At 37.8% G+C, this 57671-nt stretch carries 44 protein-coding genes (1 of these 44 running past the window's edge); 25 read left to right on the forward strand and 19 right to left on the reverse strand.

The window, feature by feature from the left end:
* Positions 1-308, forward strand: a 308-nt coding sequence (locus BM141_RS17020) for a transposase (protein ID WP_143090970.1), incomplete at its 5' end; no start/stop codon positions are given.
* 135 nt (positions 309-443) lie between these two features.
* Here BM141_RS17020 and BM141_RS17025 read toward each other — a convergent pair.
* Complete coding sequence (locus tag BM141_RS17025) at positions 444-2324, reverse strand: DUF4139 domain-containing protein (RefSeq protein WP_177217428.1); 1881 nt, start codon at positions 2322-2324, stop codon at positions 444-446.
* 108 nt (positions 2325-2432) lie between these two features.
* Positions 2433-3659, reverse strand: a complete 1227-nt coding sequence (locus BM141_RS17030) for a TlpA disulfide reductase family protein (protein ID WP_245764093.1) — start codon at positions 3657-3659, stop codon at positions 2433-2435.
* 149 nt (positions 3660-3808) lie between these two features.
* On the opposite strand from BM141_RS17030, the gene BM141_RS17035 reads away from it, so the two are divergent.
* Positions 3809-5461, forward strand: coding sequence for a UxaA family hydrolase (locus tag BM141_RS17035; RefSeq protein ID WP_091548675.1), 1653 nt, complete (start codon positions 3809-3811; stop codon positions 5459-5461).
* Between the two features lie 24 nt (positions 5462-5485).
* Here BM141_RS17035 and BM141_RS17040 read toward each other — a convergent pair whose 3' ends face one another.
* Together BM141_RS17040 and BM141_RS17045 are read right to left on the reverse strand one after the other, a co-directional pair.
* Complete coding sequence (locus BM141_RS17040; protein WP_245764094.1) at positions 5486-6178, reverse strand: CBS domain-containing protein; 693 nt, start codon at positions 6176-6178, stop codon at positions 5486-5488.
* Positions 6179-6183: 5 nt separating this feature from the next.
* On the reverse strand, positions 6184-6945 hold the full coding sequence (locus BM141_RS17045; RefSeq protein ID WP_091548676.1) for an alpha/beta fold hydrolase: 762 nt from the start codon (positions 6943-6945) through the stop codon (positions 6184-6186).
* A gap of 315 nt (positions 6946-7260) precedes the next feature.
* Here BM141_RS17045 and BM141_RS17050 point away from each other — a divergent pair, with 315 nt between their 5' ends.
* A complete protein-coding gene (locus tag BM141_RS17050) occupies positions 7261-7782 on the forward strand; it encodes a toxin-antitoxin system YwqK family antitoxin (RefSeq protein ID WP_143090971.1) in 522 nt (173 codons plus the stop codon).
* A 2-nt stretch (positions 7783-7784) separates the two neighbouring features.
* Here the strand turns inward: BM141_RS17050 and BM141_RS23800 are convergent, their stop codons facing one another.
* Complete coding sequence (locus BM141_RS23800; protein ID WP_091548678.1) at positions 7785-7919, reverse strand: Flp family type IVb pilin; 135 nt, start codon at positions 7917-7919, stop codon at positions 7785-7787.
* Positions 7920-8063: 144 nt separating this feature from the next.
* Between BM141_RS23800 and BM141_RS17060 the strand changes: the two genes are divergently transcribed.
* The 4 genes from BM141_RS17060 to BM141_RS17075 all read left to right on the forward strand — a co-directional run bounded on the left by BM141_RS17060 (position 8064) and on the right by BM141_RS17075 (position 13529).
* Positions 8064-10850, forward strand: coding sequence for a CHAT domain-containing tetratricopeptide repeat protein (locus tag BM141_RS17060; protein WP_091548679.1), 2787 nt, complete (start codon positions 8064-8066; stop codon positions 10848-10850).
* A 196-nt stretch (positions 10851-11046) separates the two neighbouring features.
* Complete coding sequence (locus BM141_RS17065; RefSeq protein WP_091548680.1) at positions 11047-12333, forward strand: citrate synthase; 1287 nt, start codon at positions 11047-11049, stop codon at positions 12331-12333.
* Between the two features lie 85 nt (positions 12334-12418).
* Positions 12419-12952: a hypothetical protein gene (locus BM141_RS17070; protein WP_091548681.1), complete on the forward strand. Its 534-nt coding sequence runs from the start codon at positions 12419-12421 to the stop codon at positions 12950-12952.
* A 37-nt stretch (positions 12953-12989) separates the two neighbouring features.
* Positions 12990-13529: a hypothetical protein gene (locus BM141_RS17075; protein WP_091548682.1), complete on the forward strand. Its 540-nt coding sequence runs from the start codon at positions 12990-12992 to the stop codon at positions 13527-13529.
* On the opposite strand, the gene BM141_RS17080 is transcribed toward BM141_RS17075, so the two are convergent.
* Positions 13530-14927, reverse strand: coding sequence for a TlpA family protein disulfide reductase (locus BM141_RS17080; RefSeq protein ID WP_091548683.1), 1398 nt, complete (start codon positions 14925-14927; stop codon positions 13530-13532).
* 85 nt (positions 14928-15012) lie between these two features.
* Between BM141_RS17080 and BM141_RS17085 the strand changes: the two genes are divergently transcribed.
* The 4 genes from BM141_RS17085 to BM141_RS17100 all read left to right on the forward strand — a co-directional run bounded on the left by BM141_RS17085 (position 15013) and on the right by BM141_RS17100 (position 20328).
* Positions 15013-15600, forward strand: coding sequence for a Crp/Fnr family transcriptional regulator (locus tag BM141_RS17085; protein ID WP_221407701.1), 588 nt, complete (start codon positions 15013-15015; stop codon positions 15598-15600).
* A gap of 176 nt (positions 15601-15776) precedes the next feature.
* Positions 15777-16652 (forward strand): alpha/beta fold hydrolase, encoded by an 876-nt coding sequence (locus tag BM141_RS17090; RefSeq protein WP_091548684.1) that lies wholly within the window; start codon positions 15777-15779, stop codon positions 16650-16652.
* A 141-nt stretch (positions 16653-16793) separates the two neighbouring features.
* Positions 16794-18407, forward strand: a complete 1614-nt coding sequence (locus tag BM141_RS17095) for a 7TM diverse intracellular signaling domain-containing protein (protein WP_177217429.1) — start codon at positions 16794-16796, stop codon at positions 18405-18407.
* Between the two features lie 136 nt (positions 18408-18543).
* Positions 18544-20328: a PKD domain-containing protein gene (locus BM141_RS17100; RefSeq protein WP_091548686.1), complete on the forward strand. Its 1785-nt coding sequence runs from the start codon at positions 18544-18546 to the stop codon at positions 20326-20328.
* Positions 20329-20594: 266 nt separating this feature from the next.
* Here the strand turns inward: BM141_RS17100 and BM141_RS17105 are convergent, their stop codons facing one another.
* A complete protein-coding gene (locus BM141_RS17105) occupies positions 20595-24419 on the reverse strand; it encodes a PVC-type heme-binding CxxCH protein (protein ID WP_091548687.1) in 3825 nt (1274 codons plus the stop codon).
* Between the two features lie 316 nt (positions 24420-24735).
* Here BM141_RS17105 and BM141_RS17110 point away from each other — a divergent pair, with 316 nt between their 5' ends.
* The 4 genes from BM141_RS17110 to BM141_RS17125 all read left to right on the forward strand — a co-directional run bounded on the left by BM141_RS17110 (position 24736) and on the right by BM141_RS17125 (position 29642).
* Positions 24736-25674, forward strand: a complete 939-nt coding sequence (locus BM141_RS17110; protein WP_177217430.1) for a CE1 family esterase — start codon at positions 24736-24738, stop codon at positions 25672-25674.
* A 367-nt stretch (positions 25675-26041) separates the two neighbouring features.
* Complete coding sequence (locus BM141_RS17115; RefSeq protein ID WP_091548689.1) at positions 26042-27466, forward strand: MATE family efflux transporter; 1425 nt, start codon at positions 26042-26044, stop codon at positions 27464-27466.
* A gap of 173 nt (positions 27467-27639) precedes the next feature.
* Positions 27640-28665 carry a thiamine-phosphate kinase gene (thiL, locus tag BM141_RS17120; protein ID WP_091548690.1) on the forward strand — a complete coding sequence of 342 codons (1026 nt, stop codon included), beginning with the start codon at positions 27640-27642 and terminating at the stop codon, positions 28663-28665.
* A gap of 326 nt (positions 28666-28991) precedes the next feature.
* On the forward strand, positions 28992-29642 hold the full coding sequence (locus tag BM141_RS17125) for a hypothetical protein (protein WP_091548691.1): 651 nt from the start codon (positions 28992-28994) through the stop codon (positions 29640-29642).
* Positions 29643-29647: 5 nt separating this feature from the next.
* On the opposite strand, the gene BM141_RS17130 is transcribed toward BM141_RS17125, so the two are convergent.
* From BM141_RS17130 to BM141_RS17140, 3 genes are read right to left on the reverse strand one after another with little or no spacing between them, the layout of a single operon-like run.
* The gene (locus BM141_RS17130; protein WP_091548692.1) at positions 29648-30637 is read right to left on the reverse strand and encodes a glycosyltransferase; all 990 of its coding nucleotides are present in this window, start codon (positions 30635-30637) and stop codon (positions 29648-29650) included.
* Between the two features lies 1 nt (position 30638).
* Positions 30639-31682: a selenide, water dikinase SelD gene (gene selD, locus BM141_RS17135; protein ID WP_091548693.1), complete on the reverse strand. Its 1044-nt coding sequence runs from the start codon at positions 31680-31682 to the stop codon at positions 30639-30641.
* A 17-nt stretch (positions 31683-31699) separates the two neighbouring features.
* Positions 31700-34465, reverse strand: a complete 2766-nt coding sequence (locus BM141_RS17140) for a phosphoenolpyruvate carboxylase (protein ID WP_091548694.1) — start codon at positions 34463-34465, stop codon at positions 31700-31702.
* 545 nt (positions 34466-35010) lie between these two features.
* On the opposite strand from BM141_RS17140, the gene BM141_RS17145 reads away from it, so the two are divergent.
* Positions 35011-35646 (forward strand): lysozyme, encoded by a 636-nt coding sequence (locus BM141_RS17145; RefSeq protein ID WP_091548695.1) that lies wholly within the window; start codon positions 35011-35013, stop codon positions 35644-35646.
* Between the two features lie 97 nt (positions 35647-35743).
* Here BM141_RS17145 and BM141_RS17150 read toward each other — a convergent pair whose 3' ends face one another.
* The 3 genes from BM141_RS17150 to BM141_RS17160 all read right to left on the reverse strand — a co-directional run bounded on the left by BM141_RS17150 (position 35744) and on the right by BM141_RS17160 (position 38839).
* Positions 35744-36133: a PAS domain-containing protein gene (locus BM141_RS17150; protein WP_091548696.1), complete on the reverse strand. Its 390-nt coding sequence runs from the start codon at positions 36131-36133 to the stop codon at positions 35744-35746.
* A gap of 107 nt (positions 36134-36240) precedes the next feature.
* Positions 36241-36999, reverse strand: a complete 759-nt coding sequence (locus BM141_RS17155) for a peptidylprolyl isomerase (protein ID WP_091548697.1) — start codon at positions 36997-36999, stop codon at positions 36241-36243.
* Between the two features lie 46 nt (positions 37000-37045).
* The gene (locus tag BM141_RS17160; RefSeq protein WP_245764095.1) at positions 37046-38839 is read right to left on the reverse strand and encodes a vWA domain-containing protein; all 1794 of its coding nucleotides are present in this window, start codon (positions 38837-38839) and stop codon (positions 37046-37048) included.
* A gap of 363 nt (positions 38840-39202) precedes the next feature.
* On the opposite strand from BM141_RS17160, the gene BM141_RS17165 reads away from it, so the two are divergent.
* From BM141_RS17165 to BM141_RS17175, 3 genes are all read left to right on the forward strand, one after another.
* The gene (locus BM141_RS17165; RefSeq protein ID WP_091548699.1) at positions 39203-42376 is read left to right on the forward strand and encodes an N-6 DNA methylase; all 3174 of its coding nucleotides are present in this window, start codon (positions 39203-39205) and stop codon (positions 42374-42376) included.
* A gap of 9 nt (positions 42377-42385) precedes the next feature.
* Positions 42386-43702, forward strand: a complete 1317-nt coding sequence (locus tag BM141_RS17170) for a UDP-N-acetylmuramoyl-tripeptide--D-alanyl-D-alanine ligase (RefSeq protein WP_091548700.1) — start codon at positions 42386-42388, stop codon at positions 43700-43702.
* 100 nt (positions 43703-43802) lie between these two features.
* Positions 43803-44441: a TetR/AcrR family transcriptional regulator gene (locus tag BM141_RS17175; RefSeq protein WP_091548701.1), complete on the forward strand. Its 639-nt coding sequence runs from the start codon at positions 43803-43805 to the stop codon at positions 44439-44441.
* 24 nt (positions 44442-44465) lie between these two features.
* Here the strand turns inward: BM141_RS17175 and BM141_RS17180 are convergent, their stop codons facing one another.
* The 4 genes from BM141_RS17180 to BM141_RS17195 all read right to left on the reverse strand — a co-directional run bounded on the left by BM141_RS17180 (position 44466) and on the right by BM141_RS17195 (position 47382).
* A complete protein-coding gene (locus BM141_RS17180) occupies positions 44466-44921 on the reverse strand; it encodes a gliding motility lipoprotein GldH family protein (protein WP_091548702.1) in 456 nt (151 codons plus the stop codon).
* Between the two features lie 153 nt (positions 44922-45074).
* Positions 45075-45863 carry a 3'(2'),5'-bisphosphate nucleotidase CysQ gene (cysQ, locus tag BM141_RS17185; RefSeq protein WP_245764096.1) on the reverse strand — a complete coding sequence of 263 codons (789 nt, stop codon included), beginning with the start codon at positions 45861-45863 and terminating at the stop codon, positions 45075-45077.
* 77 nt (positions 45864-45940) lie between these two features.
* Entirely contained in the window at positions 45941-46690 is a 750-nt protein-coding gene (locus BM141_RS17190; RefSeq protein ID WP_091548704.1) for a protein phosphatase 2C domain-containing protein, read from the reverse strand.
* Positions 46687-47382, reverse strand: a complete 696-nt coding sequence (locus tag BM141_RS17195) for a hypothetical protein (RefSeq protein WP_091548705.1) — start codon at positions 47380-47382, stop codon at positions 46687-46689. Before BM141_RS17195 ends, BM141_RS17190 begins: the two co-directional genes overlap by 4 nt.
* Before the next feature lie 130 nt (positions 47383-47512).
* Here BM141_RS17195 and BM141_RS17200 point away from each other — a divergent pair, with 130 nt between their 5' ends.
* Positions 47513-48217: a M15 family metallopeptidase gene (locus tag BM141_RS17200; protein WP_221407702.1), complete on the forward strand. Its 705-nt coding sequence runs from the start codon at positions 47513-47515 to the stop codon at positions 48215-48217.
* A gap of 175 nt (positions 48218-48392) precedes the next feature.
* Here BM141_RS17200 and BM141_RS17205 read toward each other — a convergent pair whose 3' ends face one another.
* Positions 48393-48572: a hypothetical protein gene (locus BM141_RS17205; protein ID WP_091548706.1), complete on the reverse strand. Its 180-nt coding sequence runs from the start codon at positions 48570-48572 to the stop codon at positions 48393-48395.
* Between the two features lie 764 nt (positions 48573-49336).
* Here BM141_RS17205 and BM141_RS17215 point away from each other — a divergent pair.
* Positions 49337-53479, forward strand: coding sequence for a PAS domain S-box protein (locus BM141_RS17215; protein WP_091548708.1), 4143 nt, complete (start codon positions 49337-49339; stop codon positions 53477-53479).
* A 103-nt stretch (positions 53480-53582) separates the two neighbouring features.
* On the opposite strand, the gene BM141_RS17220 is transcribed toward BM141_RS17215, so the two are convergent.
* Entirely contained in the window at positions 53583-54407 is an 825-nt protein-coding gene (locus tag BM141_RS17220; RefSeq protein WP_091548709.1) for a mechanosensitive ion channel family protein, read from the reverse strand.
* 136 nt (positions 54408-54543) lie between these two features.
* Between BM141_RS17220 and BM141_RS17225 the strand changes: the two genes are divergently transcribed.
* The 4 genes from BM141_RS17225 to BM141_RS17240 all read left to right on the forward strand — a co-directional run.
* On the forward strand, positions 54544-55317 hold the full coding sequence (locus tag BM141_RS17225) for a thioredoxin fold domain-containing protein (RefSeq protein WP_091548710.1): 774 nt from the start codon (positions 54544-54546) through the stop codon (positions 55315-55317).
* 153 nt (positions 55318-55470) lie between these two features.
* A complete protein-coding gene (locus BM141_RS17230; RefSeq protein ID WP_091548711.1) occupies positions 55471-56430 on the forward strand; it encodes a DMT family transporter in 960 nt (319 codons plus the stop codon).
* A 52-nt stretch (positions 56431-56482) separates the two neighbouring features.
* Complete coding sequence (locus tag BM141_RS17235) at positions 56483-56845, forward strand: DUF2200 domain-containing protein (RefSeq protein ID WP_091548712.1); 363 nt, start codon at positions 56483-56485, stop codon at positions 56843-56845.
* A 133-nt stretch (positions 56846-56978) separates the two neighbouring features.
* Positions 56979-57671, forward strand: the beginning of a protein-coding gene (locus tag BM141_RS17240; RefSeq protein WP_091548713.1) for a glycosyltransferase family 39 protein. Its footprint extends 834 nt past the window's final position; only the first 693 of its 1527 coding nucleotides appear in the window; the start codon lies at positions 56979-56981; its stop codon lies beyond the right edge, outside the window.

Below are 57671 nucleotides of genomic sequence, written 5' to 3' on the forward strand. Positions count from 1 at the left end.
AAGAATTTGCAGAAAGAAACTTGCACTTAATCACTAAGTTAAGAGCTAATATGAAGAAAAATCAAGTATTAACAGAACCACAAGCCTATTATTTAAGGCATAGAGGATTGATAGAAACTGCTTTCGATGTACTTAAAAATCAACTAAATATAGAACATTCAAGGCACAGAAGCCCTAAAAATTTTCTTATTAATTTGCTGGCAGGCTTAATTGCTTATACATTTTTGGAAAAAACACCAAACATAAAAGCATATCCACAAAAATTAGAGGACAAACAAATTGTATTTATTCAAGAAAATGTAAAATAATTCACGTTATAATAGGATAGTCATATTTGATAGCGTTGCGGATAAAAGTGAATCCTGAAACTTTCATTGGTGGAGAAGATTGATGGAATGATATAAAAAATAATAAATTTAAAATGTAATTTAATTTTGAATGATTTAATCAAGGACAACTATTTGATTTTTAGGATATTTTACACTATACCTGAATAAATGTTTCTTTTCCTGCTTTGGAGAAAGTTCATATTTCCAAGTAAGTATCTTTGTTTCCTTATCTAATTGTGCTTCCTTGTATTCTTGCTCATCAATACTTATTTCTTTAGTGGTAGAAATAGGAAACTGGTCTTGTAAAATAATTTTGATACTTTGTGATTTGTTATTTCTTACAGATATTTCGTAGGTTCTGCTTTCAGTTTTATAACTGCTCAAAAACTGTTTACTTGAAAACTCCCTAAGCCTCTTGCGTTCTATGACAATGCCCTTGTCTTTGCCCAAAGAAATATTGAGTGTATCACCTGCACTGCGCACATCTAAAATAGACTTTCCTAAGAATGCTCCCTCAAAGAACAAACTTACTTCGCCTTCTAAAAGATTAAGTTCCTGCCAATCAACGATTTTTGCTGTTAAATAAGCCTCTTTTTCTAATTTAGGAACGGCAAAATACTCATATAAAGCAGGTACAGTTAGAGTTTTAATATCTACAGTATAAACTTTGCCATCATTTAAAATAGTGTATGGCATTTCAATATCAAACGTCAAAGTCGTTGGCTGATATTTTTCAGTAGTTTCCAGTGGAATAGAACTATTACCACGAATTTTTAACCTTTCTTTTTTCGCAACCCCGTAACCTACTACTACAACTTCTTGAAGTTGCTTCATATCGGGCTTTAAAGCTACGTCTATGATATTTGAATTAATAAGTACCTCCTCACTGGCAAAACCGACAAATGAAAAAACTAAACTTTGAGCATTCTCAGGAAGTTTGAGGGAATAGTTACCGTTAATATCTGTAACTGTTCCTATGGTTGTTCCTTTTATTACGATATTAACTCCCGGTATAACCGTTCCGTCTGTTTGGTCTATTACTTTACCAGATACTTCACTTCCTTTTCCCGTTATCCTTACTCCCGCAGTTCTGCCTTGTAATGCGTTTGTAAAATTGCTCTGGGGATAGCCCAAACGCAAATACCATGCTTGTAAAGAAGGGGCTATCCCACTTTCTGTAGGATTACCATTGGAAATAGTGAGTTTTACGTCTTTCCAATCCTCGCCTGAGTTTTGGAAAATATTTGCCTTAAAGACCAACTCAATAGGATTTGCAATATCTTTTACTCTCAAATCGTAGTTGGCAAACCAACCTACATCTTTAACAAAATAGGTCAATTCAAACATAGCATTGGCACTTTCTTTGGCAGAAATCGTAACCAACACCTCGCTGGTGGCAAAATCTTTGGGTTGATTGAGGGCTTTTAGTTGTTGCTCAGTTTTATGAATACTGCTGTCTAACTTTTGGATACCTTCCTCAATTTCTATTTGCTTTAATAATACTTCACTAAGCCTATTCCTTTGAAAATCTACGGCTTCTTTTAAATCGGAAGTCTTTACCCCAGTATTAGTCCCTCCAATCGATTGATTTTTGATAAGCATAGCCTCCTCATTTTTGAAAACAGCGAGCATATTCTTTTCTATCTTCAGTTTATTTTTTAATACTTCTCTCTGGCTTTCTAATATCTTTGTTTCTTCTCGCCTTTTCTGTTCGTTGAGATAGTTAGTTTGGTGAATAACTGATAAGATAGTAAAATTACCTTCTCCTTTTACCTGAATGCTTTGCTTTTCAATATTAGGTGAAATTCCCGCAAAAACTAATTCTGTTTTGCCTTGTGTTATTGAAACTTTTGCTTTGCGTGTAACCTGCCCACCATTGGTAAAAATAGTTACTTTTTCGATAGTTGAGGAAACTTTTTGTTGTTTGGACTGAGCCAGCAAGGAATGAATAGATATGACTACAAGGAAAATCAACCAAGTGTATTTTTGTTTCATGCTAAAATTTATCATTAATACTTGTTCTATGAGTCATTAAGAAGCTAAAATCTGATTTATTAATTTACTTTAAATCAGTATATTTACTCAATTTGTGTATTAAAAATTCTACTGATGCTCTTCCAAAAGTTTATTGACAAAGTTTTTGAAGTCCTCTGTGAGTTCTTCGTAATAAGCACCTGTACCCGGACCTGCAAAACCTGTATGGATTTTGCGCACTTTCCCTTGTTTATCTATAAAGATAGTCGTAGGGAAGGCGGCAACTCGGTTGAGCATGGGCAAGGCAGCAGAGGCATTGTCTTGCGTACCTGCAATCAGCACATCGTACTGAACATCAAACCTTTTCATCAATTTTTCAACTCTTGCTTTAGCTTCCTCAAAAACAGCACTTCGCTCAAAGGCTAAGCCAATGATGGCTAAGTTTTTTTTCTTATTCTTTTTATAATAGTTAGCCAAAAAGATAGTTTCGTCCATGCAGTTAGGACACCAAGAACCCAAAATCTGAATGACTACGACTTTATTTTTGAACTTGCTATCAGAAAGAGAAATTTTGTTGCCCTTAGTATCAGGAAAGGAAAAATCTAATTTGTCATAGCCCTCTTTCAAAAAAGTAATTTTCTCCACATCAGGTAGAGAGGCATTAGCATTTTTAGAGGCTACCCACTTTCTAAACAAAGATTTTCCAGAAAAAAACTCTCCTTTCAGAGTTCCGTCTGCTTGTTTTTCTGCTTTAAAAAGGTAGAGATGCTCTCCGTCAAAGGCAGAAAGTTGGAAGGCACTGCCCTCTACGATTCCTTCTAAGTAGCGATAATCTCCCGACGGAGTTAAGAATGTGCCTGTCAGTAAGTTATCTTTTTGCTCAAAAACGCCCACAGCTTGGATAGAATCGCCGTTGTCTTTGATAAAATAGGCTTGCCACTTTCCAGCAAAATCAGCAGTGGCAGGTGCATATTTTTCTTTAAATCTATATTTTAAGCCGTGTGTTGCAGAAAAAGGCAGGTGATAATCGTTCTTAGGTGTATTTTTTACAAATTCTCCCTCTAAAGTTTTTTCATTTACCTTCGCTACAAGGTAAGCATCAAATACGTGCAAAATCACTTTAACAGAATCTTTGAAAAATACTATTTCATCAAGCAGCAATCGTTCCTTGCCGTTGATGAGATGTATGACTGATTTATCCTCTTTTTTGCTTACTTCAAAGTTAAAAGGTAATTGCTGCCCTTGTATTTCAATGACAGCTCGCCAAATGCCTAAGGTAAGACTATTTTGTGCTTTCCCAAAAGAAAAAGAAAAGACACATACAAGAAATAGAAATAGTATTTTTTTTATTTGCATAACCAATCATTGATTTGTTTGCTCACAAAGGTAAAATAAAGACTTTATTTTATTTGTCTTGTCAAAGACATTTTGAATAAATCTGTAAATTAGCCTAATTTTATATTGCAAAATTAGCAAATTTTAAACTAAATCTAAGAAGTATCATAATGAAAAACAAGGTTTTAAAAATACATCAAGAAGATAACGTGATAGTTGCCCTGAGCGATTTGAAAGCAGGGGAAGTAATAAGTTGGGACGGTGTGGACTATGTGCTTTTGGAAAATATTAATGCAAAGCACAAGTTTGCTATGCAAGATTTTCAGGAAGGAGATTTAGTAAAAATGTATGGTGTGGTCATTGGTAAAGCAGTTAAAACCATCTCAAAAGGACAGGCAATCACTACCCAAAATGTAAAACATCAAACTGAGGATACCTTAATCAAAGATAGCAAAATACAATGGCAAGTGCCAGAAGTGAGCCAATGGAAAGATAAAACCTTTTTAGGCTATCATCGCAAAGACGGAAAAGTAGGTACAGCTAACTATTGGATTGTCATTCCCTTAGTATTTTGTGAAAACAGAAATATACTCACTATACAGAAAATTTTGGAAAAAGAATTGGGCTATGATACAGGTACTTCTTATCAGATAGATGTGCAAAATTTAATTAAAGCCTATCAAAACGGAAAATCTACGGAGGAGATTTTGTCTGTAGAGGTATTGGAAGAAAAGAATTTGAGTAAGCAAAAAAGAATATTTCCTAATGTAGATGGAATTAAGTTTTTAACTCATCAGGGCGGTTGTGGAGGCACTCGCCAAGACGCAGAGGCTCTTTGTGCTTTGCTGGCGGGTTACATCAACAATCCTAACGTAGCGGGAGCGACAGTGTTAAGTTTAGGCTGTCAAAATGCACAGATAAGTATGTTGAAAAAATACTTGGAGCTATTCTCACCTGACATAGCCAAACCTGTATTTTTCTTAGAACAACAAAAGAGCTTATCAGAAAAAGAATTTATTGCTGAAGCAGTGAAAAAAACCTTTGTTGGTTTGGTAGAGGCAAACAAAGTAAGTCGCCAACCTGCTCCTTTGAGCAAGTTAGTATTAGGCTTAGAGTGTGGAGGGTCTGATGGGTTTTCAGGTATCTCTGCCAATCCTACGCTGGGCTATGCCTCTGATTTGTTGGTAGCTTTGGGAGGAACAGCCGTACTTGCCGAATTTCCTGAACTCAATGGCGTGGAGCGGGAATTGGTCAGTCGTTGTATTACAGAGGCAAGTGCAGAGAAATTTATGCAACTGATGAACGCCTATAATCAAAGAGCGAAGGCAGTAGGGTCTGGTTTTGAGATGAATCCCTCTCCCGGTAACATCAAAGATGGTCTAATTACCGATGCGATGAAGTCAGCAGGAGCGGCAAAAAAAGGGGGTACTTCTCCTATTACTGATGTATTGGATTACACGGAGCAAATCACTAAATCAGGACTAAACTTGCTTTGTACACCGGGCAATGATGTCGAGTCGACTACTGCCTTGGCTGGCTCTGGGGTGAACTTAATAGTATTTACTACTGGCTTAGGTACGCCTACGGGCAATCCTATTGTCCCTACGATTAAAATGTCAAGCAATACTCACTTATACAAAAAGATGAATGACATCATAGATTTTGATGCAGGAACGGTTATTACAGGCGAAGATAGCATTGAAAGCAGAGGGGCAGATTTATTAGATTTTATCATACGAGTAGCAAGTGGAGAAATCACTCCTAAGGCAGTACAACTGAAACAAGACGATTTTATCCCTTGGAAAAGAGGAGTTTCTTTGTAAATATTTGCGTACTTCTGATTTCTTTTACATGTCCAAATACTTCAAAAGCATATCCAAGCGTTCTTGATTGCTGTAGTTTGGCTCAGCATTGTGAAAGCTTGCCACTACGTCATAATCGAAACGCTCTAAGGTGGCTATGATGCGCGTCAGGTCAGCACTGTTGAGTTTGAGGGTAAGTTTCATTTTCCGAGGCTCAAGAGGGTCTGGGGCTACGTAGCTACTGAGGATTTTTGCATTATTAGACTCTATTAAGCGAGCTATTTCGGTCATAGAATAGTCATAGTCTTGCATAGAAAGCACTAAAATCCCGCCGGGGTCTTGGAGAGCGTAAGTATTGGCTAAGGCAGAGGTCGTATCGTTAAGAGAGATGACACCTTTGTACTTTCCAAACTCGTCTAGTACAGGTACAGTTTGTATGTAGTGAGCATGAGCAACTTTTATTACTTCGTAAAAATGTTGATATTCACTTACATATACTTCTTTGAATTTTAATGGGAACTGACCGATAGTAGCGTCTAATTGTGTAGAATCCAGCAAATCTTCTTCAGTTATCATTCCAAGATATTCTCCTTCTTCGACTACGGCTAACTGATTTACTCTGAATTGATTCATCCAATCCATAGCTTTTTGCACTGTATCAGTTTTTTTTAGTGGAGGAATCAGCGAATTTAAAAAATCCCGCGCCACCATGTAATCTGCAATTTGGGTTTCTGCCATGACTTTCAAATTTTATTTTTTTCCAAAAACTTCGCTGTATATTGGTTAAAAATGTCGGGATGCTCCATCATAGGCGCATGACCGCATTTGTCTATAAATCGTAGTTCTGTATCAGGTAGCAAATTATCAAACTCATGTGCTACCAAAGGAGGTGTAATCGTATCGTTCAGCCCCCAAACTAACAGCGTTGGTACTTTGATATACTCCAAATCTTTTGCCATATTGTGTCTTTGAGCAGATTTTGCTACGGCAACTATGCACAAACATTTAGAAATACTGTTAGTTACTTCAAACACTTCATCTACCAATTCCTTAGTAGCCACTCGGGGGTCGTAGAAAGTATAAGCTACCCTTTCTTGCACATATTCGTAATTGCCTCGTTTAGGATAAGAACCGCCCATGCTATCCTCAAATAAGCCCGAGCTTCCTGTAAGGACTAATCTCTTTACTTTGTTTTGATTCCTTAGGGTATAGATTAAACCAATATGCCCTCCCAAAGAATTACCCAAGATAGTGAGCTTATCTAAGTTCTTAAATGCAACAAATCGTTCTGTAAACTTGACCAAACCCTCTACGCCTGCTTCTCTGAGTGGTAGGGAATAGATTGGCAACATAGGAATAATAATCCTATGAGTTCGAGAGAAGTGATTTACCACACCTGCCCAGTTACTTAACGCTCCAAAAAGCCCGTGCAGTAAGAGCATGACCTCGCCTTGCCCTTCGTCTATAAACTTAAACTCTCCTTCAGATTTGACATTGAACTGCATATCAATCTTAACGCTTTTTATTCTGACTTGTTTTATTACAAACTTAATAAAATAATTTGCTTTTCAAAATGCTTATTTATTTTCTAATCTATTTTTAACAATTTGTAAAGATAAATCAATGCCAGAGCAGTACCTTACAAAAATTGATAGAGGTCAAGATATATTATGTAAATTAAAACCATTTTTATTGCTCTTTTTTTCGTAAGTTACAAAAATAAAATTATATTCGCAATAATATGAGTATTTGTTTATCAAATACTTAACCATTTATCATTGTATTAGTATAAAACCTTGTACTACCCATCTCAAAGACCTATGAAAACACCAAAAAACTATTCCAGATTCCAGAGGCTTGTATTGGTATTCCTTATGCTTTATTCATTCCAGATTCCAGATTTACTTGCCCAATCCATTCCCTCCAGTCCTAACCAAATGGAAAATGGCAAGCGGCAAGGGAAGTGGACTCTCCTGCTCGACGAGAAAAAGAGCAGAGTCGACAGCCTCCAATATGCTACCTACTACCGCCTCATCACCTACCAAGACGGCAAACCCGTAGGCATAACCCAAGATTACTACCTGAGCGGAAAGCTACAAATGCAGGGCAAACTCATCTCCGAAGGGCTATCCACTAAGTACGAAGGCATAGTAACTTATTACCGCCCCAATGGCAAAAAGGACTACGAGGAAAAGTATGAAAATGGCAAGTCAGTTGGAAAAACCTATTTTAACCTGAACGGAAGTGTGGTAAAAGTGGACTGGGAAAAACTGCACGATGAAGGAATGTTTACAAAACACCTTTCTATTTTTCTATTCAATAGGAAGATGTTTTTTTTATAAAACTAATTTATCCTTATCTGCTGCCCTAACAAACGAAAAGCAAGAATCACAGCAACAGATATTAAAGCAGCTATTAAAGCATACTCAATTGCAGTTGCTTCTACAGAGCAAAGAATAGCACTTAAATTTAACAACATAGTTTTAATGTTTTAGAAGTTGAATAAATTAATACCACAACTTAGTATTTAATTTTTTGATTTCCCTAAATTGCTTGTAGCAAGTTACTACATAAAATTTGATATTTTCAAGAATTTTTGCATAAATTTTAAACAAAAAACACCATGAAATCACTATTATTTATATTGTCTGCCCTTTTTAGTACGCTTACCACTTATTCCACTACTGCCCAATCGTGGAAGGAACTGGATAGCTTGGGAATACAACTATCCACAGAAGGTAAATACAAAGAGAGTATAACTTTTTTTGAAAAAGCACTTAAACAAGTAGAAAGAGAATTGGGTCGTGAAGATACGGCTTTTGTATGGGTTTCTTATAATCTTGCCAGTGCTTACTCTTACCAACGTTTGTATGATAAAGCAGAAATTTACTTAACTAACGCCAAAGAAATTTATGAAAAAATCAAAGGAAAAAATAATGAAGAATATGCCAGCATACTGACTGACTTGGCGATTGCTTATAAAAATCAGGGATTTTATTCCAAAGCAGAACCTACTTTTTTAGAAGCTCAAAACCTAATAGAAAAGCTAAATGGTAAAGAAAGTAGCAATTATGTTAATGCTTTAGGAAATTTGGCAGATATGTATAGTGCACAAGGATTTTACATACAAGCAGAAAATCTAAATATAGAAGCAAAAAATATAAGTGAAAAATTTTTTGGAAAAAAAAGTATAGAATATGCAATTGCACTAAATAATGTGGCAGGAACTTATTACGGGAGAGGCTTATTTGAAGAAGTTGTACCTTTTTATGAGGAAGTAAAAGAAATCATGGAGAAGAATGACCCTATGTATTATAGCATAGCCTTGAACAATTTGGCTTTTACTTACAATAATTTATCCCTTTATGACAAAGCAGAAAAATTATTTTTTGAGAAAAATCAATTAATAGAAAAATTATATGGTCAAGAACATTTAGATTACGCCCAAGCATTGAGCAACACCGCAAGACATTACTATACTCGTGGTTTATTTAACAAGGCTGATTCATTTAGCCAGATTGCTAAAACAATTAGGGGAAAAATAGCAGGACAAGAATCCCTTACTTATGCAGAGTCATTAGCTGATGTGGGAATGTGCGCTTATGAATTGAAAAATTATGATGAGGCAGAATCATTCCTTACACTTGCAAAAGCAATAAGGGAAAAAATATTGGGAGAAACTCACCCATTAACTATTAGTTCTTTGGACAATTTAGCCGACTTATATAATTCTAAGGCAGATTTTGAGAAAGCAGGAGCTTACTTTACGAAAGTAATAGATGTCAAATTAAATGAATTACAAAAGAATTACATTAACCTAAATGAGTATCAGAAAAAAAATTATACAGAAAAGATAAACCTTTATTTTACTCACTTTTATAAATGTATAATCCATATTTTAGAAAAACAGCCCGATTATGAGGGCTTGCCTCTTTTGTTGCAAACTGTCTTTACCCTTCGTTTGGTAACAAAGGGCTTACTTTTATCAGAAACTACAAAAATGAGGAAGCAAATTTTAGCAAGTGGAGATACAAGTCTGAAATATCAGTTTGAAAAATGGCAAGCACTAAAGAACAGTATTTCCAGAGCCTACAATCTTTCTATTGCTCAAAGGGAAAAACAAGGCATAGACATCATTAAACTGGAAGCAGAGGCAAACGATATGGAAAAACAACTTTCGGCTCGCTCTGCGGATTTTGCCTCTGTCTTTACCTCCCCTACCTATACTTACCAAGATATTCAAAAAAAATTAGGCGAAAATGAGGTAGCCATAGAGATGATAAAAGGACGTAGAATAAATTGGCAAAAAGAAAAAGCAGATACGACTTTTTATTACTTGGCATTGGTGCTTACCCCCAATGACCTTTTCCCTGTTCTTATGGATAATGGGAAGGAAATGGACAGCCTACATTTTATTGCCCATAGGCGTTCCATAGGAGCAGGCACAGGCGACTACGGCTATGCTATCTATTGGGGAAAAATAGCCCAAGCCATAGAAAAACACACTCAAAATAAAATTGCTAAGGTCTATCTCTCTCCTGATGGCATCTATCATCAAATCAACCTTTATACCCTCTTGAATCCTCATACACAACGCTTTCTGATAGAAGACTATGACCTAACTCTATTGACCAATCTCAAAGAAATAGTAGAAAATCAAAAACAAGAAAATATCACAAAAACCGCTTTCCTCTTAGGCAGACCTAAGTACAATCTCAGCAAGAGCCAACACGAGCAGGTACTTGCTTCTTTGGATAGCCAGCGAGGTAAGGACAGAGAACCTTCCAATGTAAAGTCAGCCGTAGAAACAACATGGGGAGAGCTAATAGGCACAGAAAAAGAAGTAAAGTTTATAGATTCCCTGCTCCGCCAAGCCCAATGGCAAACCCATACTTTTTTAGCGGAGCAAGCCGTAGAAGAAAGAATAAAACAAGTGCAAAACCCTGCTATCCTTCACTTGGCTACACATGGTTATTTTCACAAAACCACTGGCAGAAATAACCAACAGGGGATGTTAAACTCAGGCATAGTCTTAGCTGGGGTCAATACCCAAGACAAAGGTAGCGACAAGGAAGACGGGGTACTCACTGCCTTAGAAGCAAGTAACCTTTCCTTAGACCAAACCGAACTGGTCGTACTTTCCGCTTGCGAAACGGGCTTAGGCAAGGTAGCTACTGGGGAAGGGGTCTATGGCTTGCAGCGCGGCTTCAAAGTAGCTGGAGCTAAAACCATCATCATGTCCCTTTGGAGAGTTAGTGATGCTGTTACCCAAGAGATGATGCGCCTATTTTACCAATTTTGGCTGTCAGGGAAAACAAAACAACAAGCTTTCAAAAAAGCACAGCAAGAAATGAAAACTAAATACAACTCTCCCTATCTTTGGGGAGCGTTTGTCATGGTTGGAGAGTAAATTATTCGCCTTTTTCAAACAATTTTCACCTTAAATTGCTTTGTAATTGTGAAATAATCCATTAGATTGCATTAAAAAGTAACTCTGTGGATTTTTTTACTTTTGCGCTTCATTGCATTACCCAAATAAAGCCATTATATTTGGCAGTGTAAGTAATGGAAAATCATTCAAACAACATATATAAACTCAGATTATAATGTCAAAAACCGCACAATTGCACTACGACGGCAAGGTCTATGAGTTGCCGATAGTCGAAGGAACAGAAAACGAATTGGCTTTGGATATTTCCAAGTTGCGCGACCAAACAGGGCTTGTAACCTTAGACATAGGATATAAGAATACAGGCGCAACTAAGAGTGCTATTACTTTTTTAGATGGTGATTTGGGCATTTTGAGGTACAGGGGGTATTCTATTGAGGAACTTGCCGAAAAAGCATCATTCTTAGAAGTAGCCTACTTGCTAATTTATGGTGAACTACCAAACAAAGAAACCTTTGAAAAGTTCAAAAAAGACATTACTTTGCATACCCTTGTGCATGAGGATATGCGCAAGATTTTTGATGGTTTCCCTGCTTCGGCTCACCCTATGGGCGTACTTTCTTCTTTGGTATGCTCGCTGACAGCCTTCTATCCTGCCTCTTTGAACCCCAATCGTAGCCCAGATGCAGTGAATTTGACTATCATTCGCTTGTTAGCCAAAATGCCAACGATTGCTGCATGGTCTTACAAAAATGAAATGGGGCACCCGCTCAACTATCCTAACAACGCCTTGGATTACTGTGCCAACTTTTTGTATATGATGTTTGCCTACCCTACTGAAAAGTACGAGCCAGACCCAGTAGTAGTAGATGCACTTAATAAGTTACTCATTTTACATGCTGACCACGAGCAGAACTGCTCAACTTCTACGGTGCGTATCGTAGGGTCTTCGCAAGCAAGTTTGTACTCTGCCGTTGCCGCAGGTATCAATGCCCTTTGGGGTCCTTTGCATGGAGGGGCTAACCAAGAGGTAATAGAGATGTTGGAGATGATTCAGGCTGACGGCGGCAATATTCAGAAATATGTGGACAAAGCGAAAGACAAAAACGACACCTTCCGCTTGATGGGCTTTGGGCATAGGGTTTATAAAAACTTTGACCCAAGAGCGAGAATCATCAAAGTAGCTTGTGATAACATTCTCAATAAGTTAGGCATACATGACCCCTTATTGGAGATAGCAAAAAAGTTGGAAGAAATTGCACTCAAAGACCCTTACTTTGTGGAAAGAAAACTATATCCTAACGTAGATTTCTATTCAGGTATCATCTACAAAGCCATAGGTATCCCAACAGAGATGTTTACGGTGATGTTTGCCTTAGGTCGCCTCCCCGGTTGGATAGCTCAGTGGAGAGAACTAAATATGTCCCGCGAGCCTATCGGCAGACCCCGACAAATCTATATCGGTGAGAAAGAAAGAAAATACGTACCAATGGAAAACAGATAGTAGCTTATAATAAAATCTTAAACAACTGCTTGTAATTACTTGTTTTACAAATATTTACAAGTAGTTGTTTTGATAAAACAAACCTATGCGACACCTATTACTTATATTATTAGCCTCTGCTTGCCTATTTGCTTGCGGCAGTGAAAAAAAGAGCGAAGAGTCCAATAAATCCGTTCAAAATCAACTATTTAGTATCTACAAGAATTTTAATGACCTGCCTGACATCAAGGACTTCAAAATTGCGTATCGATGTGGCGAACTCATCAAACTTCCTGCTTATGCGAAAGAAAAAGAAGTAGATTTCGTAAAATATTATTTTGACAAGGATTTTACAGAAGAACAAAAACCCTTTCGGAAATTTTATCCCTTAGCCAAATTTTTGGAAGCTGATGCCCCCTGCCTCATCATTTGGGCAATGGTAGCCATAGGAGCTGACGACCCTCAGACTATCATTTATGCAAGCGTGTATAATTCCTACGACCAAGAGCAAAGTACAGAAGAACTTTTGAAAGATACTAATAGCCTGAGCGAAAATGGCTGTCTTGAAAAGTCAAGGTTTACCTTAGAAGGAGGGGCAAGGCGAAAGTATCTCTTGCATTACTCTAAGACAACTTGTTGATTACCAAGGAAGAGGCGAAGATGTACTGATAGAAAATATGTATGATATTATAGAAGGCGACCAATTAGGAATAATTGGGAACTATTACAACCAAGAGCTTTCCAGACTGATAGGTGCAGGTTCAAAGATGATGAAAATTACCTCCACCCAGATTGGCAATTTTAAACTTAATGATACATTTGACGAAAAAGAAGTAGAAAAGGAGTATGATTTGCGATATGATGCTAACTACAACGAATGGTGGCTGTACGGACAAGATACCAAAACCGTATTTTTTAAAATCACAGCCCCCAATGGGATTATAAAAAAAATAGAAGTAAGCGAATACATTGCAGAAACAGATAAAGGCATAGGCATAGGCACAAAATACCTTACACTCACCGAGATATGTCCTTCTCATGAAGTATTTTGCGCAGGTAGCTACGAGGTATCTATCAAATGCAAAAAATACCCTAATATGTTTTTCATCATGCCACGAGAAAAAGAGGTACTATGCGATGAGGGACAGGAAAAACTCAAAGCCTCACTAAATGTAAATCAAGTAATTACTTCGGTAATCATCTATGATAGTAACTGATTATTGCGAAGCTAAGGCTTTTTCAAGTTCTTTATCAATATTAGGGGAACTTGGGCGTGGTGGTCGGTTGTTGAATATTTTGCCGTCCTTGCCTATCAAAAAGTAAGTAGGCACACCATTGACTCCGTATAGTTTGTTGATTTCTGATGCCCAACCTCCTTCTGAAATCAGATGTACGCCTTCCATTTCCTTGTTTTTCACCATGTCTTTCCAAGATTTTTCATTCTCATCAATAGTAACGTATAAGAAAACCACATCTTTTCCTTTCATGCGTTCCTTCAATTTTTTAGCATGAGGAATCTCGGCAATGCAAGGTCCACACCAACTCGCCCAAATGTCTAAATATACTACTTTCCCTCTGAAATCGCTCAGGGAAACTTCTTTACCTTCTATGTCTTTGAAAGTGAACAAAGGAGCAGGTTGTCCAGGTGCTAACTTTTTCAATTCCTCATAAACTTCTGTCAATGGTGCGAGGAACTCATTTTGAGGGAAATTAGTTTTTTCTTCATGATATAATTGCTCTGCTATTTGCCAATTAGCATACTGCAAGCCATCTTTGATAAATTTTGCCCTTACAAAGTCGCCTACTTTCCCTTTCAAAAGCATATTAGCGAGTTGATACTGCTCTTTGAGATAATTCTCGTTAGTTTTGCTTTGAGCTTCTTTTTTAAGAAAGTCGTACCGATTACTGATGTAGCTTGCTACAAACTCTTGGTAATTAGGGTTTCCCATCAAGCTATCTGCTTGCAACTTAGTTTCTGCAAGGAAGACGTAGTAATTAGCAGGAATTTCTATTGGCTTATTAGGTTGGAAATAACGCATATAGCTCCCTGCATAAAGTTTGGCATTTGCCGCACCATAGAGTACATAGTTTTTGAAATGAAAGTCAAAATCTTCGCTAAATTTGGTGTTTTTTGAGGCTTCCTCGTATTTTTTTAATTGAGCATTGGCTAAGCTATCCGCAAATAGTAAAAATGCTTCTGGGGTAGTATTATACATACGTCTATACAACAAACGGGAAGAAAGCGTTTTATTCATTTCTACAAAAAAAGCATTCTCCCCTGCCCCTTTGCCACCTGTAAATTTTAATGTTTCGTCTTTCTTTGTAGCGTCATAAGTGATACTAAAATTGTCATTAGGAGAGATAAATAATTGCCAATCTCCCAAATAAGCAATTAAGCAGGAAGCAGGGATAGAAAAGTTCAGTGAGAAATTGCCTTGCTTATCGATTTTGCTCTTATGTATTACTGCCGAGTTACTCAATGGTGGATAGAATTGAAGCGTTATCTCGTCTTGCTTAGCATTAATGATTTTTCCAGAAATGCTCACTGGACTTTGTGCAAATAATCCACTCACTACGAGCAGATAGGAAAAGCATAATAAAATATTTTTTTTCATTGTTTTAGCGAATTTTAGTGAGAAAGTTAAGTAAATTTATTATTTGCTACCTATTTTGCAAAATAACCTCTTACTTTTATTTGCAGTGCTTGATACATTCCAACAAAACACAATAGAAAACTACCTCAATGCCATTCATCTACTTCCCCAAGAAGCGATGAGTGAGTTTCTATCTTATTGGGAAGTGGTTGATTTTAAGCGAAATGACTTTATTACCTTTGAAGGGCAAACGGAGCGTTACTTGTATTTTGTGTTAGAAGGTATCCAACGCTCTTTCTATATCAAAGATGATAAGGAACACGTGATTGCCTTTACCTATCCTCCTTCTTTTTCTGGTATTCCTGAATCTTTCATGACGCAAACTCCTTCGCATTACTTTTTGCAAACCATTACTGCAAGCAAGATGCTTCGTTTTTATCATGCTCATTTAGAGGAACTTTTTGACAAACACCATGCTTTGGAAAGGCTTTTCCGCAAGGCATACGAGCAGGTACTCATTGGGCTTATCCAAAGGCAATACGAGCATTTGGCTTTTTCCATAGAGGAGCGTTTCCGAGCATTTCTCAGGCGAAGCCCGCACCTGCTCAATCAAATCCCACACAAGCACTTGGCATCGTATTTGGGCATAGACGCTACGAATTTTAGCAAGTTACTCCATACAATCAAAGTCTGATTTTTAAACGTTGCTTGGTCTAAGGTTGCGTTGCGGGTGAGAACACACCGCAACAGCGAATTTCACTAAACTGCTCAATAGTATCAAAGTCTGAGTTTTCAAACGTTGGTTTATACCAAGATTTAGGAAGTCAAAATGAGGCAATTTTGTTTTGTAAAACTTAAATCTTAAATCAAATGATAGAAAACATTAGAAAACAGTCTTGGTTCGATAACGAAGCCTATCCCTTTGCTTCTCAGTATTTTCACACCCCCATAGGGAAAATGCACTACATAGACGAGGGCAAAGGCGAAGCAGTAGTTTTGGTACATGGTACGCCAGCATGGTCTTTTTTGTATAGAGATTTTATTAAGCATTTTTCAAAAACTCATCGCTGTATTGCCTTAGACCATATTGGTTTTGGTCTATCGGAAAAGCCCGAAAACTGGACGTATAGCCCCCAAGAACATGCTGAAAACTTAGAAAAACTGATTCAGCATTTGGGCTTAAAAGATATTACCTTAGTCATTCACGACTTTGGAGGGGCTATTGGCTTAGGCTACGCACTGAAATACCCCGCAAACATCAAAAAGGTAGTGCTTTTCAATACTTGGTGTTGGGAAACAAAAAGTAATCAAGAAGCACAGAAAGTAAATAAAATTTTGCATAGTTTTTTAGGTAAAATGCTTTATTTGAACTTTAATTTTTCTCCTAAAATCCTGTTCAGACAAGGATTTTACAACAAAAATAAACTATCTGCCAAAGTTCACCAACACTATGTAAAAGTATTTCCAAGCAAAAAAGACAGGTATGGCTTGCTAAAAATAGGGCAATCTATCATCGGCTCTTCAGATTGGTTTGAAGCTCTTTGGCAGGAAATGGACAAGTTAGCCGATAAGCCTTTTTTGATTATTTGGGGAATGAAAGATGAATTTATCAAGCCAGATTTTTTAGCAAAATGGGAGGCTTGCTTACGCAACTATCAGACAGTCAGGCTTGAATGTGGGCATTTTATTCAGGAAGAAATGACCACAGAGGCAATACAAGCAATGCAGTATTTTGTGGGGAAGTAGCTTTTTTTAAAATTTCCCTATCTTTACAAAAGAAAGTTGTACTTTTTCTTCTAATCAATGCCTTTTTATCTTACTTTCAAGTATTTATTGATACTCTTTTTCCTGTTGCTTATTGGGGTTTTCCCTTGCTGGGCAAAACAAATGCTACCACTTCGTGCCAATTCAACAAATATCAATTTGAAAGCATATTTGAGTATCTACAGCGATTTTTCTATGCAAGAGTCTCTCAACAGCATTATTCAGCATCAAAAAAAGGGCGATTTTAAAAAAATAGATACGCAATATATCATTTTTGGAGGTCAAGTAGCTTATCATTGGACACATTTTGTCATAGATTACCAAGATAGTCTGCCACAAACTTTTTATTTGGTGGTGGACTATCCCATTCTCAATGAGGTTCATGTGTATTTTGATGGCAAAAAACTTTCTGCTGGTGCAGACTTGCCTTTATCAATAAGAGAGTCGAAGGAACATCTTTTTGTTTTTCCTTTGGAAATAAAAAGTAAAAAAACATCTACCATTTTTATCCAAACCTTTAAACGCGAAGGTGTAGCCAAACTTCCTGTATCGCTTTACGCACCTGAAGAATATCAACAAACCTTGCAACAATCCTTTTACCTGCTTGGTGGGTACTTTGTCTTTTTATTGCTTACTATCCTGATTAACTTAGGACTATTTGTAGTTTTTCATGAAAAAGTGTATGGATTCTATGCCATTTATATCTCTGGGCTTTGGGTACATCAGTTCAACAATGCAGGGTTTGCCTCCTTATTTTGGGGAGAGAACTATCATCTGTATTTGCAAAAAGTAAATTTTATTTCTCTTACTATTTTCTCAGTGAGTTTTTTACAATTTGCCTATCACTTGCTCAATCCTCCTTCCCAAAAGCCCTTTCGTTTTTTCCAGCTATATGTTTACTATGCAAGTATATTTGCTTTTTTACTGGTGTTTCCTTTATTTATAGAAATCTCCTCTCCAAACTTCAAACTAATTCATTACTTTATTACTCGGCTTTGGTTTATCTGCTCGGTTACAGTCATGGTGATAGGAATGATGAAAAATATGCGGCAAAGAAATTGGATAGCTTACTATTTTGCTTTGAGTCTTTTACCTATGATACTGATAACCTTTTACTTTAATCTAAGAGATGGGCAAGTTATTCGCGCTTCTGATTTCTTACATTATGGTCTTCCCTTGGCAAGCACTGTAGAGATTATTTTACTTTTTGTTGCTCTATTATATCGCTTAAAATACCTACAAAAGGAAAAGGAACAGGTGTTAAAAAAACTTCAAGCAATTATTAATCAAGAAGAAAACTTAACAGAGGAAGAAAATCTTAGCAAATCCTTGCAAGAATTAGAGATTGTTACGCACCATCTACCCACTTATTTCCAAAGTAAAGCAAGTGAAGAAGAACTTGCCCAATCACATCAGAAATTAATAGAGGTGATGCAAAAAGAAAGCCCTTATTTAGATGCTACTTTGACCTTAGGCAAGTTGGCAAGTAAGCTATTTACTACTCCTCACCAACTTTCGCAAGTCATTAATCAAATAGAAGGAAAAAATTTTAATGATTTCATTAATGAGTACAGGGTACGACTTGCTCAGGAAAAACTAAAAGATGAGCAGTTCAACCACCTGACTATAGAAAGTATAGGAAAAAACTGTGGTTTCAGTTCTAAATCAACTTTTTATGCTGCTTTTAAGAAATTTACCCAAACTACCCCTACCGAGTATAGAAAAATGAAAGACTGATAATACCATCCAAACAGATTGCCGAGCTACAATCATATTGTCCGAAGTTATAATTCGGGACAACAACTGCTTGATTTTCTTATTTAGCAAGATGACTTTTGCGTAAATAAAAGTCCATACCAAATTATTATTAAGCATGAAAAAACTAATTAAAAAAACACTTTTTACGTTAATTCTATTGTTATTTTATTTGTTTTACGTTTCTGCTTGCGGACCCAAGTCCGAGCCAGAGCCAGATGCCGTTGCTTCTTTTACGTTTAGTCCTTCTGCACCTAAGAATACAGAAACCGTAACTTTTACTAATACTTCGCAAAACGCAGTAAGCTACGAGTGGTCTTCCAGCCCTACGGCTTTTTCTTCCAGAGAAGTCAATCCCTCTTTCCAATTTACTCAAGGTGGAACCTACCAAATTACTCTGCGTGCGACGGGAAAGAATGGCAAAGTAGTTTCTACCTCTCAAAACCTGACAGTTACCGAAGTTCCCCAACCTATAGTAGATTTTACTTTTAGCCCTGCTAACCCTGTTGTTAACGAAGTTGTTACCTTTACTTCTACCGTGAGTAATGCTACTTCCTTAGCTTGGTCGTCCAACCCTGCGGGTTTTACCTCTTCAGCAGCTAATCCTACTTTTGCCTTTACCCAAGCGGGTACGTACCAAATTACCTTGAAAGCTACAGGCGAAGGAGGGACATTAGAAGTAAGTAAGACCTTGACCGTTACTACTCCTAAACCTACCGCCGACTTCAGTTTCAGTCCCAATAGCCCTATGGTAGGAGAAGTTGTTACTTTTACCTCGACTGTAAGTAATGCTACTTCTTTAGCTTGGTCGTCCAGCCCTGCGGGTTTTACCTCTACAGCGGCTAACCCTACTTTTACCTTTACCCAAGCAGGTACTTACCAAATTACTTTGAAAGCTACAGGAAACGGGGGAACAGTAGAAATAACTAAAACAATTACTATCAGAGCGGCGGCTGTAGCTGCAGACTTTTCCTTTAGCCCTGCCGAGCCTGAAGAAGGACAAGAAGTAAGTTTTGAAAACAAAAGCACTAATGCGGATACTTATACATGGGACTTTGGAGGTGGGAAAACCTCTGTGGAGAAAAATCCTAAGTTTACTTTTGATAAAGCAGGAGATTATACAGTTAAACTTACTGCCAAAGGTGCAGGAGGAGAGGCTACAATTACTAAAAATATCAAAGTAAAAGCTAAAGCGGGAACAGGTAACAATGCAGTTTGCAAGCAAGCCAATAAGTGTAATCTTCCTTTGTGTTATGTAACAAAAATTACCGGCACAGTAACAGGAGGAACACTGAACAGCACTTTTGAGTACAAAACAATAGCAGGTATTAAAGTAGTTGCTAAACTTACCAATACTGTCAATGCAAGTGGAGTAATGGTTAGCACAACAAGCACTTATGACTATGATAGCCAAGCACGTAACACTACTATCACTACAGTAACCCAAAATCCCTTTGCAACTACTACCGTAGTTACTACCATTATTTACAATGGCTGTGTGAAAACAAGGGAAAATTCTTCTACGAATGGAGTAGCTACAGGCTATACTTTGTTTGAATATGATGCAAGCGGCAGAATGACCAAAAGCACTAACTACAATATCTCGAACCAAGTAACAGGTTATACTACTTTTGAGAACTTCAATGCCCAAGATTTGCCTCAAACACAAAAGACTTTTGGAGCAAATGGAAATTTGGTTTCTACTACTACACTTACTTACCAAAACTGCCAACCTGTACGAATTATTGGCAAGGATAGTGTAGGCAATACAGTATTAGACCAAACAGATGAGTTAGGAGCCAATGGCTTGATAGGGAAAAGTACCTCTATCAGTACTATTTCTCAGGCTGGAATTAATGTTTCTACCACTACCATAGTTACTTACGAGTATCAATGTGAGTAAAGATTTAGATGATACTCCGCCTTGATGGGCAGAATAATTCTCTCTATTAAGGCGGAGTATATTAGATAACTTGGTTAAATAATTTACGTTTTTTAGTTTTAAATTTATCAAATTTATGATTCCACAAATAATTTGCTAAATATTTTGATAGGAGTAATAGTAGCTTCAATTTCTTTTAGTATCATTTCATAGTGGGAAAATTGCTATATTTGTTTGAGCAATTTTCCCTTCTTTGGATAAAAATAAAAAACTCATACTTGTCTCCCCTACTTCCTTCCCTTCTCCTTCCCTTCTACTGTTTGCAGATATTTTACTAAGTTTACTACCTCCTCCTCGCTGAGGTTGTCAAAGAGTCCAACAGGCATCAAGGAAGTCGGCATGACTTCATGCGATTGAATATCAGACTTATTGATGAGGGTAATGTCCTGCCCTACGATTCGCATGGAAATCTGGCGTTCGTTTTCTGAAACTACATTGCCAGAGTAGATGCGTCCATCTCTGGTAGTAATCACAACTAACTTGTAATCGTCTTGGATTTCTGCACTTGGGTTCAATACGTTGAATAAGATGTAGTCCAAACTTCCACGATTAGAGCCTGTTAGGTCAGGTCCGATGTTCCCTCCCTTGCCGTACATCTTGTGGCAGCTACCGCATACTCTTTGGTATAGCAGTTCCCCTTTCCCGATGTCTGCATTGGCTAAGGCTTTTTCTGTCAAAATTCTTTGATACTTCAAATAAGATTTTTCTATGGAAGGCTCTTGCTCTATGGGGCCCCAAACTTCTATGAAGCCACTGCCTACTACCCTGAGCAATTGCCTTGCAGTATAGGGTGGTACATCTTTCTTAGGAATGGTTTGGTTTTTAAGGGCTTGAGTAAGTTGCCAACCGTAGCGAGAACGCGCAGAAAGCGTTTGAATAGCTTGCTGTTTCTCGGCAGGGTTCAATTCGTTGTATTTGTAAATCAGCAACTTGCCCAAAGATTCCTTGTCATAGTTAGCAATGGCTTGGATTACATCTAAACGTAACTGATTATCATTAAGCAAATTAGGAATTTCTATAGCTAATTCTTCTCTTTTTCTCGCCGCTACACTCCTCAGGGCTTGCTGACGTTCTGCTAAGGGAGCATTTTTGTTTTTCAAAATTGTCATAGATTTTTCTGTGGCTTCGGTATCTCCAAAAAGTTGAGCAATTTGAGTAGCTAATTTGGAAGTTTCGCCTTTGGTAGATTGGAGTTTGGTATAAACTGCCTTCCAATTGGTAGGGGCTTTGAGGTCAAAACGTCCTTCTAAGGCATCTCTCATACCTTCTAATATAAGTGCTTCATTTTTACCATTTTTCCCTAAAACAGCCACTACTATTTCAGGAGCGTTGGCATCTACGATTCGCCTTGCGATGTATTGGGTTATCAGGGGGATTCTGCTTTGGTTGGCTAAAGTCATGCCGCGAGTAGGGTTAGCTTTTATCAAAGGTTCTAAGCCAAACCAAATCATTTTGGGTAAGTTGTGGTCTTGGGCATCTTCTGCATGGCTGATGAGTTGCTCTGCTATTTTCCAAGCTGATTCTTGCTCAATTCTTTGCAAGGCAGAGGCTAAGTAGAGGCGAACTACAGGGGACTTGTCCTCTTTTGCCATGCTTACGAAAGTGTTGAGTGCATCTTGGGGTGGATTTTTGTCCTCACAAAGCAGCTGAATAGCCCAAGCGCGTAGGTATTCTTCTTTATCTGTCAAATATTTTATTAAATCGTTGTTATTCAAATTATGAGTAATGTGCAAAGTCCACATTGCCTTTAAGCGAAGGTCTGTATCGGCATTATTTTGAAGTAAATTTTGCAGTGCTGCTACCGCTTCTGGGTCTATTTTTCCTTTGCTTGCCCTACTTTGCAAAATTACCCTTGCTCTGCGTGTATGCCAATCACTTGGACTTTTCTGTAATTCAACTAATTGCTTATCAGATAATTTTCTCAAATCTGAGTAGCGACCTTCCCAATTTTGTACTTTGGATTCTTTGGGCATCACCCTAAAAACTCTCCCTGTTTCTCCGTTGAGGACTTCCTGCCCGCAAATATCTGCATCGTGCCAATCCAAGACGTATAAACCTCCATCGGGTCCTACTTCCATGCTAAAGCCTACCCATTGAGCGTTGTTTGCCATGAGAAAGTCCTCTCCATGCTTGCCCACAAAACCTGAACCTTTCCTTTCTAAAATATCAGACAAAACGGCGTGTTCGTGAATGTTTGCCATAAAGATTCGCCCCTTATGCTCGACAGGGAAGGCATCTGATTGATAGACTCTTGCGCCTCCGTGTGCGGAGCGATGGCTGTGGTCAGCAATGGTGCGAATATCGCTGTAAAAATAGGGATTGAAATGTTGTCCACCTTGACGGTGATAAATCCCACCTAAGATGATGTGCCAAAGGTGTGGAATCACGCAAGCACTGATAAAAAGCTGCCCTTTGGCATCATAGTCTATGCCCCAAGGATTGCTAAAGCCATGTGCCACCACTTCAAAAATATCTTTGGTAGGGTGGTATCGCCAAACGCCTCCATTGATGTCCACTCCTTCGCCTTGCAAAATATCCTCAGGGAAAGCGTCTTTGTGCTTGTAAAGACGCTTGTCTTTGCCTTGTGGCTTGCGAACTTTGGAAGGAGTAGCAAAGCCTTGACAGCCGTACAGCCAACCGTCAGGTCCCCAATGCAAGCTATTCAAGGTTTCGTGCCTATCCCTGATTCCCCAGCCTGTCAATCGTATTTCTATGTCTTCCGTATCCGCTACGTCGTCTTGGTTGCGGTCTGGCACAAAAAGCAAGTGAGGAGGCGCACCCAAAAACAAGCCGTCAAAACCCACTGCCATCGCCGCGGGGAAAGCAATGCCTTCTAAAAATACTTTCTTAGTATCTGCCACTCCGTCATGGTCAGTATCTTCCAAAATCAGAATACGACTATTTCCTGCATTGGAAAAGCCATGCCCACGAGATTCGTAGTCCTTGTTTTCTGCTATCCAAAGCCTTCCCTTGTCGTCCCAACAAAATGCCATAGGCTGGGTAATCATAGGTTCGGAAGCCCACGCATTGACTTTGAATCCTTCCTTGACCGTTATGTTAGCTACGGCTTCTTCGGGAGTCAAAAACTTGGCATCTCTTCCCTCCTGCTGTGCAATTCCCCAAAGTGCGTAGGTCATGCCTTGCCCACTGTACGCACCCCATAATTCATTCATCTGCACATCGTTGAACTCTCCTGTATAGACTACCAATTGATGTTTGATGACTTCTATTTGCCCTTTTTTAAGTTGCCAATCACTTAATCTGGCGCGTGCTGTCCCTGCTCCTAACTGCCCATCTACTCGCCAATGCTGCGGAAAACCCTTGTTTTCAGGGTGGTCAAAAATGGCAATGTGCGCTCTGTCTTGCCTTCCTTCTATTTTCATGCCTATATCTACCCACATTGCTCGCTGTCCTTCTGCCTTTTCATTTCTCTGGCGCGCCGCATTGATGACCTCGCCATCTATTCCTTCTTTCCAAGGCATACGAATAAAAAGCCCACCGTAATCGTATTTGCCAAAAGTTACCTCTGTTTGTGCTTCTCCTGTCCATTCTACATTGAGAAAATATCTACCATTTTCCTCACTCATTGCCCAAGTCTGTGTTTCGGTCAAGACTGATTTTCCCTGCTCATCGAGCAAGTCGTAAACCGTTTCCCATTTGACCTCTGTTCCCTTGTTTTTAATGACTTTGGCAGAAATTTTTTTCCAATAATCACCTTCGGGGTGATGAAAATAATCTCGCCCGTTGATGCGTGTATAGCCCCAATAAATCCCTGTTTGGTGTTTGTGATGACCTGGACTATATTCCGTTAATATTCCTTTGCCGTCAGGGGCTACAATGGGGTGCAAGTAAGGGCGAAAATCAGCTTTGGCTACTTGGGTGAGAATAGGTGTTTTTTCATTCAGACGAAAAACAGTTATCATGCCTGTTTGCTCATCGTGTACTATGCTCAATTCGGTTTTCTGCAGTAGAGTTTGTTGTTGGCTTTTTCTGACCTCGAGCCAAATAAAACTAAAACAAATCAAAGGCAATAAAATCAGTGAGGTTTTCATATTTTACCATGTATTTAGTTTCTATTCCAATAAGCATTGCTTTTTGCAATATAGAGATTTATAAGCTTAAAGTAGTTCTTTTTGTAACAAATGTTCAGATGTAAAGTTTGTAGTGTTTTTACTGAGTCATAAGAATAAAGTGTTAAAGGTAGGTTATGAAACTACTTTTATAGAAATAGAAAAATCAATAAAGAGATTCTAACCGATAACATAGAAAAAATTTTATATGAAATGAGAAATTCCTTTTAAACTTTGAGAAGCCAACTGCCTCTAATAGAAAATTTCAATTTACTACTCACACTAAAAAATGATAGAGATGAAAAAACTAACAAAGATTAAAGTATTATTCATTTTGCTTTTCTTCATATTTATTGCTTTTTCCTGTAAAGAAGACTCAGCTATTTCTCCTAAGACTGAGCAGAGAGTAGAAGGTAGCTTGTTGGTAGATGGTATTCAACGCACTTATTTACTCAATCTTCCCCCCAATTACGATGAGGCTACTGACTTTGCCTTAGTAATTGCTATGCACGGTGCAGGAGGGAAAGCTACACAGATGGAAAGCGATTATTTGCTGACTGAAAAAGCCAATAGCAGCAAGTTTGTAATTGTTTATCCCGAAAGAGTCCAAAGCAGTGGGATATTGGGGGTAAGAACTTGGAATGCAGGTACTTGCTGCGACTATGCGGTAGAAAAACAAATAGATGATGTAAAATATATCAGTCTTTTGATAGATGAACTACTAAAAAAATATCCTAAAATCAATCCGAAAAAAGTATATGCTACGGGCATGTCTAATGGAGGCATGATGTCTTATAGATTGGCTTGTGAACTATCTCATAAAATAGCAGCAATCGCTCCTGTTGCCTGCTCTATGGTAACAGTAAAGCCGTGCAATCCTTCAAGAGCTGTACCTATTTTGCATATTCACTCCAAATTAGATGAGAAAGTACCTTATCAGGGAGGTATAGGAATATTTGGCTATTACTTCCCTCCTGTGGAGGCAGGAATAGATACGTGGCTAAGGAATAATCAATGCCCAGCACAAAGCAAAAAAATCAATGTTTTTGCACAATATACACATATAATATGGGAAAACTGCCTTGCTAACAGTACCATAGAAGTATATCTTACAGAAGATGGAGGACATTCTTGGGCAGGAGGTTTGCACAGCAGAGTATCAGCAGATGTTCCCTCTAAGGCTATTTCTGCCAATGATTTGATTTGGGCATTTTTCCAAAAATATCAGTTGCCGTAAAAAAATAACTACACATTTTTTATTCTTTCTGAACTTTTTTATCTAACTTTGCGAAGCAATAATAAACTTCTACGAAATCATGAATGTTTTACGCACCTTGTAGCTCGCCTTCCCAGAGTTTACATCTTTTACTTCACCTTATTACGAGTTTTAATACTTGTATTCATTTTTTGCTTTTCTAAATAGAGAATCTTAAAAATCTCTCTTTTGTCGGTATTTTTTTCTGATAAGTCTTTGACACTTATTTAATTAAATACTTCATCTATGTAACCTATTGCTTGTAAGTATGCAAAAGGAATATCTGTGTGCATTTTCATCAGAGAGCCATTGCATAGTTGCGCTTAACTTAAACTTAAACTTTATTTTTATGTCGACAAACCAAACGAAATCTACATTTAACATTCGTTCTATTTTTTCATTTTTAAAAGAAGCACTTACAGGTAGCGAGCATCAAGACTATACTAAGGGCAATATTAATAAAGCAATCTTTTTATTGGCAATCCCTATGATTTTAGAAATGTGCATGGAATCCGTTTTTGCTTTGGTGGATATTTTCTTTGTGGGAAGATTGGGCAAGGAAGCAACTTCTACGGTAGGGCTAACTGAATCAGTTTTGACTTTGGTATATTCTATTGCCATCGGGCTAAGTATGGCAGCTACGGCAATGGTAGCTCGCAGAATAGGAGAGAAAAATCCCGAAGCCGCCGCCAAAACAGGGGCGCAAGCTATTTTGATTTCTGCTTTTTTCTCCGTAATTATTGGCATCATAGGGATTATTTTTGCCTCTGATATTTTTGTGCTTATGGGTGCAAATCAGGAAATTGTAACAGTGGGTACTCCTTATATGCGATTAATCTTTGGGGCAAATATTGTGGTGATGTTGCTATTTTTGATTAATGGGATTTTTAGAGGAGCTGGCGATGCCTCCATGGCGATGCACTCTCTTTGGATTGCCAATGTATGCAATATTATTTTATGCCCTACCCTTATTTATGGCATAGGAGATATTATTCCTGCTTTTGGCTTGCTGGGTGCGGCTATGGCGACGACCATCGGGCGAGGGGTTGGAGTACTTTATCAATTATATCATTTATTCAGAGGAAAAAGCATTATCAAAATTCAGTGGCATCACTTCAAACCTGATTGGGAAATTATCAAAGCACTTTTTGACATTGCTTGGACGGGTACTTTGCAGTTCCTCATTGGCTCGGCGAGTTGGATTTTCATGACGCGCATCACCGCTACTTTTGGTAGTGCGGCGATTGCAGGCTATACCGTAGCGATTCGCGTAGTGATGTTTTTTATCCTTCCTGCTTGGGGCATGAGCAATGCGGCGGCGACTTTGGTAGGACAAAACTTAGGGGCAAAACAACCTGAGCGTGCTGAAGAATCGGTATGGAGAACAGCAAAATACAATGCGATTTTTATGCTTTTTGTATCTTTACTATTTTTCTTTGGCGCAGATTTTATTATAGGCTTTATGAACAACGACCTTGCCGTTCAGCAAGTGGCTACGCGTGCCTTGAAAATTATGAGTTTGGGTTACATATTTTATGGGGTGGGCATGGTCATGACGAGTTCTTTTAATGGGGCAGGAGATACAAAAACGCCTACTTGGGTTAATTTGTTTGGCTTCTGGTTTTTCCAAATTCCTTTGGCATATTTCATGGCTGATGTGCTTTCTTTCAAAGAAAATGGCGTTTTTTGGGCAGTACTCATCGCAGAAACAGGCATAGCGATTGCCGCTTTGGTCTTGTTCAGACGAGGCACTTGGAAAATGATAGAGGTGTAAGGGGGGGACTATTTAAAGCAATAAATTGAATAGCCTACAAAATCTTCTTACTTTTGTCATGGCAAATGAATGATCAAAAATTAGTTTGCAAAAATTTTAACCATTTTATAATCAAAGTTCTCAACCCTAAAGGTTTTATCAACTTTTAGGGTTTGAGTATAAATATTCAAGAAATGCCACGTACAGAACTTTCCCAATTAGGAGAATTTGGCTTGATAGACCGAATCAAAGCAAACACCAACTTGCTCAATCAGACCTCTTTGAAGGGCATAGGAGATGATGCCGCCGTCATACAGACTTCTTCTGATTTCTACCAACTCATCTCTACGGATATGCTGGTAGAGCATATACATTTTGACCTTTCTTTCCATCCTTTACAACACTTGGGCTATAAGGCAGTAGCTGTCAATGTGTCTGATATTGCGGCAATGAATGGCATAGCGGAGCAGATAACCATAAGTTTGGCTATTAGCAACCGCTTTTCCGTAGAAGCCGTAGATGCACTCTATCAAGGAATTTTTGCGGCTTGCCAAGATTACAAGGTAGATTTGGTCGGAGGCGATGTTACTTCTTCTATGAGCGGATTGGTTATCTCTATTACTGCTATTGGCAAAGTAGCACCTGAGCAGGTAGTTTATCGCAGTGGTGCTAAAAGCGGAGATATTTTGTGCGTTACAGGAGATTTGGGCGGGGCATACATTGGTTTACAAATCTTACAAAGAGAAAAAGCAGAGTTTTTAGCCAATCCCAAGATGCAACCTAAATTAGAAGAACGTGCTTATACGGTGGGAAGGCAACTGAAACCCAAGGCACGTACAGACATTATCTATGAACTTGCTGAGTTGCAAGTAAAGCCAACGGCTATGATTGATATTTCCGATGGACTTGCTTCTGAAGTATTGCATATTGCTACGCAGTCAGGGGTTGGGGTAATGCTCTATGAGGACAAAATTCCCATAGATAGAGAAACATACGAGGTAGCTATAGATGAGTTCAAACTCGTGCCTTCTGTGTGTGCCATGAACGGAGGAGAAGATTACGAGTTGCTTTTCACTATCCAGCAGAAAGACTACGAGAAAATCAAAAACCACGATGAGATTTCCTTCATAGGCTACATGACAGAGGACAGGTCGGTAAACCTCATTACTTCTGGCGGACAAAAAGTGCCTATTACCGCTCAAGGATGGAATCATTTTTAAAGTATCAAACTTTCCAAAAACAAGGCTGTCCAAAAATCTGTCAGGTCTGGGAAAAACCTGACAGATTTAGTAGCACTGATTTTTCAAATCAGTTACCTTTCCGATTGGGAAAATCGGGGGTATATAATAAAGGTTTTTTGTTTTTTTTTTTTTGCTATGTTTGCAGGGAAAAGTTTGTTTTTTACACCTGACAGGTTGCGCGAAACCTGTCAGGTGTAAACGAAGTTTTAGAACTTTTGCAATTAAAAAAGCAACTGAGTTCCTACTCTTATCTCCTTTTTTGCACACTTTTTTGTATATTTGTATAGAAAAAATAACAAATAGGCATGGTAAAAACTTTTGAAAAGTGGAGAATAGATGAAGTCATAGATACCTTTGGGCTTAAACGTATCTACGATGTAAATTTTGCACCTTTGGCAGAATGGCTAAAAGCGAATTATCCTGTTTCGGAGTTGGAAAAATCACAGATAGAAGCCTTGAAATCAGAACTACAAATCAATGCTGAATATTGGAATGAAGATGAGTTAAAGTTTTTCTTTCTGAGTCCTTTTCTAACAGTAGTGAATCTAAGAAGTCCATATTACAAAATTTTTACTCAACGTCCTATTTCTGCGGAAGTGAAGGGAATTAAGATGAACGGTATTGTGGATTTGGTATTGGCAAAGGGAGAGGCTGCCCCTAAAAAACCTTTTTTCTTTATTCATGAGTACAAGCAAGAGCAGAAGGGAAACAATGACCCCATAGCCCAATTAATTACTGCAATGTTGGTAGCACAGGTACAAAATGAAAATGATATGCCTGTGTATGGTTGTTATGTCATGGGTAGATTTTGGTTTTTTGTGGTCTTGTATGGCAACGAATATGCGGTAAGCGATGCCTATACTGCTACTCAAGATGATATTTTCCAGATAGTCAGCATTTTAAGGGCTGTAAAAGTAAAAATAGAAGAAAGAATAAAAGCAGAGAAAGAACAATAGATGTTCTATTCCTTTTTTCCTTTCCATTCCATAGCTGCGGGGAATAGATAATAGGCAAAAACTAAGGGATTGAAGAAAGTAATGAAAATTTCGTAAGACAATAAGTATTTCACTACCCAAGTTTGATGTATTTTTTGGGCAAAAAATGTAATAGTCAAGCTGTGCAATAAAAAACGCAACAGCCAAACTCCTACAGATATTTTCCAGTCCACAACAAAAAGTAATGAAAGAAGAACAAATAAAAATAAGCCATTGGTCAGCAAGGGAATAAGCAAATACCAAGGCAAGCGCAAAGCACCATCAAGCCATCTTTGTCGCTGTTGTAGGAGTTGGCAAAAGTTTGCTTGGGGCTGGCTTATGCCTACTATTTCTTTGGAATGTAAATGCACAAAATCCCAGCCTTTGGCTAAGATTCCTTTAAACATAATCAGGTCCTCACAAACCATATAAGGCTGATTTTCAATTCCTCCCATTTCCCAATAGGCTTTTTTGCTTACTGCCATATTGTTGCCCATAGCGTTAGTCGGTATTTTGAGCATAGAGGCTATATTCATCAATCCTACATTCTGCACCCAATCTACTCCGTCCAATTTTGCTATCAAAGACTTGCCTCTCACAAGGCTAAATCCTGTAACTACTCCTATTTTTTTGCCTTGTTGAAAACCTTTGACCATTCCCCTAATCCAAGTAGGAGGCACATACATATCGGCATCGGTAATAAGGAAATAATCTCCTTGCGCATAGTGAGCTAAATGAGCAATGACATTACCTTTATAACGAGCCTGCCCTAAATTGTCTTGAATATCAATGAGTTTAAAATGCGGTTTGTCTTTGATAAAGTCCAAGATAATTTCTTTACTACAGTCTTCCGACCTATCGTTCCCTATCCATACCTCCCACACTCCCAAAGGAAAATCCTGCATAGACAAAGCATCTAAGCAGGATTTGATATTTTTCTCCTCATTTCTAACCGCCAAGAGTATGCTTACCAGCATTTTATTTGACCAAGATTAGTTTTTCATTTTTAGCTACTGTTTTTCCAATAGGTTTTAAGTCTAAGCCATGTTTTTGGAAAACAGCTTGCAATTCCTTTTCTCCTTCTGATAAAACTGCGATGAGCAAGCCTCCACTTGTTTGGGGGTCTGCCAAAATCTGCTTTTGATAGCTGGCATTTGCTTCATTTTCAAAGTGAATCAAATGCCCGTAACTACTCCAATTGCGATTTGTACCGCCGGGAACACATTGCTTTGCTAAGTATTCCTCTATGAAAGGTAGCTTAGGCACGGCTTGAAAATCAATTTCAGCACTGACCCCGCTCCCCTCGCACATTTCTCGCAGATGTCCTAACAAACCAAATCCTGTTACATCAGTCAAGGCTTTTACTGCGGAGATTTTTCCTAAGTCTGCCCCTATCTTGTTGAGTTTCATCATTTGCTCAGGAGCGATATGCTCATGCTCAGGTTTTAAAATACCTTTTTTCTGGGCAGTGCTTAAAATTCCTACTCCAAGAGGTTTAGTTAGGTAAAGTAAGCAGTTTTCTGTAGCCGTATCGTTGCGTTTTAGGTTTGCTTTAGGGACTATTCCTGTAACTGCTAAGCCATAAATCGGTTCTGGGCAGTCTATGCTATGCCCACCCGCCAAAGGAATCCCCGCTTCTTGGCAAGTAAAACGACTTCCTTCTAATACTCTGCCAGCAAGTTCAGGGGGGAGTTTGTCTATAGTCCAGCCCAAAATCGCAATCGCCATAATAGGCGTACCTCCCATTGCGTACACATCGCTGATAGCATTGGCAGAGGCGATGCGTCCAAAATTGTAGGCATCATCTACAATAGGCATGAAAAAGTCCGTAGTGCTAATGATGCAATTCTCACTATCCAATTCGTACACAGCCGCATCGTCCTTAGTTGCATTGCCTACCAAAAGTTGAGGTGGGGCAGGATAGTGAGTATTACTTTGCAAAATCTTATCTAAAATCTGCGGAGAAATTTTACAACCACACCCTGCTCCATGACTGTATTGCGTAAGTTTGATATTTTCCATATACTTAAAACTTGATTTTATCCTGTATGCCTCAAAGCCCCTGCAATGCCGTTGATAGTCAGCAAAACTCCTAAAAGCGTATTCTCAGCGTCTTTACTCAGTCCTTCTGCTTTCTGCCAACGCCACAATTTAAGCATTTCTATTTGATTATAGTGTAGCTCTTCCATAGCACTCGCTCTGAGCAGGTTAGAGTAGTAATGATTGGTGCGACGTTCCTCCAAAGGTCTGCCTAAAAGTAGCGTAAGCATCTCTTTAGTACGTCTAAGTTCATTGACAATACTCTGCCAAATTTTTTCTCTTACGGCTTTACTTTTTACTAACTGAGCGTAATTGTTCATTATCTCCTCGTCGGTAGCGGCAAGGCTTGTATCTACATTGGTCAGAATATACCGTACAAATACATCAGATTTTACGGATTTTTTTAGCTCCTCGAATGATGCTGTATTTTCTTTCATAAGTTTTTCTAAGGCATAACCTACGCCATACCAACTTGTTAAGTGATAACGAGTTTGACTCCAGCTAAATACCCAAGGGATAGCTCGTAAGTCTGCCAAAGAACGCTTCCCTGTACGGCGAGCAGGACGAGAGCCTATTTTGCTTTCTTCTATGGCATCTATGGGCGTTGCCTCGCTAAAAAATTGGATAAAATCAGCATCATGTACCAAGTCTGTGTAAAATTTCTTGCTTTCTTCTGCCAATCTTTCCAACGTACTTAAAAAGGGATAAGGTTCTTCTTTTACAAAATGATGTAAGATACTTTGGCAGGTAGCCCCACTTACCAAAAGTTCCAGATTATACACTGCATTCATCTTATTGGCGTATTTCTGAGCAATGGTTTCGCCTTGTTCTGTTAGGCGAATATTTCCATTGATAGAACCAAAAGGCAGTGCCTGCAAGAACCAATGCGTAGGACCTGCTCCACGACTAATAGTACCACCCTTCCCATGGAAAAACTGAATGTCTATGCCGTATTTTTTTCCCACTCCCACCAATTCTTGCTGTGCTTTGTAAAGGGCAATGGCACTTGCTAAAATGCCACCGTCTTTATTGCTATCGCTGTAGCCCACCATGATTTGTTGGAGAGGTCTGGTATAACCATTGATTTGTTGCTGATAAGCTAAACTACGCTTTGTAAAAGGGTGATTCAAAAATACTTCCATGATTTCCTTGCTTCTTTGCAAGTCCTCTATGGTTTCAAAAAGTGGAACTACGTGCAAGGGACAAGCCAGCTCTCCTGCTTCCTCGTGCAGCAAACCTGCTTCTCTTACAAAAATATAGACCGCCAATAAATCAGCTACGTTGCGCGTCATGCTGACGATTAGCGAACCAATACCATAATGACCGTACTTTTGGATATGCTCGGAAAGCACTTTATAGACATCGGTTACGGCTTGGGCTTCTTTTTCCAAAGACATATTGGGGTGAGTAAAAGGACGCTGCGATTGGAGTTCTTGATTAAAAAAAGCAATTCTTTCCTGCTCACTCCATTCCAAGAACGCATCTCCGTCTTGGGAAGCGGCTTTCATTAATTGTGCAATCGCTAAGTCATGGAAACGACTGTTTTGGCGAATATCCAAGCGTGCTAAGCGGAAACCAAAAGTCTGCACAAGGCGAATGGTGTCATGTACTTCTGCATAAGCTATTGATTTTGACCCATAAGTAATTAGACTTTCTTGCAAAAGGAATAAATCAGCCAATAGTTCTTTGGCGTACCTATATTTCCCTGCTTCGTCTTTGAGTTCAGTAGCGTGTTCCCTTTTTACGTCTATGGGCAGCTTTGCCATCATCAAGTTTACATATTGACGAAAAACTTCGCCATGATTTCTTGCAAAAGCCTGTTCTCCCTCCTCGCCTAATTCTGCTATCATTTCCTTGATACGCAAACGCATTTTTTCTGTCGCTTTTTCGTAAACGTAAGAAAAACTTAGTTCTTTTACTAATTTCGAGAGTTGCCTTCTGATTACCACTAAGGCATCAAAACGGAGCAGTCGGAGGGTGTCTTTGGTAACTTCTGCGGTTACTAAGGGGTGTCCGTCCCTGTCGCCTCCTACCCAATTTCCAAAGGTAATTTTTGGGTAAACATTAGAGTTCTTCAGCAACTCCTCATCAAAACCAATACTTTTCCATGCTTGTACCAACTTTCTGTCTAAAATAGGTATCACTTCTGGAAACACGTTCATCAAGTAGTACAAAATTCCCCTTAACTCAGACATTACGTCAGGTTTTTCTAAGAAAATTTCCCCTGTGCGCCAAAGCCTTTCTATGCAAAGTTTGATTTCTCTGCGAATTTCCTCTTGTTCTGCTTGGGTGTACATTTGGTTTTCTCGCTTTACCAAAAGCAAGTAAAGTTCCCTTTGATGTTCTAACACAGTAGTTCGCTTTGCCTCTGTGGGGTGTGCCGTCAGCACAGGCTCAATGCGCATATTGCCCAATAAACTCACGATTTGCTCTTGGGAAAGTCCTGCATCTTTGAGCTTCAATAGGTTTTGCGCCCACAAACCGTTCACCGCACTAAGGCTATGTTCTTCTTCTTGCCTTCTACGTTCTTGAACGGCAGCATTGATTTCCACTAAGTTAAGAAACTGAAAAGCAATAGAATAAAGTTGAATATCTCTTTTGCGAAATTGGATATGCTCAGGAGCAGGATTTATCCAAGGCAGTAGTTTTGCTAACTCAGGAGCGTTACTCTCCAATAATACTTCTCTAAAACATTCCAATAAAAACTCAAGGTCTTCGTAAGGTTTCCCTATTTTTTGTTTGACTAAGTTTAGTATGCTACTCATTTGGTTATCAAAAATATAATAAGTAAAATGGTAAAGTTGATATGGTTGTAAGCGTGTTTATTGGACTGTGGTAATTCGTAGTGATTAGCTATTGTGGTGCAAATTAAAAAGTAATTGGGAAAAAATACGTCTTTATAAAAAAAAATGGACACTTGCAAACGCTCCTTGGCCGCCTATTTTTTTAGAATTATTACATTTCCAATATTAAATAATTGTTAAATATTTATCTCTACTCTAAGTGGTATCTAATCTTAAAAGTAGAAAACATCAAAAAATATATATTGTTGATAATCAAATTTTTATAAAATCAATAATATAAAATTTGTTCAATAATTAAATCAAAATTCAAAATGGTATGAGAAAAGGAGATTTAGGTAAAAAAATATAACTTTTTCAAGTAAAAATTGTATAAAAGCAATATTTTATACGAAAAATATTACTTTTATAATTATAAGTAATTGAAAATAAAGTATTTACTTGCTATTTGATAATTCCAAAATTTGCCTTAACTTTGCACCTCGATTTTGAAACAAAAGTAAAAATTTATGCGGAAGTTTTTGATTACAAGCATCTTATCTCTCTTTTCTTCAGTAAGATTAGGTAGTAGTAATCCAAATGAAGCAGGTATTATGCCCCCTATTGATAGCCAAGTAAGTGCAAAATTAGTGAGTGAGCATAATATGGCAGAGCAGAGATTCAAAGAAGAAGATGCACGCTTACAAGTCGCTTCATTAAAAACAAACTCTATCGTTACTTGGGATAGTGTACTAAGTATGGTGAAGCGTCGGGAAAGTTTACAGCTTCAGCCGTACACCTGTCCGGGAGGACATCTCAGCGTAGGGTACGGTCACGTAATTACCAAAGGAGAGGAATATCTCAAAAAGGGAATTACAGAAGCTCAGGCGGATTCCTTGCTCCATAGCGATATGGAATACTACAAAGATTGGGTAAAAAAGAATCTTAGACTGAAAGGGAATCAATTAAAGGCAATGACGCATTTTTGCTATGCCTTTGGAACAACTAAGTTGCAAAAAAGCACGCTCTATAAGAAAATTAAGAATGGAGAACCCATAGAGGAGGAGATTCTCAAATGGGTGAATATCAAAGGAAAACCTAACTCGAGTCTGCTCAGACAGCGTAAGTTAGAACTCGCTTGGTATAACAACTCTGAAAAGCACTAATCTCAAAAAGAGCGGCAATTAGAACAAATCAATAAAAGCTACCTCTGTCAGGGGTAGCTTTTGTAATTTTTATAGCTTGTTATTTTCAAATTGATTCCTACATTTTTTCTACAAAAGTAATCTTATGAGGCTGATTATCAATTTGATTAGTAAAACGTGCATCTACATTGATTTTCATTAATTCTCCTTTTTTATTGATTACTTCCCAAATATTGGAAATTTCCTTTTGCTTTTCAATGTACTCGTCATGCAGTTGATTCAAAATAGCCTTAGTATTTTCTGGTACTACCATGCTAAAATGATTGCCGATTAGTTCCTCTCTGTCATACCCATAAACTTGGCAGTAGTTATCATTTACAAAAACAAAATGTCCTGTAGCATTGGTAATGCAAATTGCGTACTCAGAGCCATTGATTATCTCTTGCGTATTCTCAGGGCGAGCATCTATGGCTTCTTTGATTTGTTTGGTTTTGAATAAGTTTATCATTGTATTAGCGTGTTTAGTGAATGAAATCTAATGCAAAATGGATTGTCTATAGAACAACCGTAAAGGGGAAAAAAACAACCAAAAGTAAACAAACTATTTTAAATAAACTACTCTATGACTGTCATTTTAATTACAACATCCTCAATAGGCCACCCGCCTTTATCCGTTTTGACGGCTGCAATTCTGTCCACTACGTCCATGCCTGCAACCACCTCTCCAAAAACTGTATGCTGATTGTCTAAGTGAGGTGCGCCTCCAAGTGTAGTGTAGGTGTTGATTTGTAAAGGAGTCAATTTGATTTTATGTTCCTTCGCAGAGGCTTGTAGTTCGGGTAAGGTCATTTTTTTAGTCTGTACTATGTAAAAATCGTGAAAAGCGGAGCGTTTTTCAGGATTATTTTCGTACTCACGCGCCATAGCTAATGCCCCTCTTTTGTGGATAAACTCAGGTTTTATTTCCGAAGGAATAGTATATTTGCCTACTGAGGGGCGTGGTGTATCAAAGCCTCCCCCTTGCACTATGAAATCTTGGATAACTCTGTGGAATACCGTTCCGTCAAAGTATTTCTTTTTAGCTAACCGAATAAAATTAGCACGGTGCAAAGGGGTTTCTTTGTAAAGCTTTACTTTAATATCTCCTAAGCGAGTACTGATAAGTACTACTGTTTCAGGGTTCTGCTCACCGTATTTGGTCAAAACTTCTGTTACGTTTTGGTTGTCCAAAAGTATGTCTTGCAGGTTTACTTCTTTTTTTTCTACTTGTTTTGTTGCTTTATTTTCTACCTTAGCATTGCTTTTTCTGCTTTCTTGGCTTTCGCTACAAGCCAAGCAAAGTCCGATGAGGAAAATAGCACATAGATTTTTCATTGACAATTTCTGTTTTTGGCAAAGATAGAAAATTTTTGAGTATGTCTTAGTCTTGTGTTTTTTCTCCTTGCATCAGTTGGCAATTCTCTACCAGTTGGATAAATTCAGCTCTGTAGCCTTCGCTATCGTTCCCTTTCGCTCCTTTGGCTAAGCTAATTATTTGATTATAATTGGCATTGCCCTTAAATTCAGAATCTCTTAATAGCAATCCAAACTCGGCAACTGAAGCAGAAAAACGAAAGTTGTCGCTGGTTTCTTCTAATTTTTTACTTTTATCTTTTAGCACATGAGTCATGAGCTGGCTGGTATCCTCGCTGGGTTTTTTATAGCGAAACTTAATGGTCATTAGTTCATCATTGTTAGCAGCATTGGTGTTTTGATTGCTCTGATATTTCAAATCATCTACACTTTTGAGGTACTCAGATTTTACACCTACGGGAATTATCTCATAGAGGGCAGTAACAGTATGTCCCGCTCCAAGCTCGCCTGCATCTTTTTTGTCATCATTAAAGTCCACATCTTTGAGCATGCGATTTTCGTAGCCAATTAGGCGATAGGCTTGCACTTTGGCAGGGTTAAACTCGACTTGAATTTTTACGTCTTTGGCAATAGTGAAAAGTGTAGCACGCATCTCTTTGACAAATACCTTTTTAGCTTCGTTGATATTGTCAATGTAGAAATAATTGCCGTTGCCATTTTTAGCAATTTCTTCCATGCGGTCATCTTTGTAGTTGCCCATACCAAAGCCACACAAGGTCAGGAATATGCCCTCTTTTCTTTTTTCTTCTACCAATCTTACCAGTTCGGAAGTAGAGGAAACGCCCACATTGAAATCGCCGTCAGTAGCTAAGATAATGCGATTATTGCCCTCTGCGATGAAATTTTCCTTAGCTACTTGGTAGGCTAATTTGATGCCCTGCCCACCTGCCGTAGAACCTCCTGCTTCTAATTTGTCCAATACCTTGATAATCTTACTTTTTTCAGAAGCAGGTGTAGAAGGCAACACCAAACCTGCGGCGCCTGCATACACTACAATAGCAATTTTGTCTTTTTCACTTAATTCATTGATTAAAAGTTTTAAAGAAGATTTGAGCAAAGGCAATCTATTTTCACCAGCCATAGAACCAGAAACGTCTATCAAGAATACCAAGTTGGAAGGGGCAAGCTTGTCATAATCCAGTTTTTTGCCTTGCAAGCCAATATGTACTAATTGGTTTTCAGGATTCCAAGGACAAGAAGAAACTTCGGTAATGATAGAAAAAGGATGCTCGCCTGTAGGGTTTGGATACTCATAATCAAAGTAGTTTACAAATTCTTCTATACGAACAGCGTCTTTGTAAGGCATCTGCCCGTTTATTATCATGCGGCGACTGTTGGAATAAGAGGCTTTGTCCACATCTATAGAAAAAGTAGAAAGTGGTGCATTTTTAGGATTTTGGAACTGATTTTCCACAATTTTGCTGTACTCCTCAGTGTTAAAGTTGCCATCTTCCTCGTCTTGCTTATTGGCATTATTCGGTCTTTGTTGTAACAACTCTTTATGTTCCATTAATAGCTGCTGCCTTTCCCTTGATAATTCACTTTGTAGTGCATTACTTTGGCTTAGGTACAACTTACTCAAATTATTTAATACGTCCAAGTTACTTGGCGGAGGACTTGCCGTACTTTTATCAGCTATGTTTGAGTGTTTTTCTTCGCCCGCTTTACCACTCTCAATATTCCCTAAGGGCTTAATATTTTGCTGTCTATTAGCTTCTCTGCCTCCTTGGCAAGCCCATATAAAAAATAGCAAAATGCTGATATACAAGGTTTTTTTAAAAAATGATTTTAAATTTCTCATAAGCATTGATGTTTAGATATTGGGTATTAGATGTTAGTTTGGTGGATTGTTTGTAGGTAAGATGATGGCTTAGGCAGGATTCCACAAATCAATACTCAATTTTTTTGCATTCAAAGTATCAACTTGTTTATCTTTATCTTTTTCTCTAACTTGCGTTTTATTTTAATCAAAATCTAAAAAACTATTTGAAATAACTCCGAAGGAGTGAAATATTGGTAGAAAATAGATTTTTGAGATGAGAAGAACCCCGCAAGGGTGAGATATGCCACTCCTACGGGGTTATTTTAGCCTAATGATTTTAGAATTTTTACCAATATACCATTCCTAACGGAATTAAACATTAACTCAAACAACTTTTAAAAAGTGCCTACACTTACACAAAAAGTAGAAATTATCCAAAAGTACAGGGAAAGACTCCAAGCACTCAACAAGGAACTCACTAAGAAAGAGTTGTTTAAAGACCTATTGCACCGTCTTTATGCCGGCTCAGAAACGGTAGAACGTGTAATAGATGAAATGACAGGAGGAGCAGAAACGACTATCCTCAATATTCCTCGCAAGGATAAAATCCGCCGAGGCAGTGCAGATACGCTTTACAACAAAATCATCATAGAGTTTGAAAATGACCTCAAGCCTAACCTCAAACACGCCAAAGAACAGTTGGCGGGTTATCTATTGGGGCAGTTCAACTCTGGTGAGGGCTATAATTTTACCTTGATTGCTTCCGACTTTATCACTTGGAAAGTCTTTGCCCCTGATATTTCGCAGTTGAATTTATTGGAAACTTTACAAGAGCATGAATTGATTCTCAATGAAGTAGAGAGTGCGTCTTTTACTTTGGACGAAACCAATGCCGAAGATTTTTATTTTTGGATTGACCAATTTTTGTTCAAAGAAGAAAAGCAAAAAGCTACTCTCAGACGCATGGTTGAGGCTTTTGGGCAAAAAAGCCACGTTTTTATAGATTGTTTTAGGGAGCTATCTAAGCAATACAACGAGATAAAAAAATACGGTGAGATACAAGTTTCAGTGGAGCAGTGGCGTAAGTTTCTTTCCATTGCTTACGGTTCTTTTGACGCAAGCGATGATAATTTTCTCATTCACACCTATTTAAGTGTTTTTGCCAAACTGATTGCTTACTCGTCTATTAGCAGCAAGGAGTTTATAGAAGAGGCGGAATTAGCAGAAATTATGAGTGGAAAAATCTTTGAAAAGAACAATATAGACAGGTTTATAGAAAATGACTTTTTTCACTGGGTTGGCAATCCGCAAAATTTCCCCATGCTGACCAAAGTATTCAGGGTAATTGCCCAAAAAATCGCTACTTATGACTTTAATGACATAGACGAGGACATTCTCAAAGGTGTTTACCAAGAGTTGATAGACCTCGATACTCGACACGTACTTGGCGAATATTACACTCCTGACTGGCTTTGCGAAAGAATTGTGAATGAATATAATTTCAAAAAAACGGATAAAATCTTAGACCCCTCTTGCGGGAGCGGTTCGTTTTTGGTAGCCGCTATCCGCCGTTTGAAGGAGTTGCACCCTGAAATGACTTTTGAGGAAATCAGTGCAAATATTTATGGCATAGACATTCACCCCTTGAGTGTGCAGATAGCTAAGACTAACATCTTGATTTTGTTTGGAAAAGAAATTAGGAAAAAGCAAAAACCTATTTATATCAATGTGATTTTGGCAAATTCTCTGCTTGCACCCGAAGGCGTAGAAAACCTTTTTGGAGGCGAGTTTTCCTTGCAAATAGACAAAACCCAAGTCATTTTAAGCACGCAAATCCTTGATGATAACTTTCTTTTCAACGCCGCCATAGATATTTGTGATAGTATAGCAAACCAGACATTACATAAGAGTCCTATCAAAAAAGAAGCATTGGTTAATATCATTAAAAATCAAACAGAGAATCATGGTTTCAATGGCAATATTTCTGAAAGTTTCTACAAGCTTTACCTTGCTTTTAAAGAAGTAAAAGAGAAAAAGCGCGATTCTATTTGGAGTTTTATTATCAAAAATATTTATATGCCGTATTTTTTTTCTAAACGGTTTAACTATATTATTGGCAATCCGCCTTGGTTTACGTACAGTTCTATTAAGAACGAACAGTATCAGAACCAACTTAGTGTTATTGCTGAAAACTATTTTGTCAAGCCAAGTGCAGTAAGAAATTTCCCACATTTGGAAATTGCCGCAATTTTTATGAGCTATTGCAGCAGTTATTTTTTAAAAGATAATGGAAAATTGGCTTTTGTACTTCCTCGCAGTTTTTTTAGTGCAGACCAGCACGACAATACTCGAAGCGGAAAAGCAAAAGGTTTTGCCCTTACTCAGATTTGGGACTTAAATGAGGTAAGCCCTCTGTTCAACGTGCCAAGTTGCGTACTATTCGCTGAAAAGTCAGAAGTAAAAAAGGAATTACCCAAAGAAGGATTGAAAGGGCTTTCTTTGGCGGGACGCTTGCCTTCTCACAACTGTAACTGGGAAATTGCCCAAACTAAACTAAAAGAAAATCCGCAAACCTATTTTTACATCAAGCAAGGAAAAGCTACTGCTTTTTCTACTCGACAACAGAAAATAGAGCATAAAATTAACCCATATAGAAAACTTTTTAAACAAGGGGCTACTATTGTACCTCGTGCTTTTTATTTTGTACAACTTAATCAAGCTTCTATCGATTGGGAAGCAAAACATACTCATCTTAAAACGTCCAAAGATATTGCAAAAGAGGCAAAAGCTCCATGGAAGGGCATAAAGTTTAGTGGTAGGGTAGAAACTAAGTTTGTTTTTCGCACTGCGCTTGCTAAAAGCATCTTACCTTTTTCAGTACATCAACCCGATTTAGTCGTTTTACCTATTACTATAGATGTAGATGAAAAACAGCAAAAAAGTATAGCCATCCATACCCCTGACGAATTTCTTGATTTAGGACAAATGTATGTCAGTATTTGGTTTCAAGACAGAGATAATATATGGAATGTGCTTAAAACCAATAAGTCTAAAAATATGTCAGGAAATGATAGACTTAATTTTCATAGAGGCTTGACTCAACAAAACTTAAATGCACCTTATTTAGTGATTTATACTGCCTCTGCCAAAGATGCTAATGCGGCGGTAGTAAAAAGAGAAGATTTTGATAGAGAGTTTATTGTAGATAGCATAAGCTATGTCTATTATACTGATTCATTAAAAGAAGCCAATTACTTAACAGCTATCTTAAACTCTACTGCACCAAACTTGATGATGAAAGACTTCCAAGCAAAAGGGCTTTTTGGAGCAAGACACGTTCACAAAAAAATCCTTGATGTCTATTTTCCGAAGTTTAGTGAAAAAAATGAGAAGCATTCGCGACTGGCAGAATTAGGGAGGATAGCACACGAAAAAACAGCAGAATTCTTGAAAAACATTGACAAAGATATAAAAATTGAGGGTCTGCAATTAGGTAAGCTGAGGGTGGAAATCAAGAAAAACCTCAGCCAAGAAATGCAAGAAATAGACGAAATCGTACAAGAAATCATCAAATAAACTTTTAGTATGCTTACTACTCCCGAACTGTATGCCTATTTTCGCCAATGCTCAGGGATTTGCACTGACACTCGTAAAATCAAAGAGGACTGCCTTTTTGTCGCTCTCAAAGGAAGCAATTTTAATGCTAACTATTTTGCCCAACAAGCCTTAGACAAGGGGGCAAAGTATGCAGTAATAGATGAGGCAGATTTCAACACCTCTGAGCGGTTTCTATTAGTAAGAGATAGTTTAAAAGCCTTGCAAGATTTGGCAAATTTTCATAGAAATACGCTTCCTATTCCTTTCATTGGCATTACAGGCACGAATGGAAAAACTACGACTAAAGAGTTAGTCAATGCTGTATTAAGCACCAAATTTACAACCAAAGCTACACAAGGCAACTTGAATAACCACATTGGCGTTCCACTTACCTTATTGGAAATCACCGAAAAAGATGAGATAGCCGTGATAGAAATGGGAGCAAACCATGTGGGGGATATTCAAGAACTTTGTGCGATAGCCGAGCCTAATTTCGGTCTGATTACCAATATTGGGCAGGCACACTTGGAAGGTTTTGGCAGTTTTGAAGGAGTTTTGAGGGCAAAAAGTGAGTTGTACGACCATTTATTAAAAAGAGGGGGGACTGCTTTTATCAATGCTCATAATCCCATTTTGCATAACATGGGCAAGCGGTTTGAGCGAAGTGGGCAAGCCAAAGTAATCTATTACGGTACACCTGAAAGTTTTTACTATGCTGAAATTTTATCAGCCTCTCCTTACATAATTTACAAAAATGAATCAGGAAAAACTATTGAAACACAACTACTTGGCGCATATAATTTTGATAATATACTTACAGCCTTATGCGTAGGGAAATATTTTGGTGTAGAGATGCAAGCGGCACACCAAGCGGTTGCTAACTATATCCCAACTAATAATCGCTCACAAGTCATTAAAGGAGACCGCAATACACTCATTTTAGATGCTTATAACGCCAATCCATCGAGCATGAAAGCCGCCTTAGAAAACTTTGCACAAATGCCTGCTCAGAATAAAGTAGTCATCTTAGGAGACATGTTCGAACTTGGCAGCTTCAGTGAAGATAAACACAAGGAAATAATTGATTTAGTAGCAGATATGAACTTTCCTAAAGCTTTTTTCTGTGGAAAAGAATTTCATAAAGTAGGTATTTCTTTGGCAAAAAACTTTCCTCAACTTTATTTTTTTGAAAATAAAGACGACTTGCAAAAATATTTACAAGAAAATCAGCTAAAAAATAGCTATCTGCTCGTGAAAGGGTCAAGGGGCATGGGCTTGGAAAGTTTGTTAGAGAGTATTAAGTAAAGTTTACTTTTTCGTTGCCTTTGGGAAAGTTCTGTCAATAATTTCATTTTATCCGAAAAAATGCGAATTTTGCACCTGAAAAATAACACATCACTTTTTCATGGGTGTACTTGAAAGAAAAGAACGAGAGAAAATTCAAAGGCGTAACGTCATTATAGATGCTGCAGAACGTGTTTTCTTCAAAGAAGGCATAGAAAATGCTTCTATGGACCAGGTTGCTTTGGAAGCAGAACTAAGTAAAGGAACGCTGTATTTATATTTTAAAAGTAAGGAAGAACTTTACAAGGCTATCATCATTAGAGGTTTTATCGCACTCAAACGCAAGCTCAAAGAAGCGGTTGTACCTGCTGAAACGGGTTTGCAAAATGTCAAAGCTATTTCTAATGCCTACATAGAATTTTCTAAACAACACTTAGGCTATTTTAATGCCATTCTTCACTTTCAAAACGACCTATTTGATAAGCGAAACATGGACTCCCAACATACGATAGAATCCTTAGAAGGAGGAAATGCAGTCATTAGTGTACTGATTAATGCAATTAAAAAGGGCATAGAAGATAAAAGTATTAACCCTAACATTAATCCCATAGAAGTAGCCTTTGTCCTTTGGAGTCAAATTACTGGTTTACTGCAAGTTATTCAGCGAAAAATGCGTATCATTACTTATTACTACAAAATCAAAGATGCAGACCTCTTGGACAATTACTTTTATCTATTGGAAAAATCTCTAAAAGCATAATACCATGTTTATAGATAGCCTCTACTATTTTTCAATGGATATGCCTACTTCCATGATAGATGCAACACTCTCATCTTCAGTCTGTTGGCTTAGTACTAACTTATACTTGCCTTTTTTCTCGAACTTGAAGGGAAACTTGTAGGTTGTATCGCAAATGTCGCCCATAGCATCGCCCAGCAGATGCCCTGTCTGCTTATCACGGATAGGAATAATTATCTCTTTGTCAATGGCTTGTATGTCATTAGAGGCTGAAGGGATAATAGCTAACTTCACTTCTATCTCTCCATACTGAATTTGCGAGGTATGACGCAGATGAATATTGATAGTATAATTTTTAGCCTCTGGCACATCTACCTCAAAGGCGATTTCTTGCGACCTTTCCCATTTCAAGTTAGGAAGTTTCTGATGTTCGTTGTAAAAAGTATTGCATGAAATAAAAAATAAGACATTGATTATCAATGCTAAAAAATACTTTTTCATTTTCTTTCTCTAATTTTTGCTTTCAAGATAAAGAATTTTATTGATAAAATAGCGTAAGTAGATTTAAAAATACATTTTTTAGGAACTCATAGAGGTGTGTTTGCTCTATGCGAAACTTTGTATTATAGATTCTGTTCGCTTATAACCAATGAGTTAAATCAACTTACTGCTATCTCCAAACCCATAACAAATAAACTCTCCATTAATGAGCGAGGGCTTGTTATAAGCAAACCGTTGCTTGTTTGCATCTAAGACTTTTCCCCCACTGATTTCTATGATAGCTTGCCCTGCAGCAGAGTCCCATTCCATATTAGGACTTTGGCGGTAATAAATATCTGCACTACCCTCTGCTATCATACAATATTTGACGGCACTGCCTATAGGTGTAATTTGCTTGACATTTAGTTTTTTGAGTACTTCGTATTCCTCAGGGCGATAGGCGTTACTACTACTTTTTACTGCTCTTAGGTTTTGATAATCTGGCTCTTGAGGGAGTTGTAAGCGAATTAGCTCTCCACTTGCTATTTGCTTGAACGCTCCATTTTTATCTGCAAAATAGAGTACATCATTTACGGGAAGGTAAATGACCCCTGCAATAGGGAAAGACTGATACACCAAGCCTATGTTCACCGTAAAATTATCATTGCCTTTGATAAATTCTTTTGTACCATCTAAGGGGTCTATCAGCCAGAAAGTTTCCCAGTCTTTGCGCACTTCATAAGGAATATCCGCGCCTTCTTCTGATAATATAGGAAAGGAATAAGCTAATTTTTCTATTTCTCCTGTGATTATTTTGTTTGCGGCATAATCAGCCGCAGAAACGGGAGAGTTGTCTTCTTTATATTGGACTTGCAAGTCATTTTTTCTGTAAAACTCTAAGAGTTTTTTTCCTGCTTGTACGGCAATAGAGCAGATAGCTTGGATATTGATGTTGGGTTTCACAGGCATTTATACCATTTTAATTCATTTTTTGCTCAAATTTAATGTAAAAATACTATTTGGTAGAGGAAATCAGATTTTTAAAATACTTTTATTTCCAAATGATTGTCAAACAATAGCCTTATCACTGCAATATCGTCATACGCCTGTGCCGCAAATTGGGCATGTAGTATGTAAATTTTCTGCTGAATCATATCCTCATAGTCTTTAAGGCTTGTATCTCGCATGAGGTAGTCTGCAAATTTGCTTTCGGGAATCTCCCTAATGTTTTGTGTATGATAAAAAGAAAAAATCCCATCGGTAGCTATGCCTACTTGGGAGGGTACTTCTATCAAAAAAGACTGTTCGTTGAAGTAGTCTAACCACTCCTCCTCTGAATCTTCTATATGGTATATTGGATAATCTGGGCAGTTATTTTGGTCTATTTCGTGCAAATCTTGATTTATCAGTACTCCCCCATCTCCTAAGGCTGTGACGTAGGCTTGCTTGGTTTCTGCATTGTAAATCAATAAGATAAAAGTAGATAGCAGTTCATTTTCAGGAATCAGCATTTCCTGTTTAAAATATTTCAAATCTTGCATCCAGGACAGTAAAAGCCTATTAGCAAGGAGTTGAACGGGTATGTCTTTTTGAATAAAAGTATTTGTACAAATAACTTTTCGCATGAGTTTGCACTGAAAGGCAGACGCAAAATGTGCATGCTTGCCTGCCGAGCATCCATCGGCTACCATGCCTACAAAGATTTGTTTACTAATAGGAATGGTCAGAAGAAAATCCTCACAATAGTTTTTATGGCTACTCCCTCTGTGCAATCCTGTATAGACTCTCATATATTTTTAAACTTAAAAATCAAAAAACCATCCATGGTATCGCCACCTGCACATCTTTCTTTGTTTTTGGTCATGACAAGAAGAAGGCTGCTTTCTGGAAACACGCAAACCTTTTCTATATCGTAGTTAAAATACAATCCATCAGGATAATAATAGACCAAATCCAAATCTATGTCCCAAGTTTGTGGCGTGTCTATGCCATCTTCTTTCATGGAGTTATTCCACTGACGGGCGCAGTTTTCTGCAAAATTCTCTGCAAATAGATTATATAAGCGATTGTTTGATTTAGGAGGTTTCATTTTTATTCCTGTGATGGCATCGTCAATAATTTTATTGCTATTAGGTATAAAGACATAAGGTTTTTCTGTTCGCATCGCTTTTTTCACAGGCTCAACCCATTCCCACTTCTCAAAATGTACTAATTCCATTTTTTTTACTAAGGGCTTCCCTTCTTTCAAAAAAATCTGAATAAGATTAGACTGTCCACATTCGCCATATAAATCTTCTCCTATCCAAAAAGTATGGTCATATTGGGTTTTGAAGAAGAAAGTGAATCTCTGTTCGCAATTAGTCGTTCTTGCTGGAAGCAAGCAAAGAGTCAGCAAAAGCCCTCCAAGTTTGAGTTTTGGCAAAGTAAAAAGCTGAAATACCAAACCCAAGTGGTAAATCAAAATTGTAAAAAGGGGTAACATAACAAAATTAATTTTGCTTTAAGGTAAAACTACTAAAAAAATAGATTATCTAATCAGCAACACAGAAAAGTATATTTGATACAGTATTGTAAAAATTTCTCTAATTTTGTAAAAATTAAACTTTTTTCCTATGAAACCTATCAATTTTATTTTTGTTCTGTTACCTATAACCATTTTCATTTCTATCCAAGCCCTATTTCCCATTACAGAAAATGCTTCGCCCCATTTATCCTATACCAAAGAAGATAGCCTATACTATGAAACTCTGCATGATACAGCTATGGTCGAACTCATACGCTATGATTCTGATTTTATGTTAGATATAAAATATGCCACTAAGGACAACTTTACCAAGCAAGTGCTGTACGATTGTCCAAGAGCCTTCCTAAGAAAAAAAGTAGCCAAAGATTTGCTCAATGCTCACAAGGAATTTAAAAAATTAGGGTATAGGATAAAGATTTTTGACGGGTATCGTCCTCATTCTGTGCAGTTCAAAATGTGGGACTTGACACCTGACAAACGCTATGTAGGCAACCCTTACAAAGGCTCAATGCACAACAGAGGCTGCGCTGTAGATTTGACTTTGGTAGATAACAACGGTAAAGAGTTGGATATGGGTACACCTTACGACTTCTTCGGGGAAGAGGCTCACATCACCTACAACAAACTCCCAGAGCAAGTGCTTAGTAATAGACGAGTACTGAAACAAGTCTTAGAAAAAAATGGCTTCAGAGCCTTGTCGACAGAATGGTGGCATTTTTCTTATAATCGCAACGTTTACAACATTCTGAACATACCAATTCCCTGCCAACAAGAAGTCAGAGAAATCAAATAAGAAAATAGCTGGTTGAGGCTATATCATCATTTAAGCATACGTCTTCTCGAATCCTAAAACAGAAATAGTGGTTGATTATTTATCAGAAGCGATTTCCTCATAAAACAAAACTTCCCAACAAGCAGGGCTTATTGGGAAGTAAAAGGAATATAAGTTATTCTTTATCAAATACTTTTCATCTTTTACTTCCCATTAAATAAGCAATATAGCTAAACATCTTCCAACAAAGGTTGGCAAGTCCCTGACTGATATTTTTTATCTCCTTGTCTTGCTCTTGCTGAGTTTTTACAGGAGCTGGCGTATTATCAGTTCTGCGTTCGCCTTGGGTTTGTGGTTTTGGTGTGTAACGTTCCATACTGATTTAAAAGTTAAGTGATTTTAAGAAGAATTTATTATTTTTAAAGTGTTAGTATGGTTTAATTGTGCTTTTTACAGCAATGCTATAAACAAGATGTAACCTCATAAATTATTCCATAGAAAATATATGGAAAATTTCAAATAAAATGTGATGGATATGTGGGAAGACGCTTCTAAATATAAGACCCTAATTGTGTGCAAAAAGTTGCAAACAAATAAAAAAAAATTTAGTATCTTATAATTTTGTTTATTATACTCAAAATAAAATGATTTTTCAATCCCTTTCTCTTGCTGAGAAAGGGACTTTGGTTCTCTGACACTTTTTCCAATGAACAATACTACATCTAACTTTAAGCCCGTAGGGCTGTCATCTTGGTAGAAAAGAGCAAGCCCAACATTCAGCAAGTCCGTAGGCGTGAAATATGCCACCGCTACGCGGTTTTATTCATTATTTTCTACAAAAATAGCACACCTACTGTGTTAGTCTGAAAGTCCAATGCTTACATAAGTTTTACAAGGAAAGTGTCAGAGAAACGGGACTTTGGAGTAAAGAAAATCTCAAAACCACTTTTGATTGAGTATAAATTAATCCAAAATAGCAATCGCATTAATCAATGCGATTTAAATAACATGCAATAATTTCACAAAGTTATTTGGTGTATAAGATTTTAAAATGTTAATTTTACTTATATTTCCCACTGCAGTAATGATGTGGAAATAACGGCTTCCAAATAATATGCACCTTCTTACTATCAAATCGATATGAATGAGTTAAATGAAAATTTTTTCTTTTCCTCTGAAGAAGAAAAACAAAAACAAATCAAACAGTTGCCTATTCATGAACAGTTGAAAAGTTTAAATATTAGCGATTGTGAGCAACTTTTAGAAAGTAGCCAAGAACCTGTGGTTATCATTGACCCCTTTGAAAGAATTATTTTTTACAATAGAGCGGCGGCGCATTTGTGGGGTTATGCCAAAGAGGAAGCACTTGGCTCTTCGGTTTCTGCCTTAGTCCAAAGCGACTGGGAAGACAAAGAAAAAGGTTTCATAGTGAACTATTTAAGCCCAAAAGAGAATTTCTCAGAAGGCAAAGAAGCAGAAGCAGTACTCAAGAGAGGTGGTTATGTACCTATTCGTATCAAAGTGGTAGAAACCCAGCAAGACGGCAAACCTGCTTTGGCTATTTTTGCCAAAAATATTTCTCGTGAGAAGCAACTGATGAGCGAAAAAGAAGAATACAAAGAAGAATTACAGCAAAATCTGGAGCAGTTAGAACAAGTACATCAAAGCTATCAGCAAAAGATTGCAAACTACGAGGAACAGATTAAGCAAATCCGAGCAGAAAATCAGCATCAAATAGAGGAACTCCAAGCTACGGAAGAAGAGTTACGTCAAAATATGGAGGAACTTACCTCTACCCAAGAGCAACTCCGAATAAGAGATATAGAGCTAACAGGGCAGATGAATGCCATTAATAATTCTTTTGCTTTTGTGGAGTTCGATACGCAAGGGTATATTCTCAAAGCCAATGATTTATTTTTGGATATGATGGGCTATACTTTAGATGAAGTAAAAAATACGCATCATCGCATTTTCATAGATTCAATATATGCTCAATCGGAAGAATATAAGCAATTTTGGACAGATTTGCGAGCGGGCAAACACATCTCAGGAACTTTCAAAAGACTGACTAAAAAAGGAGAAGATGTTTGGATTAGTGGTTCTTATACACCTGTTTTTGATGAAAAGGGGCAAGTCAGTCGCATTATCAAAATAGCCATTAACGTTACCCAAGAACGCCTAAGAAATAATGATGTGCAAAGCCAATTAGAAGCTATTAATAGAACCAATGCTGTTATAGAGTTTGACTTAGAAGGCAATTTGAAAAAAGTAAATCCAATATTTACGGAGATTTTTAAGTATGAAGCCCATGAAATAGAAGGCAAGCACCATAGTCTTTTAGTTACAGAAGAAGAGAAATACAGCACAGAATACAGGCAGTTTTGGTTAAAATTGAGAAAAGGGGAAGCACTAAACGGCGAATTTAAGCGGATAGATAAAAATGGCAATACTGTCTGGATTCAAGGGACTTACACGCCTATCTTGGACCTAAATGGCTTGCCTTACAAAATAGTCAAATATGCCAAAGACATCACTAAGCAAAAGGAATTAGAACAAACAATCCAAGAGCAGTTAGCCAAAGCACAGGCTTCCGAAGAGGAACTACGCCAAAACTTAGAGGAATTAGAAGCTACTCAGGACAATCTTCGCCAGACTATGGAGAAAATGTTTGAGGCTCAGGAGCAATTAAAAGTAAGTGAAAGATTAGTAGCAGAAACCGCCAAACGCTTTGAAAGTGTATTGGAAAATTGTAATGATGCAGTGGTTACTTCTGACCAATATGGCAAGATTGAGTTTTTTAACAAAGCCGCCGAAGCACTTTGGGGTTATTCCAAAGAGGAAATCATAGGCAAAAATGTACGAATCCTCATGCCAGAGGAACACTCTCGCAATCATGATTCCTACATGAGTAACTATCTGCAAACCCACCAAGCCAAAGTAATAGGCATAGGCAGAAGGTTAGAAGCAATCACTAAAAGTGGGGAAACTGTCCCTATTCATCTTACCATTACAGAGGCAACAATGGGAGAAAACCCTCTTTTCACTGCTTTTATTCGCAACATACGAGCAGAGGTAGAAAATGAAAACAAAAGGAAGAAGGCAGAGGAAAGTGTAATTAAAACTATCAAACGCTATGAGAGAATCTTAGAAGGTTGCTATGACGCAGTAGTTTCTGCCAATGCTAATGGAGTCATAGAATTTTTTAACAAAGCCGCAGAGCAACTGTGGGGCTATAACCGAGATGAAGTTTTAGGTAAAAAAATAGATATACTCATGCCTGCTGTCCATGCTCGCCAGCATGATACCTATATGCAAAACTACATGCAAACGGGCGTAGCTAAAATTATAGGCATTGGAAGGGAAGTAGAAGCACTTACTAAAACAGGCAATACAGTGCCTATTTTGCTGACCATTGCTGAAAGCCAAGAAGATAACAAACCTACTTTTACCGCCTTTATAAAAGATATTACTAAGGAAGTAGAACTACGCAATCAAAGAGATGCCACAGAGAAAACATTACGGGAAAACTTAGAAATGCTTGGTGCTACCCAAGTGAAACTGCAAGAAAGAGAACGGGAAATGACTGCCCAACTGACAGCTATTAACTCTGCCTTTGCTTTTGTTGAATTTGATGCAAATTGCAACATACTGAACGCAAATAAAATTTTCCTTGATTTAATGGGCTACAGCTTAGAGGAAGTCAAAGGCAAGCATCATCAAATTTTTGTAGATAAAGCCCATGCAGAAAGCGAAGAGTACAAAAATCATTGGAAAAAAATCTTATCTGGAAATTCACAGTTAGGAAATTTCAAAAGAAGAACTAAAGACGGCAAAGAAGTATGGCTAAATGCTACTTATACCCCGATTACCAATGAGAAGGGAGAAGTAGTAAAAGTGATTAAGTTAGCCAATGATATTACTGACTTTACGCTCTCTTTGCAGGCAGTGAGCAAATTTTTAAATCAACTAAAAAATGGAAACTTTGATACTCGATTTGAAATAGATGAAAGCAAAGCACAAGGTGAAATCGCCAAAATGGTCAAAGATAACATAGAGTTGCGAAATACTTTACAGAGCATCGTCAAAGAAATAAACCGAGTGGTGGATTTGGCTGGTCGGGAAGGCATTTTAAGCGAAAGGCTTAAATTAACAGGAATAGAAGGCTCTTGGAAAGACTTGGTCGATTCTATTAATTTGTTATTAGAATCCATTTTCCAACCAATCATGGAAATCAATAAAGTGGTTTTAGGACTGTCTATGGGTGATTTGACGCAAAAAACAGACATCAAAGCACAAGGAGACATTGCCGACATGATAAATGCACTCAGCATTGCTATAAAAAACCTCAATGAGTTACTGAAAAATATAGAAACAAGTGCCAAGCACGTAGCCCAAGCCTCTGATAATATGCTCAGAAAAGCCGAAGGCATGAAAGTAAATACTACCGAAGTAGTTACGGCAATCCAACAAATGGCAGACGGAGCGCAAGAGCAAGCTGCGCGTACAGACGAATCTTCTCGTTTAGTAGAAAATATTTTGAAGTCTTCCAATGAGATGGCTTCCAAAGCTACTATCATAGACAGAGCCGCAGAAATGGGTCAGAGAAGCTGCGAAGACGGCTTGAAGATAATAAAATCTGTAGTGGAGAATATGAATGAAATCGCTAAGTCTGCTAATTTTACCTCTACCTCGATTGCTACTTTGAGCAATCGTTCAGAGGAAATTTCCAGAACCTTGAATGTAATTACTGAAATCGCTTTCCAAACGAATCTGCTCGCCCTCAATGCCTCAATAGAAGCTGCCCGTGCAGGAGATGCAGGTAGAGGATTCCAAGTTGTGGCAGAGGAAATCAAAAAATTAGCCGAGGATTCTCGTCGCTCTGCTACTGAAATTGAGAAAGTCATCAGAGATGTGCAGAAAGATGTAGCCCTTTCCAATAAAGCGATAGAAAAAATGCAAGTTAATGTGGAAAATGGCAATAAAGCTACCTTAGAAGCACAAAATGTTTTTGATGAAATCAATAAAAATAGCACGCAGAACTTAGTACTTTCTAAGGAAATATTATTGGCTACACAAGAGCAAAAAGAAGCTATCAGCGTAGTAGTCAAGAATATAGAAAAAATAGTAGTCGTTTCAGAGCAAACAGCCACAGGTACGCAAGAAATAGCAAGTTCTTCTATTCAGTTGAATAATACGGTGGGAGATGTAACAGCGACCAGCAAGGATTTGGCTAACATCGCCCAACAGCTCAAAGAAGGAGTGAGCAAGTTTAAACTCAATTAGTTTTATGCTAAAACCCCTAAAGATGTTGAGAATATTTAGGGGTTCAGAGTAAAGATTGCTATTATATAGACCCAATGCAAATCGGATTACCAAAGCAATCGCATTATTTTTGGTGCAAAAATACTTGTCTTACTTGCTGAGGAGGTTTGATGCCTTCTTTCCTAAACGCCTCAAGCACATTTTCATTAAGACTAAACAAAACTCCCCAATAGGAAGCCACAAAATCCTTTGATTTGACCCACATATTTAAGGTTACTTCTATCCCATTGTCAAAGAAACCGCTCACCACTACTCCTGCGGCAGGGGTAGCAAGGCTAAGAGGCTCTCTCTGAGCTACCTCTAATAAAGTAGTTCTGACTTTGCTAATATCAACCGAAGGTTCTAATCGGAAAACAAAATCTAAACGACGATTTTCCTCTGCTGACAAATTCACAATCGCCCCACCCGCCAAAGAACCATTAGGCAGAATAATGATTTTATTGTCTGGGGTAAGTAACACAGTATTAAAGGTTTGGATTTCTTTTACCGTGCCTATGTGTCCCTGTGCTTGGATAATATCGCCGACTTTGAAGGGTTTAAAAATTAAAATGAGTACACTTCCTGCAAAATTTGCAAGGCTTCCCTGCAAAGCTAAACCTACGGCTAAACCTACCGAACCTACAATAGCCACAAAAGAGGTCGTTTCAATTCCTAAGATAGAGGCTACACTAATCAAAAGTACGATACGCAAGGATACGCTTACCAAACTTAGCAAAAAAGGCTTGATGCTGTTGTCTATTTTGCGGCTTTCCATAGATTTGCTGAGTAATTTGGAAATTAAACCTACTACCCACAAACCTACAATAAGCGTAATTAATGCAAGAGCAATTTTGGTAGCATAATTTACCAATAAATTATTGATAAGAGGGACAATCTCATTCAAGTTCATAATGTAAATTTTTGAAGATTAAGATATGTTAAGATTTTTGCTAAGGTACTGAATCTCGGATAAAAATTTTAAATTTGTCAAAAAAATTGCACGGGATTTTTGTTGGAATTTCATGTAAATACTTGCCGAACTGAATATGATAAAAAACTTAACATTCATTTTTTTGTTTTTCAATAGCTTATATGTGTGCTTAGGGCAGAGTTTTCCTTTTTTTTCAGGCAGATTTGCAGACTTGCAAGCCAGAGCCAAAGCAGAGAATAAGCCCTACTTTGCTTATTTTTACACTAATTGGTGTATGCCTTGCAAGAAAATGAATGAAACAATATTTACTGATGCAGATTTTGTCAAGTACGCCTCCGCCAACTACTATGGATATATGGCTGATGCAGAAGCTACCATTACCGAGGGAAAAAAGATAGCAGAAAAATACAGTGTAGTATTTTTCCCTATGATTATCGTTTTTACCCCAGAGGGCATGGTTTCAGAGCGGATAGACGGTTTCTTAGATGCCAAACAGATGATAGCTTTGCTCAAAAGAAATGCCCCTATCAGAGGAACTCCTACTGGCGAGTATCTCTATAAGAATGATGACCCTCCACGTGCCGCTTTTGTACAGCCTAAGGGCAAAGGACTTTTTAAAGTATATATGGAAACCCAAAAGTCAGAAGGTTTTGGAGTAAAAATGGGGACTTTCTTTGCTTACGAAGAAGCCTTAGAAAAAATCAAATTTTTGCAATCCAAATTCCATCGCAATATCATTTTGCATCTGGACGAGAAAGAGGGCAAACCTATTTACGAGGTGATTTTAGGACCTTTTCAGTCGCAACGCTCTGCCCTGACTTACAATGAGGTATTATTGCAAAAAAATGGCTATGAAGGCATAGTCGTGGATTTAGCCTACATGAAATAAAAACTTCATTTCATCTTTTGAACTTTTGGGTTTGCCTCTTTGTTAGTAGTTTTGTTATCCATAAAACATAGCACCTAATTTTTTTCTTATTTTTTAAAAAATAGCCTATTTTATTGCATATTTTCTTATTCTATATTTTTACTGTTAAAATCCATGCCACGGAGTAACTTCAAAGCCTACATTGCCTTAGCCTGTGTTTGCTTTTTCTGGGGAACTACTTTTATCGCTTCTCAAATTGCTGTCAAATCCATGCCTGTAGCTTTTGTAGCGGGGATTCGCTGTATCTTAGCAGGCTCGCTGTTAGGGGCTTATTTCTTTGGAGTAAAAAAACACACCCTACCTTCCTTCAAAGAAATGAGCATTATTTCTATCAATGGCTTCTTAATGATTGGTTTGGCAAATGCTTTATTGGTGTGGGCATTGCGTTACATGCCTACCAATACTGCCTCTATCATCTGCGCCTCTCTTCCCTTTTGGGTACTGGGTCTGAATCTCTTATTTGATAAGTCTGACAGGGTAAGCGGGCAGGTACTCATCGGCTTAGTAGTTGGCTTTGCAGGTTTAATACTTATTTTTTATGACGGGCTTTTTGTTTCTACTTCTGAAAAATTTGGTTTTGGGCTTTTTCTTGCGGTTCTTTGCAATATTTCTTGGGCATTAGGAATGGTGCTGACCAAGAAGCACAAAGTTACGGCGAATCCTTTTGTAGTAGCCACAATTCAGTTGCTTTTTACAGGGGTAGTCATGAGCATATTTGGTATGCTTACCACTACCGATTACAGTTTTTTGAGCTTTTCCAATTACCAAGCTTGGTTGGCAATTTTGTACTTAGTAACTTTTGGCTCTATTACAGGCTACGGTGCTTACATTTACTCATTGGCTCACCTTCCCGTTACAGTAGTTTCTCTCTATACCTACATCAATCCCTTAGTAGCTATCTTTTTAGGTTGGTGGCTATTAGATGAAAAGTTGAACGTTTTTACTTGGCTTTCCATTGTACTAATCTTGCTGAGTGTGTATGTAGTAAATCGGGGCTTCAAATCTGATAGGAAAAAAGAGCAAGCCAAAGCCGCCGCACAAGCTAAAGAAGCCGTTTTAGAGGAAAGTTTTTAGTAGTAAAATGTGTACATACATATTTTTTAGTGGTCAGTAAAATTCTAACAAAATGCAAATAACAGATAAGCATAACGAACGTATTGCAAAAATGACTTTTGCCTCTGTCTATCCGCACTACCTTACAAAAGTAGAAGGCAAAGGAAGGACGAAAGAAGAACTGCATCAAGTAATAGAGTGGCTGACAGGATTTGATGAGGAAATGCTAAATAAACTTATTAACGAAAACGTAACTTTTGAAACATTTTTTGAACGAGCAGAACTAAACCCAAACGCAAGTTTGATAACTGGAGTAATTTGTGGATATCGAGTGCAAGACATTGAAAATCCTCTCACAAGAAAGGTTAGGTATCTTGACAAATTGGTGGACGAGTTGGCTAAAGGCAAGAAAATGGAAAAGATTTTAAGACAATGAGAATACTTAACTTGTAGCCAAGCTTTTATCATCTTGGCAGACAAAGACCTTTAAAAGTTTATGGACTTTTGCACTGTGTTAGGACTCACGAATAAGCCTCAGTTTTCTGACCAATCATAAAAATAACAAACCAATGACTAAAAAGTCCTTTATTTTAATAAGTTTTATCTTATTGAAGTTCATTCTTCAGTACTCATTAATAAGCCCAGAGTATGACTTACATCGTGATGAATATTTACATCTTGACCAAGCCAACCATTTAGCATGGGGCTACTTGTCAGTACCACCATTGACCTCTTGGACTTCGTACATAATCAAATTATTAGGTAATTCAGTTTTTTGGGTAAAATTTTTTCCTGCCTTGTATGGTGCATTCACTATGCTAATTGTTTGGAAGGTTATAGAAGAACTTGGCGGCGATTTATTTGCTTTAAGTTTAGGAGCAACTTGCATATTATTTTCTGTATTGTTGCGATTAAACACTCTGTACCAACCCAACTCTTTTGATGTATTAGCTTGGACTACGCTGTATTTTGTACTAATCAAATACCTGAAAACTGAAAATCAGCAATGGATTTTTATTGGAGCAGTAGTATTTGCCGTAGGATTTTTAAATAAATATAATGTAGTATTTTTGCTGCTCGGAATTATTCCGGCTTTATTGCTTTCAGAACATAGAAAGATATTGATGCGGTCAAAGTTGTATGTGGCTATTTTTATAGGCATTCTGCTCATAGCTCCGAATCTTTTTTGGCAATTCAACAACAACTTTCCTGTTTTTTATCATTTAAGGGCTTTGGCATCAAGACAATTAGTTCATGTAGAT

Origin of the sequence: Thermoflexibacter ruber (genome assembly GCF_900113045.1) — a bacterium.
Taxonomy (GTDB): domain Bacteria; phylum Bacteroidota; class Bacteroidia; order Cytophagales; family Thermoflexibacteraceae; genus Thermoflexibacter; species Thermoflexibacter ruber.

What these genes read in the sequence shown, in the direction of transcription:
- BM141_RS17025 (WP_177217428.1), bottom strand. Translation starts at nt 2,324, where the DNA reads ATGAAACAAAAATACACTTGGTTGATTTTCCTTGTAGTCATATCTATT.
- BM141_RS17030 (WP_245764093.1), bottom strand. Translation starts at nt 3,659, where the DNA reads ATGCAAATAAAAAAAATACTATTTCTATTTCTTGTATGTGTCTTTTCT.
- BM141_RS17035 (WP_091548675.1), top strand. Translation starts at nt 3,809, where the DNA reads ATGAAAAACAAGGTTTTAAAAATACATCAAGAAGATAACGTGATAGTT.
- BM141_RS17040 (WP_245764094.1), bottom strand. Translation starts at nt 6,178, where the DNA reads ATGGCAGAAACCCAAATTGCAGATTACATGGTGGCGCGGGATTTTTTA.
- BM141_RS17045 (WP_091548676.1), bottom strand. Translation starts at nt 6,945, where the DNA reads ATGCAGTTCAATGTCAAATCTGAAGGAGAGTTTAAGTTTATAGACGAA.
- BM141_RS17050 (WP_143090971.1), top strand. Translation starts at nt 7,261, where the DNA reads ATGAAAACACCAAAAAACTATTCCAGATTCCAGAGGCTTGTATTGGTA.
- BM141_RS23800 (WP_091548678.1), bottom strand. Translation starts at nt 7,919, where the DNA reads ATGTTGTTAAATTTAAGTGCTATTCTTTGCTCTGTAGAAGCAACTGCA.
- BM141_RS17060 (WP_091548679.1), top strand. Translation starts at nt 8,064, where the DNA reads ATGAAATCACTATTATTTATATTGTCTGCCCTTTTTAGTACGCTTACC.
- BM141_RS17065 (WP_091548680.1), top strand. Translation starts at nt 11,047, where the DNA reads ATGTCAAAAACCGCACAATTGCACTACGACGGCAAGGTCTATGAGTTG.
- BM141_RS17070 (WP_091548681.1), top strand. Translation starts at nt 12,419, where the DNA reads ATGCGACACCTATTACTTATATTATTAGCCTCTGCTTGCCTATTTGCT.
- BM141_RS17075 (WP_091548682.1), top strand. Translation starts at nt 12,990, where the DNA reads ATGTATGATATTATAGAAGGCGACCAATTAGGAATAATTGGGAACTAT.
- BM141_RS17080 (WP_091548683.1), bottom strand. Translation starts at nt 14,927, where the DNA reads ATGAAAAAAAATATTTTATTATGCTTTTCCTATCTGCTCGTAGTGAGT.
- BM141_RS17090 (WP_091548684.1), top strand. Translation starts at nt 15,777, where the DNA reads ATGATAGAAAACATTAGAAAACAGTCTTGGTTCGATAACGAAGCCTAT.
- BM141_RS17095 (WP_177217429.1), top strand. Translation starts at nt 16,794, where the DNA reads ATGCTACCACTTCGTGCCAATTCAACAAATATCAATTTGAAAGCATAT.
- BM141_RS17100 (WP_091548686.1), top strand. Translation starts at nt 18,544, where the DNA reads ATGAAAAAACTAATTAAAAAAACACTTTTTACGTTAATTCTATTGTTA.
- BM141_RS17105 (WP_091548687.1), bottom strand. Translation starts at nt 24,419, where the DNA reads ATGAAAACCTCACTGATTTTATTGCCTTTGATTTGTTTTAGTTTTATT.
- BM141_RS17110 (WP_177217430.1), top strand. Translation starts at nt 24,736, where the DNA reads ATGAAAAAACTAACAAAGATTAAAGTATTATTCATTTTGCTTTTCTTC.
- BM141_RS17115 (WP_091548689.1), top strand. Translation starts at nt 26,042, where the DNA reads ATGTCGACAAACCAAACGAAATCTACATTTAACATTCGTTCTATTTTT.
- thiL (WP_091548690.1), top strand. Translation starts at nt 27,640, where the DNA reads ATGCCACGTACAGAACTTTCCCAATTAGGAGAATTTGGCTTGATAGAC.
- BM141_RS17125 (WP_091548691.1), top strand. Translation starts at nt 28,992, where the DNA reads ATGGTAAAAACTTTTGAAAAGTGGAGAATAGATGAAGTCATAGATACC.
- BM141_RS17130 (WP_091548692.1), bottom strand. Translation starts at nt 30,637, where the DNA reads ATGCTGGTAAGCATACTCTTGGCGGTTAGAAATGAGGAGAAAAATATC.
- selD (WP_091548693.1), bottom strand. Translation starts at nt 31,682, where the DNA reads ATGGAAAATATCAAACTTACGCAATACAGTCATGGAGCAGGGTGTGGT.
- BM141_RS17140 (WP_091548694.1), bottom strand. Translation starts at nt 34,465, where the DNA reads ATGAGTAGCATACTAAACTTAGTCAAACAAAAAATAGGGAAACCTTAC.
- BM141_RS17145 (WP_091548695.1), top strand. Translation starts at nt 35,011, where the DNA reads ATGCGGAAGTTTTTGATTACAAGCATCTTATCTCTCTTTTCTTCAGTA.
- BM141_RS17150 (WP_091548696.1), bottom strand. Translation starts at nt 36,133, where the DNA reads ATGATAAACTTATTCAAAACCAAACAAATCAAAGAAGCCATAGATGCT.
- BM141_RS17155 (WP_091548697.1), bottom strand. Translation starts at nt 36,999, where the DNA reads ATGAAAAATCTATGTGCTATTTTCCTCATCGGACTTTGCTTGGCTTGT.
- BM141_RS17160 (WP_245764095.1), bottom strand. Translation starts at nt 38,839, where the DNA reads ATGAGAAATTTAAAATCATTTTTTAAAAAAACCTTGTATATCAGCATT.
- BM141_RS17170 (WP_091548700.1), top strand. Translation starts at nt 42,386, where the DNA reads ATGCTTACTACTCCCGAACTGTATGCCTATTTTCGCCAATGCTCAGGG.
- BM141_RS17175 (WP_091548701.1), top strand. Translation starts at nt 43,803, where the DNA reads ATGGGTGTACTTGAAAGAAAAGAACGAGAGAAAATTCAAAGGCGTAAC.
- BM141_RS17180 (WP_091548702.1), bottom strand. Translation starts at nt 44,921, where the DNA reads ATGAAAAAGTATTTTTTAGCATTGATAATCAATGTCTTATTTTTTATT.
- BM141_RS17190 (WP_091548704.1), bottom strand. Translation starts at nt 46,690, where the DNA reads ATGAGAGTCTATACAGGATTGCACAGAGGGAGTAGCCATAAAAACTAT.
- BM141_RS17195 (WP_091548705.1), bottom strand. Translation starts at nt 47,382, where the DNA reads ATGTTACCCCTTTTTACAATTTTGATTTACCACTTGGGTTTGGTATTT.
- BM141_RS17200 (WP_221407702.1), top strand. Translation starts at nt 47,513, where the DNA reads ATGAAACCTATCAATTTTATTTTTGTTCTGTTACCTATAACCATTTTC.
- BM141_RS17205 (WP_091548706.1), bottom strand. Translation starts at nt 48,572, where the DNA reads ATGGAACGTTACACACCAAAACCACAAACCCAAGGCGAACGCAGAACT.
- BM141_RS17215 (WP_091548708.1), top strand. Translation starts at nt 49,337, where the DNA reads ATGAATGAGTTAAATGAAAATTTTTTCTTTTCCTCTGAAGAAGAAAAA.
- BM141_RS17220 (WP_091548709.1), bottom strand. Translation starts at nt 54,407, where the DNA reads ATGAACTTGAATGAGATTGTCCCTCTTATCAATAATTTATTGGTAAAT.
- BM141_RS17225 (WP_091548710.1), top strand. Translation starts at nt 54,544, where the DNA reads ATGATAAAAAACTTAACATTCATTTTTTTGTTTTTCAATAGCTTATAT.
- BM141_RS17230 (WP_091548711.1), top strand. Translation starts at nt 55,471, where the DNA reads ATGCCACGGAGTAACTTCAAAGCCTACATTGCCTTAGCCTGTGTTTGC.
- BM141_RS17235 (WP_091548712.1), top strand. Translation starts at nt 56,483, where the DNA reads ATGCAAATAACAGATAAGCATAACGAACGTATTGCAAAAATGACTTTT.